Origin of the sequence: Winogradskyella psychrotolerans RS-3, assembly GCF_000427335.1 — a bacterium.
GTDB classification, from domain to species: domain Bacteria; phylum Bacteroidota; class Bacteroidia; order Flavobacteriales; family Flavobacteriaceae; genus Winogradskyella; species Winogradskyella psychrotolerans.
On record NZ_ATMR01000098.1, the window covers coordinates 1 to 57,671 of the forward strand.

The 57,671-nt window shown below is 33.9% G+C and carries 41 protein-coding genes, 1 tRNA gene and 4 pseudogenes (1 of these 46 running past the window's edge); 9 read left to right on the forward strand and 37 right to left on the reverse strand.

Annotation, left to right across the window (positions count from 1 at the left end; genetic code table 11):
- On the reverse strand, nucleotides 1-2,509 hold a 2,509-nt coding region (locus tag ADIWIN_RS09945; RefSeq protein ID WP_040756913.1), incomplete at its 3' end, for an FIDD domain-containing protein.
- Entirely contained in the window at nucleotides 2,500-3,417 is a 918-nt protein-coding gene (locus ADIWIN_RS09950) for a PKD domain-containing protein (RefSeq protein ID WP_040756915.1), read from the reverse strand. The genes ADIWIN_RS09950 and ADIWIN_RS09945, both read right to left, overlap by 10 nt.
- A gap of 181 nt (nucleotides 3,418-3,598) precedes the next feature.
- Here ADIWIN_RS09950 and ADIWIN_RS09955 point away from each other — a divergent pair, with 181 nt between their 5' ends.
- The 5 genes and pseudogenes from ADIWIN_RS09955 to ADIWIN_RS09970 all read left to right on the forward strand — a co-directional run bounded on the left by ADIWIN_RS09955 (nucleotide 3,599) and on the right by ADIWIN_RS09970 (nucleotide 7,717).
- Nucleotides 3,599-4,501, forward strand: coding sequence for a NifU family protein (locus ADIWIN_RS09955; RefSeq protein WP_020894640.1), 903 nt, complete (start codon nucleotides 3,599-3,601; stop codon nucleotides 4,499-4,501).
- An 863-nt stretch (nucleotides 4,502-5,364) separates the two neighbouring features.
- Complete coding sequence (locus tag ADIWIN_RS09960) at nucleotides 5,365-6,066, forward strand: hypothetical protein (RefSeq protein ID WP_040756918.1); 702 nt, start codon at nucleotides 5,365-5,367, stop codon at nucleotides 6,064-6,066.
- Between the two features lie 268 nt (nucleotides 6,067-6,334).
- Nucleotides 6,335-6,541: pseudogene (locus ADIWIN_RS20040) on the forward strand (NifU family protein); the annotation flags it as partial.
- Between the two features lie 73 nt (nucleotides 6,542-6,614).
- On the forward strand, nucleotides 6,615-6,815 hold the full coding sequence (locus ADIWIN_RS09965) for a dodecin family protein (protein WP_020894643.1): 201 nt from the start codon (nucleotides 6,615-6,617) through the stop codon (nucleotides 6,813-6,815).
- Nucleotides 6,816-6,904: 89 nt separating this feature from the next.
- Nucleotides 6,905-7,717, forward strand: coding sequence for a mechanosensitive ion channel family protein (locus tag ADIWIN_RS09970; protein ID WP_020894644.1), 813 nt, complete (start codon nucleotides 6,905-6,907; stop codon nucleotides 7,715-7,717).
- Here the strand turns inward: ADIWIN_RS09970 and tsaB are convergent.
- From tsaB to ADIWIN_RS10065, 19 genes and pseudogenes are all read right to left on the reverse strand, one after another.
- A complete protein-coding gene (gene tsaB / locus ADIWIN_RS09975) occupies nucleotides 7,714-8,385 on the reverse strand; it encodes a tRNA (adenosine(37)-N6)-threonylcarbamoyltransferase complex dimerization subunit type 1 TsaB (RefSeq protein ID WP_020894645.1) in 672 nt (223 codons plus the stop codon). The two genes, ADIWIN_RS09970 and tsaB, sit on opposite strands and share 4 nt — an antisense overlap.
- Nucleotides 8,386-8,431: 46 nt before the next feature.
- Nucleotides 8,432-9,714: pseudogene (locus ADIWIN_RS09980) on the reverse strand (efflux RND transporter periplasmic adaptor subunit).
- Complete coding sequence (locus tag ADIWIN_RS09985; protein ID WP_020894648.1) at nucleotides 9,714-11,156, reverse strand: TolC family protein; 1,443 nt, start codon at nucleotides 11,154-11,156, stop codon at nucleotides 9,714-9,716. The pseudogene ADIWIN_RS09980 and the gene ADIWIN_RS09985 overlap by 1 nt, the downstream one beginning before the upstream one ends.
- A gap of 188 nt (nucleotides 11,157-11,344) precedes the next feature.
- Entirely contained in the window at nucleotides 11,345-11,587 is a 243-nt protein-coding gene (locus ADIWIN_RS09990; protein WP_020894649.1) for a hypothetical protein, read from the reverse strand.
- Nucleotides 11,588-11,589: 2 nt separating this feature from the next.
- Nucleotides 11,590-12,134, reverse strand: a pseudogene (locus tag ADIWIN_RS09995) (DUF420 domain-containing protein).
- A 2-nt stretch (nucleotides 12,135-12,136) separates the two neighbouring features.
- Nucleotides 12,137-12,904 carry an SCO family protein gene (locus ADIWIN_RS10000; RefSeq protein ID WP_020894652.1) on the reverse strand — a complete coding sequence of 256 codons (768 nt, stop codon included), beginning with the start codon at nucleotides 12,902-12,904 and terminating at the stop codon, nucleotides 12,137-12,139.
- Complete coding sequence (locus tag ADIWIN_RS10005; RefSeq protein ID WP_020894653.1) at nucleotides 12,897-13,616, reverse strand: hypothetical protein; 720 nt, start codon at nucleotides 13,614-13,616, stop codon at nucleotides 12,897-12,899. Before ADIWIN_RS10005 ends, ADIWIN_RS10000 begins: the two co-directional genes overlap by 8 nt.
- Before the next feature lie 156 nt (nucleotides 13,617-13,772).
- The gene (locus ADIWIN_RS10010; protein ID WP_020894654.1) at nucleotides 13,773-14,219 is read right to left on the reverse strand and encodes a cytochrome C oxidase subunit IV family protein; all 447 of its coding nucleotides are present in this window, start codon (nucleotides 14,217-14,219) and stop codon (nucleotides 13,773-13,775) included.
- 107 nt (nucleotides 14,220-14,326) lie between these two features.
- Complete coding sequence (locus ADIWIN_RS10015; protein WP_020894655.1) at nucleotides 14,327-15,328, reverse strand: cytochrome c oxidase subunit 3; 1,002 nt, start codon at nucleotides 15,326-15,328, stop codon at nucleotides 14,327-14,329.
- A 37-nt stretch (nucleotides 15,329-15,365) separates the two neighbouring features.
- Nucleotides 15,366-15,965 carry a cytochrome c oxidase subunit 3 gene (locus tag ADIWIN_RS10020; protein ID WP_020894656.1) on the reverse strand — a complete coding sequence of 200 codons (600 nt, stop codon included), beginning with the start codon at nucleotides 15,963-15,965 and terminating at the stop codon, nucleotides 15,366-15,368.
- Nucleotides 15,966-16,859: a heme o synthase gene (gene cyoE, locus ADIWIN_RS10025; RefSeq protein ID WP_040756921.1), complete on the reverse strand. Its 894-nt coding sequence runs from the start codon at nucleotides 16,857-16,859 to the stop codon at nucleotides 15,966-15,968. It lies immediately after the preceding gene.
- A 185-nt stretch (nucleotides 16,860-17,044) separates the two neighbouring features.
- A complete protein-coding gene (locus ADIWIN_RS10030; RefSeq protein ID WP_020894658.1) occupies nucleotides 17,045-19,153 on the reverse strand; it encodes a gliding motility outer membrane protein RemB in 2,109 nt (702 codons plus the stop codon).
- A gap of 121 nt (nucleotides 19,154-19,274) precedes the next feature.
- Entirely contained in the window at nucleotides 19,275-20,075 is an 801-nt protein-coding gene (locus ADIWIN_RS10035; protein WP_020894659.1) for an energy transducer TonB, read from the reverse strand.
- A 119-nt stretch (nucleotides 20,076-20,194) separates the two neighbouring features.
- Entirely contained in the window at nucleotides 20,195-20,923 is a 729-nt protein-coding gene (locus ADIWIN_RS10040; protein WP_040756967.1) for an energy transducer TonB, read from the reverse strand.
- A 67-nt stretch (nucleotides 20,924-20,990) separates the two neighbouring features.
- Nucleotides 20,991-21,341 carry a VanZ family protein gene (locus tag ADIWIN_RS10045; RefSeq protein ID WP_152487246.1) on the reverse strand — a complete coding sequence of 117 codons (351 nt, stop codon included), beginning with the start codon at nucleotides 21,339-21,341 and terminating at the stop codon, nucleotides 20,991-20,993.
- 4 nt (nucleotides 21,342-21,345) lie between these two features.
- Nucleotides 21,346-21,726, reverse strand: coding sequence for a glycine cleavage system protein GcvH (gene gcvH / locus ADIWIN_RS10050; RefSeq protein WP_020894662.1), 381 nt, complete (start codon nucleotides 21,724-21,726; stop codon nucleotides 21,346-21,348).
- Nucleotides 21,727-21,786: 60 nt separating this feature from the next.
- Entirely contained in the window at nucleotides 21,787-29,148 is a 7,362-nt protein-coding gene (sov, locus tag ADIWIN_RS10055) for a T9SS outer membrane translocon Sov/SprA (protein WP_040756925.1), read from the reverse strand.
- Nucleotides 29,148-29,729: a Holliday junction branch migration protein RuvA gene (ruvA, locus tag ADIWIN_RS10060; protein WP_020894664.1), complete on the reverse strand. Its 582-nt coding sequence runs from the start codon at nucleotides 29,727-29,729 to the stop codon at nucleotides 29,148-29,150. Before ruvA ends, sov begins: the two co-directional genes overlap by 1 nt.
- Before the next feature lie 139 nt (nucleotides 29,730-29,868).
- Nucleotides 29,869-32,160: an NADP-dependent malic enzyme gene (locus ADIWIN_RS10065; RefSeq protein WP_020894665.1), complete on the reverse strand. Its 2,292-nt coding sequence runs from the start codon at nucleotides 32,158-32,160 to the stop codon at nucleotides 29,869-29,871.
- A gap of 160 nt (nucleotides 32,161-32,320) precedes the next feature.
- On the opposite strand from ADIWIN_RS10065, the gene ADIWIN_RS10070 reads away from it, so the two are divergent.
- Complete coding sequence (locus ADIWIN_RS10070) at nucleotides 32,321-34,684, forward strand: DUF5686 family protein (RefSeq protein WP_020894666.1); 2,364 nt, start codon at nucleotides 32,321-32,323, stop codon at nucleotides 34,682-34,684.
- A gap of 387 nt (nucleotides 34,685-35,071) precedes the next feature.
- On the opposite strand, the gene ADIWIN_RS10075 is transcribed toward ADIWIN_RS10070, so the two are convergent.
- The 12 genes from ADIWIN_RS10075 to ADIWIN_RS10130 all read right to left on the reverse strand — a co-directional run bounded on the left by ADIWIN_RS10075 (nucleotide 35,072) and on the right by ADIWIN_RS10130 (nucleotide 50,739).
- The gene (locus tag ADIWIN_RS10075) at nucleotides 35,072-35,311 is read right to left on the reverse strand and encodes a hypothetical protein (protein WP_020894667.1); all 240 of its coding nucleotides are present in this window, start codon (nucleotides 35,309-35,311) and stop codon (nucleotides 35,072-35,074) included.
- A gap of 58 nt (nucleotides 35,312-35,369) precedes the next feature.
- Complete coding sequence (queG, locus tag ADIWIN_RS10080; RefSeq protein ID WP_020894668.1) at nucleotides 35,370-36,296, reverse strand: tRNA epoxyqueuosine(34) reductase QueG; 927 nt, start codon at nucleotides 36,294-36,296, stop codon at nucleotides 35,370-35,372.
- Nucleotides 36,297-36,298: 2 nt separating this feature from the next.
- Entirely contained in the window at nucleotides 36,299-37,630 is a 1,332-nt protein-coding gene (locus ADIWIN_RS10085) for a cytochrome P450 (protein WP_020894669.1), read from the reverse strand.
- A gap of 62 nt (nucleotides 37,631-37,692) precedes the next feature.
- A complete protein-coding gene (ruvB, locus tag ADIWIN_RS10090) occupies nucleotides 37,693-38,715 on the reverse strand; it encodes a Holliday junction branch migration DNA helicase RuvB (RefSeq protein WP_020894670.1) in 1,023 nt (340 codons plus the stop codon).
- 178 nt (nucleotides 38,716-38,893) lie between these two features.
- Entirely contained in the window at nucleotides 38,894-40,687 is a 1,794-nt protein-coding gene (locus tag ADIWIN_RS10095; RefSeq protein ID WP_020894671.1) for a cytochrome c oxidase subunit I, read from the reverse strand.
- Between the two features lie 30 nt (nucleotides 40,688-40,717).
- A complete protein-coding gene (locus ADIWIN_RS10100; RefSeq protein WP_020894672.1) occupies nucleotides 40,718-41,776 on the reverse strand; it encodes a cytochrome c oxidase subunit II in 1,059 nt (352 codons plus the stop codon).
- A 24-nt stretch (nucleotides 41,777-41,800) separates the two neighbouring features.
- The gene (locus ADIWIN_RS10105) at nucleotides 41,801-43,168 is read right to left on the reverse strand and encodes a hypothetical protein (protein ID WP_020894673.1); all 1,368 of its coding nucleotides are present in this window, start codon (nucleotides 43,166-43,168) and stop codon (nucleotides 41,801-41,803) included.
- Nucleotides 43,169-43,190: 22 nt separating this feature from the next.
- Nucleotides 43,191-43,751: a c-type cytochrome gene (locus tag ADIWIN_RS10110; RefSeq protein ID WP_020894674.1), complete on the reverse strand. Its 561-nt coding sequence runs from the start codon at nucleotides 43,749-43,751 to the stop codon at nucleotides 43,191-43,193.
- A gap of 1 nt (nucleotide 43,752) precedes the next feature.
- Entirely contained in the window at nucleotides 43,753-44,292 is a 540-nt protein-coding gene (locus ADIWIN_RS10115; protein WP_020894675.1) for a DUF3341 domain-containing protein, read from the reverse strand.
- An 8-nt stretch (nucleotides 44,293-44,300) separates the two neighbouring features.
- Nucleotides 44,301-46,034, reverse strand: a complete 1,734-nt coding sequence (locus ADIWIN_RS10120) for a helix-hairpin-helix domain-containing protein (protein WP_020894676.1) — start codon at nucleotides 46,032-46,034, stop codon at nucleotides 44,301-44,303.
- A 27-nt stretch (nucleotides 46,035-46,061) separates the two neighbouring features.
- A complete protein-coding gene (locus ADIWIN_RS10125) occupies nucleotides 46,062-49,298 on the reverse strand; it encodes a TAT-variant-translocated molybdopterin oxidoreductase (protein WP_020894677.1) in 3,237 nt (1,078 codons plus the stop codon).
- Between the two features lie 151 nt (nucleotides 49,299-49,449).
- Nucleotides 49,450-50,739 carry a c-type cytochrome gene (locus ADIWIN_RS10130; protein WP_040756971.1) on the reverse strand — a complete coding sequence of 430 codons (1,290 nt, stop codon included), beginning with the start codon at nucleotides 50,737-50,739 and terminating at the stop codon, nucleotides 49,450-49,452.
- A gap of 298 nt (nucleotides 50,740-51,037) precedes the next feature.
- On the opposite strand from ADIWIN_RS10130, the gene ADIWIN_RS10135 reads away from it, so the two are divergent.
- Complete coding sequence (locus ADIWIN_RS10135; RefSeq protein WP_020894679.1) at nucleotides 51,038-51,382, forward strand: hypothetical protein; 345 nt, start codon at nucleotides 51,038-51,040, stop codon at nucleotides 51,380-51,382.
- A 107-nt stretch (nucleotides 51,383-51,489) separates the two neighbouring features.
- On the opposite strand, the gene infB is transcribed toward ADIWIN_RS10135, so the two are convergent.
- The 3 genes from infB to rimP form a co-directional block, all read right to left on the reverse strand.
- Nucleotides 51,490-54,303 (reverse strand): translation initiation factor IF-2, encoded by a 2,814-nt coding sequence (gene infB / locus ADIWIN_RS10140; RefSeq protein WP_020894680.1) that lies wholly within the window; start codon nucleotides 54,301-54,303, stop codon nucleotides 51,490-51,492.
- 85 nt (nucleotides 54,304-54,388) lie between these two features.
- Nucleotides 54,389-55,621 carry a transcription termination factor NusA gene (nusA, locus tag ADIWIN_RS10145; protein WP_020894681.1) on the reverse strand — a complete coding sequence of 411 codons (1,233 nt, stop codon included), beginning with the start codon at nucleotides 55,619-55,621 and terminating at the stop codon, nucleotides 54,389-54,391.
- A 13-nt stretch (nucleotides 55,622-55,634) separates the two neighbouring features.
- The gene (gene rimP / locus ADIWIN_RS10150; protein WP_020894682.1) at nucleotides 55,635-56,099 is read right to left on the reverse strand and encodes a ribosome assembly cofactor RimP; all 465 of its coding nucleotides are present in this window, start codon (nucleotides 56,097-56,099) and stop codon (nucleotides 55,635-55,637) included.
- A 154-nt stretch (nucleotides 56,100-56,253) separates the two neighbouring features.
- Here rimP and ADIWIN_RS10155 point away from each other — a divergent pair, with 154 nt between their 5' ends.
- Nucleotides 56,254-57,078, forward strand: a complete 825-nt coding sequence (locus tag ADIWIN_RS10155; RefSeq protein WP_020894683.1) for a universal stress protein — start codon at nucleotides 56,254-56,256, stop codon at nucleotides 57,076-57,078.
- 225 nt (nucleotides 57,079-57,303) lie between these two features.
- Here ADIWIN_RS10155 and ADIWIN_RS10160 read toward each other — a convergent pair.
- A tRNA-Gln gene (locus ADIWIN_RS10160) sits at nucleotides 57,304-57,380 on the reverse strand.
- 150 nt (nucleotides 57,381-57,530) lie between these two features.
- On the opposite strand from ADIWIN_RS10160, the pseudogene ADIWIN_RS10165 reads away from it, so the two are divergent.
- Nucleotides 57,531-57,671: pseudogene (locus ADIWIN_RS10165) on the forward strand (glycosyltransferase family 117 protein) (it continues 3,257 nt past the right edge of the window).

The following is a 57,671-nucleotide window of genomic DNA, read 5'->3' on the forward strand; positions in this document are numbered from 1 at the left end:
ATAAATTGAAAGTTACTTCTGAAGTACAACCTGTTAATGTATTAGTCAGTACTGCTATTATAGGTTGTGGACTGCTTGTATTTGTATATCCCCCTAAAATTGGGTTGGTTTCTGTACTCGCATTTGCCGCATTCGCATAATAACTCACTGCTACATTCACCTGACCATTTAAAATCTCTGTAGTCTTTGTAGCTAAATCAAAGACTTCTTCGTCATCGCCTGTCGCATTATCATCACACAACTCATAGTTTGTTACTGCTATGACTGTTGGTTTTGGATTTACAATCAATTGAAGTGGTGTGGTATCATAACAACCCGTTGCACTATTTTCAATACGTGCTATAATTTCTTGTGATCCGGCTTGGGTATTGGTGTAATTAGTTGGTAATGCACTACCTCCTACTTCTGCATCAGCTTGATTAGCATAATAGCGAACCGTCATACCAGATTGTGAGCCAGTAACTTCTGCGTCTTTAGTACTAAGATCAAACACCGCAAAACCATCTGTGTCATCATCACAAACTTCTAATGCTGTTGTGACATTAGCTATCGGGTTTTCTAAAACCTCTAACGCTAAGCTGTTGACGCTATAACAGTTCGTTGTGGTATTCTCTAGACGTACAAATATGGTTTGATTACCCATTGCGGTATTCACATAACCATCAAATATTTCGGCGTTATCGTTTTGTGCTCCCGCTAAGTTTTCATGAAAAGAAACAACCACTCCAGATTGTCCGTTTAAAAACTCTGATTCTTTTGTGTTTAATGGAAATCCTACAAACCCATCCTCATCATCATCACACACTTGTAATGCAGACACCGCAACGACTTCTGGCAACGCATTTACGATAAGATCAAAACTCGTCGTACTATAACAAGTAGGGTGTAAAGGATCTTCTACTCTAACATATATAGTCTCTAAATTTGCTGTGTTATTGGTATAACTCGTTGGTAAAGCTCCTGTGTTATTGTTAGCATTATCCTGACTCGTATGAAATGAAACATTGTAAACCGTTGGGTCTTGTCCGTCTAAAATAACACCTTCTTGACTGCTTAAATCGAAAGTGCCAAAGCCATCATTACTAACGTCATCACAAACTTCCATGGCATCAGGTGTTGTAGCTAAAGCTCTAGCATTAACTACTAAATTAAATAACGCTGTTGCCGAGGCATTGTAACAAGAAGAATCTCCTGCGCTCGATACTCTAACAAAAATAGGTTCTCCATTAACAATATTAGTGTAATCTGATGGTAAAGCATTATCCCCTAAGTCGGCATCGGCAAAACTTAAATGATACGTTACCCTGAAATCTGTTGGTGATTGTGACCCTAATATACCTAATGTTTGGTCGCTTAAATCAAAGCTCCCCAAACCGTCATTAGCGACATCATCACATATTTCTAAATCTGCAACGGGATTGATGGCTGGTTTTAACGCTGCAGTTAGTGAGAATGACGTTATAGAAAAGCAAGTTTGTGAAACATCTGCTAAACGTGCCCAAATAGCTTGAGGACTGGTTACATTAGTATAAAGATTTGGTAATGCACCTAAATTATCTATAGCGTCTTGTTCTGTTAGGTGATAACTTATAGGGAAACTTGTTGGATCTTGACTTCCTAATATGTTAGTATCATTTACTGCTAGATTAAATTCTTCTATTCCAGAAGCGCTACACTCAACTAAATCAATGGCAGTATTGGCGATTGGACTATCTCTAAACTCTACTGTTATTGAATTCGCAGAACCCGAACAAATACTCTCTAATTCAAAATCAGCATAATAAATTCCAGGCTCAGTTACACTAATAGTCGATGATGTTTCACCTGGTATAACGATACCATCTTTATACCAAACATGCGTTGCATTATCAAGTCTTGTATCTAAAACAACCTCTGTACCATCACATGGAGCATTCCCACGTTCAATAGTCATGTCATCACCTAAACTTCCCCCTAAATTAAAACTACCTGCTTTAATAAAAACACCCGAATCATAGGCGTTATCCCTATCATCGGCAATAACCAATTTTATTGTATAAGTTTCTCCAGAAACAACTGCAGACCTCGCCGTAAAAACACGTGTTCTGCCATCAAATGCTATTGGGGGCTGACCATTAGGAGTATAACCACCAAAATACCGTTCATTGATACCCCCACACGGTGCACCATTATCAGGATGTATATTCGTTACTAAAATAGGTTCATTAGAATTTGGTAAAACTGCTAAATTAGAAACATTACCAGAGGAATCCGTTAGTAGAAAAGCAAAAGCATCGGAATAATCACATTCAAAACTCCCCATATTATACTCCTCAGAAGCCATTAAAAAGTCAAAACTAATACTATCCGCTAAAGGAATAAAATCGAATTGAATAGAGCTAGCATTATGAGAATCAACACCAAGTGCTAAGTCTAAACTATCATCACCAGGCCAAGCACCTGTTCCTTCGCTTAAGGTTGTATCATTAGGCCCACCTGCATCACTAGCTTCACCACTGGTTAGTAACAAGCCATCTTCAAAAGGAAAATCAGTTCCATTACTAAAAAATAACCGATTCCATTTGGCTCATCAGTACTATGAGAAATTCCTGTTGAGGCAATAATATTAGATACTGATGCACATGGACTATTTACTAAAACATCTTCAATTAATTGCTCTGGAGTAAACAAATCTTGATCTACCACAACATTCGATCCCAAAACAAAAACGGTGATTATATCTGTATCTGAACATTCTTGTGGGTTAGCATCCGTAACTGTTAAAGTAACTGTATACGTACCCGGATTATCAAAAGTATTCGTAACATTAGGCCCTGAAGCTTCATTTCCTTCTCCGAAATCCCAATCATAAGTAGCTCCCGTATCATCTAAGGAAAAAGTTGCACTTCCAGAAAAATCAATAGATTCTCCGGGTAGAACACCTACAACTCCAGCATTATTAATTGCAGGAGTCGTATTGTCGATAGAGGCTATAACATCCTGACAAGCCGTAGCACATAGAATATCGGCTTCCCAACCTGGACTAGTTCCATTAGCGTTGGATATAAACTCAATGGTTAAGCAACCAGAAGTGTTAGTCTCAGAAGCTCTAACATTGAAAGCGCCAACGGGCCCAACATAAGTTCCTATTAATGGTGCCGAAGTATTATTATCACCATCATAAATTCTCATCACATCTTGGTCATCCCCGGTTTGCGTGAAAAAAGATTGAAAATCAAGAATGGTAAACTCACCCGCGTTTTCCGGACATATAGTAGTTACTAGGTTTTCATCAGTATCATAATTACCAAACCCTCCTCCAGAATCAAAAAACTTATCTGGTGCACAACGTGTAAACGTTCCGTTTTGCATTGATATATCTTGAGCAAAACTAATTATAGAGATGATTAAGGCAAGAAAACATAAGGTTTTTTTCATAATTCAATACTTCAATTCAATTACGCTTATACTTATGAGTTAAAACAAAAAATGACGCGTAAATTTGGTTGATCACGAAATTTAGTCAAATTATATTAATTGACTTAATTTATAGTTATAAAACATCATCTAAAGGTTGAACTTTTAAGCTTGATATTTCATACTTTTGCAAATAAAAAAGATGTCACAAACTAAGATTTCCATAGTCTCTACTTCTAACGACGCCATTAAGAAATTTGAGGCTGATCGATTTTTAACCAATCATAACAGTTTTGAATTCAATAATATAGACGACGCCAAACATTCTCCTTTGGCTCAGCAATTATTTTATCTTCCATTTGTTAAAAAAGTATATATCGCTTCAAATTTTATAGCCATAGAACGTTACAATATCGTTGAATGGAAAGATGTAGAAAATGAAGTTGCGCAACAAATTGAAGATTATTTATCTAAAAATGATATTGTAGTAAGTGAAGATGCTATAAAACCTAAGGCTGCGGTAACTGTATATGCAGAAAGCACACCTAATCCTGGTGTATTAAAATTTGTATGTAATAAAGTGTTAGTGCCAAATTTATATGAGTTTACCTCAATTGAAGACGCTAAGCCATCGCCTTTAGCGACAGCTTTATTCCAATTTCCATTTGTGAAGAATATTTACATGGAAAAGAATTTCATTTCTATTACTAAGTTTGATATTATAGAATGGGAAGAGATCACACTTCAATTGCGAGAGTTTTTAAAATCTTATGTTGAAGATGGCAAAATTATTTTAAATGATGATGCTCCAAAGCAGTTGAAAAAAACAGAAGAAGCTATTGAGCAAAAATTTGAAGCTTTAGATGATATTTCAAAAAATATTATAAATATTCTTGAAGAGTACATTAAGCCAGCTGTTGAAAGCGATGGAGGGAATATTGAATTTATATCTTACGATGAAGCTACCAAAAAAGTTGAAGTATTATTACAAGGAGCTTGCAGTGGATGTCCATCATCAACTTTCACTCTTAAAAATGGTATTGAGACTATGCTAAAAGATATGCTGAATGACAATTCGATTAGTGTAAATGCTATAAATGGTTAAAATTCATTAACGTTAAACGAAGACTATTCTCAAATTAGATATTATAAATGACTCAATTTGCAAATCAGAGCTAGAGCATTAAATTATAACATGCATTAACTAAACGTAATTGTCTTCTACTACAGTTTATATCGCAGTGGTATAGCTTTTTACTAAACCGCGGCCTATGCTTAACAAAAGCATAATTCACTATAAAATTGAAGTAAAACCACTTTAACAGAAGTCACCCCTTACATTACAGACACGTTTCTATCTTTAAAATCAGAAAATTCTAAGGATAGAATATTCAGTAATGGATATATTGCTGATGGCAATATTAAAGGCAATAAATGTATACAGATGCTCACTGAGATGTTTGTTTGTTCTAAAAAAGTATTCGAGTTTTGCTCTATAAATAAAAGAACAATTTCTAAATTCCTTTCCAAAGAACGAGATAAAGCTAAAGTCATACATTAAAATCCAAGACTTAAAAAATGAAAATAGTCTCTTAATTATCTTCTATTTCTAAATAATAAAGGTTTTTTATAAAGTAATGTTTCATTAGACAAATTGAAATTAAGGTAAAAAATTTTAAGCCCGTTTGCGACAGTAAATATTGCTAATGTTAAATCTAACCTTGAAATTTTATAACTGATGAAAATTTATTAGTTTCGCTAACTTGATATTAAAAAAACTAGATTTTCATTATCTATAAAGTCAATGACATTTTTCTAAACTCATAAAAGTTAGGGAACATTGCAATAAAGCATTTCATAAAGCGATAATAATATTTGACGGGTTTATGTTTTAAAAAACATTATAACCTTGAATAGGAATATTATTTAATTTAACATTAATTAAAAAATTAAACCTTTAAATAAATTATGACACGTATTAAACTTCTCATTCCTATAATTTTATTAAGCTTATGTGCTACAGAAATAAGCTACGCACAGAATACAAGCGCTAGTGAGAGCATGCGCGCCCGCGATTTAGACCGTATGCAATCTGCTGGACAACTTAATAATAACAAATTATCTAATGCTGTAGGTTCTCCTTTTATAAAAGAATCATTTGAACTAGTAAAACTCGATAAATTTGGGGACCGCCTTTATCAAGCAAGATATAATGCAAATTTAGGTGAAATGCAGATTAAACGCGAAAACGACACCATTGCATTGAATAATTCTGAAGACATGACAATAACATTTACTTCAGATAGCAAAACTTATAAAACCTATAATTACATAAATAAAGAAGGCATATCAAAACAAGGTTTTCTTGTTGTATTAAAAGAGAGTGAATCTTTAACTCTTTTACAAGAAGAAATCGTAAAATTCTACGAAAAAAAGCCAGCAGTTAGTAGCTATGCTAAAGACAAACCTGCGGAATATAAAAGAGCGAATGATGTTTATTATTATAAACAAGATGATAAAGTATCCTTATTACCTCAAAAACGTAAAGATTTTTTAAAATCATTTCCTGCACATTCAGATAAGCTCAAAACTTATATAAAGAAAAACAAAATTAGTCTTAAAGATCATGAAGATTTAATTACTTTATTTGAGTACATGAATACATTATAATCTCTATAGCTAAAAGCTGAATTAAGTTTATTCTGTACCATCTTAGATATAATAACCTGCATACACGTCAAACAAATGTGTTTTGCAGGTTATTTCAGAATAATGATATCCCATTTGATTGTATACTCTTATTTAAAACAACAAATCCAATACACAACATTACCGGTAGATCCCTTTCATTAACAGATAATTTGCAGATATTTTTAAAAGATTTTAATCTTTAATTTTTGAATCTCCCCTTATTGTACGTTTTATAAATATTCTTTGAGAATACATTAAGTCAGCTGTTGAAAGCGATGGAGGAAATATTGAATTTATATCTTACGATGAAGCCACCAAAAAAGTTGAAGTGTTATTACAAGGAGCTTGCAGCGGTTGTCCGTCATCAACTTTCACCCTTAAAAATGGTATTGAGACTATGCTAAAAGATATGCTGAATGACAATTCTATTAGCGTAAACGCTATCAATGGTTAAAATTTTGTACCTTAAGAGTGACCTTATTGAGATTTTAGTGTCTCATTAGTATAACCCTTAAAACAAAAATATTATGGCAGTATTAAAAGTTATTGAAGTCTTATCTAATTCGGATAAAAGCTGGGAAGACGCAACAAAAAAAGCAGTAAAAGAAGCTTCTAAAACTGTAAAAAACATAAAATCTGTTTATGTAAATGAACAGAGCGCTATAGTTAATGGTGACGATGTCACTGAATTTAGAGTGAATTTAAAATTGACTTTTGAAGTTAAATAGAGCATTCTATTTTCTAAGTACTAACACCTAACTCGATCTAAAAATTAGTCGAGTTTTTTTATTTAAAATTTAAAATTATAAAAATCAACATGGATACACAAAAATGGATTGACTCAGGTTACAATTTTATTATTGAGTTTGGCCCAAAAGTTATTGGAGCTATACTTATATGGATTATTGGTAGCTGGGTAATTAAAATGCTCTTAAAAGGCACTTCTAAAGCAATGAATAAGGGCGATTATGACGAAAGTTTAAAAAAATTCTTATTAAATCTTATTAATTGGATTTTAAAAATTCTTCTCATTATTGTTGTATTAGGCACTGTAGGTGTTGAAACAACCTCATTTGCTGCTATTATTGCTGCTGCTGGTTTAGCCATTGGTTTAGCTTTACAAGGGTCGTTAGCTAACTTTGCTGGTGGAGTTTTAATTATGATTTTTAAGCCCATTAAAATTGGAGATTTAATAGAAGCTCAAGGAGAAATTGGAGTGGTTAAAGAAATTGAAATCTTCACGACTAAATTAATTGGTCTTTCTAACAAGGAAATCATTATTCCTAATGGGTCGCTTTCTAACGGAAACATAGTAAATTATACGACTCAAGGCACAAGAAGAGTTGATTTTGTATTTGGTGTAAGTTATGATGCAGATATCAAAACAACAAAAGAAGTTTTCAGTAAAGTCTTAGCTGCGCATCCTTTAATTTTAAAAGATCCCGCACCAACAATTGCTTTATCTGAATTAGCAGATAGCTCAATTAACTTTGTTGTAAGACCTTGGTGTAAAACAGCGGATTACTGGACTGTTTACTTTGAGGTTACCGAAAGTGTAAAAGAAGCATTAGATGCGGCTGGTATTGAAATACCTTATCCACATCAAGTAGAAATACACAGAGAAGGTTAAGCTTTCTTTTTTAAAGCTACAAAATCCTTTAAATAATAAGGTTCAAAATAAGCGACATCTTCGGTGTCGCTTTTTTTGTGATTATTTTCTGCTAAAAATCCCATCTCATTTGCAGAAGGTAATTTCCCGTCTATAAATACAGCATTAGGATGCTGAATTAGGCTTTTAGTCTTTTCCACACCGTTTCCTACAAAATAAACTTTATGATCCTTAAGAAGTGTGCTAAAACTCTCTTCCGTGAGGATTTCTGCTTTTATTTCTCTATGTAATTCTAAATTCGCATTATAGATTGCCGAATACACCTCCATTCGTCTGGCATCTAACATCGGGACAATGAATCCATCTTCAATGGTCACTTGATGCGCTAAACTTTCTAAGGTTGAAATCGCAATTAATGGTTTATTCAACGCGAAACATAACCCTTTTGCAGAAGACACACCAATACGTAAGCCTGTGTATGAGCCAGGACCTTTACTCACTGCTACAGCATCTATTTCAGAAGGTTTTATTTTTGAAATCTTAAAAATTTCATCAATAAAAATATGCAATGTTTCGGCATGCGAAAATCCTAAACTATTATCTTCTTTTAAAACTAAAGTCTCTCCATCCTTAGATAGAGAGACTGAACAATTTGTAGTTGCTGTTTCTATATTTAGCACTAATGCCATTGGCTAATTGGTGTTTTTTATTCCTCGCTTTTAGCGTTAGAAGCGTCTAAGGAACTTTTATTTTTACTTGAATTAAATCTCCTGGACTAAGATTTTTAGAAACCATAATATATGGTCCTGTAATGATTTCATCATCCTTGGTTAACCCTGAAACTATTTCAATGTTTGTATCATCTTGAATACCTGTCTTAACCACTCTCAATTTGGCTTTACCATTCTCGTTTACAAACACACATTCAAACTTTTGCTCTTCCGCATCATAATCTCCGGTGTCTATCGTTGTTGTTTTTTCATATGTTTTTTTAGTTGAACTTGTATCTGTTCTAATCACAATAGCACTAATAGGTACCGAAATGGCATCTTTTCTAGTTTTAGTAATGATATCTACAGTAGCAGTCATTCCGGGTCTAAAAGGTGAATACGTTTCAGGCTTTCCTTCTGTTAAATCTTTATAAGACTCTTCTATTATTCTAACTTTAACTTTAAAATTAGTCACCTGATCTGCAGCTAAAGTACCAGCAGCAGAATTAGCAATAGCTGTAACAACCCCTTTAAACTTTTCTTTAAGTAAGCATCAACTTCAACAATTGTAGAATCTCCAATGCTCACTTTTACAATATCATTTTCATTGACATCCACTTCAACTTCCATGTTTTTTAGGTTAGCTACACTCAAAATTGGAGTACCTGCCATTTGTTGCGTACCAACCACACGCTCACCTAGCTCAACGCTTAAAAGTGAAATTGTCCCTGTCATTGGAGAATAAATCGTTGTTCTACTTAAATTGTCCTTAGCTTCATTTACTGTTGCCGCAGCACTCTGCACACTGTAATATGCAGAACTTTTACCTGCCACTGCAGTTTCGTAAGCCGCAATAGAACGATCCCATTCTGATTTAGAAATAACACCTTTATTAAAAAGGGTTTGGTTTCTCTCATAATCGGCTTTAGCTTGTTTTAAATTGGCTTCTGCTTGTTCTAAACCAGCTCTTACGTTTTGATAAGATGCCTGAGTTCTACTTACCGCAGACTGAATTAAATCTGGATTTACACGAACTAACAAATCACCTTTTTTAACTTCTTGACCTTCTTTAAATGGTAACTCTAAAATTTCACCAGATACTTCTGAAGATATTTTCACTTCTACTTCTGGCTGAATTTTTCCTGTGGCAGATACGGTTTCAACAATATCTCTTAAAGTTACCTCTTTAATAGTGACTTCTTTAAAATCACCTTTTTCACCAAACCATCCCATTTTAGATCCTGCAACTACGATTAGTAGTCCTAAAATGAAAAGTCCGATGATAATTTTTACTGTTTTGCTCATAATTAAAACTTTAGTTCAGTTGCTGGAATCCCGAAGTACAATTCGAGAACCTTTAACTTAAATATGTAATCGTATTTAGCACGATTTAACTCGATATTAGCATTGTCAAATCTAAGCTTAGATTGGCTAAAATCGAAAGCATTAGTTAAACCAACATCATAACGTTCTTTAGCATAATCGTAAGCTAATTCTTGAGACTCTACAGCTAATTTTGCTGCTTCATAAGATTTTAAAGCCCCTTTAGCATCTACATAAGCTTGGTATACTGTAGACTCTAAATCTAATTCCGCTTGCTCTAATTGAAACTTAGAGCGCTTTAAGTTAATTTTACTTCTTTGAATATTTCCTTTAGTTGTAAATCCATTTAAAATAGGAATATTTAATTGCAAGCCATAAGAAATACCATCATTTTGATACAATTGATCTACAAAAGGATCCGCACCAAGCACTACTGTATTTGTATTAGGAACCTGACCAACGACAGCTTGACCTGTACCTTCAACCGTACCAATTTGTTGTGTAATTATTGGATTATCACTATCTAATTGTTGAATAAATGACGTCGCATCTGTATATCTTGTATCATAACCAAAGAAAGCCGATAGCGTTGGGTAATTAGCACTTTTAGAAATCTGTAAATCTTTTTTAGCTAATTCTACATTTTGCTCTGCAATTTTAATTTCAGATCGTGTTTCTTTAGCTTCTGATACTATTTCTGATACATTTTTTCCCGAAATACCATCGTCTACTATATCGTAGCCTTCATCTTCAATATCAAAATTTTCGTAATCCTTGATTAACAATAATTGTGCTAGACTGATTAATGAAATCTGAATACTATTTTCTGCATTTATAATAGATTGTTGCTCACTAGCATCTGTTGCTTTAATCTCTAAAAGGTCGCCTCTTGGTAAAGATCCGGCGTCAACTAATTCTTGAGTTCTTTGAATCTGTGCTTTGGTTACTTCATTCTGAGACCTAAAAACCTCGAGATTAGCCTTATTTAATATCACTTGTAAATAGTTATTAGCTACAAAAAGTGAAATATCGTCTTTCATTTTATCCAAACGATATTGACTTGCTATTTTAGATATATCTGCGCGCTGTAATTGTCTAAAATTTCTAAGTCCATCAAATAATGTATAACCTACATTAATTCTACCCGTAGCAGATAAAAAGGTGGTGGTTTGTGCATTATTTGTTACAGGGTTAAAACTTAAACCTGTGTTTTCTGAGACTCCACTACTAGCACTTAGCGATGGTAAAAAATTGCCCTTAGCGGTAAGTTTATCAACATCTGCGAGCTCTAAATCTAACTCACTTTGTTTAACAGAAATATTGTTTTCTAAGGCATATTCTAAACACTCTTTTAGCGTCCATTTTTTATTTTGCCCTTGTACTAAAACCCCAAAAAGAAGCAATACTATTATGATTGGTTTTTTCATGATGCTTATTGGTCTATGTAATACATGAAGTGTTACACTAAATTTAAAAAAAATTTTGATTAGCATATATGAATATGCTTATTATTTGATTTTTGGCCTTGTTTAATAGTTTGGTGAAACCCCTAAATCCAATCGATTAATTGACTTTACCGTTACTATATTCATAAGACTACAAATTGAAAGAAATGTTACAAATTTTGATTTGTACTTTCTGTTTTATCTGGTTTACTGAATTTTCTGTAAATAATAAAACCAATAGCACCAACCAAAATATAAGGTACAGCCATTAAGAAAACGATACCATCATTAATACCTTCTGCCATATTTTGATCTTCACCACTTTCTAAAACAGCTCTACACATAGCGCATTGTGCATTTGTTTTTAGAAAGAAAAATAGAGCGATAATAGACAATAAAATCTTACGTACCATAATTAAATATAATAAGGTGAAATCATAAGGTAAACTACAACGCCAGTTACGGCAACGTATAACCACATCGGAAAAGTAATTTTAGCTATTTTTCTATGACGTTCTATATCATTAGTGATTCCTCTTACGTAAGTAATTAATACAAAAGGAATAATAACAATAGATAACACAATGTGCGTAATAAGAATAAAATAATAGATATATTTAATCGCTCCTTCACCTCCAAATTCTGTAGAATCAGAAGTCATATGATAAGCGACATACATCACAAGAAACATAACAGAAGTCCACACAGATGTTGTCATTAGATTTTCATGAAGTACAATGTTTTTTTCTTAATTGCCATAAACGCAAGTACCAAAAGTATAGCGGTAAATCCATTTATTGTAGCATAAATTGGAGGCAAAAAAGTTAAAGGTTGAACATCAAAACCTAAATCTTGTAATTTAACTCGAGATAAAATAGCTACGACAACCGGAATAATTATTGATAAAACAATAATCCATTTATTATACTTCTTAGCTTTTACATGATCGACATTATCCATACCTATTCCCTTAATAATTTAGAAATATCTTCTTTTAAAATCGTTATTTCTTGAGAAATTCCATCTTCATCAACACCTTCAACTTCAGAAATTAATCCATTATAAAAAATCTTAGGGTTTCCAAAATCATCTTTTCTAGATCTTATATAACCTTCTTTATCTATTAAGGCAAAGTTTCCTGAGTGTTCAAAACCACCTTCTACGCTATCGTCTTTAGCTGTATATAAATTAAACCCTTCATTAGCTAATTTATAGATTTCAGTCTCATCACCTGTTAGAAAATTCCAATTAGGGTTCGTTACGTTATACTTTTCTGCATAGGCCTTTAAAACCTCGGGTGTATCTATTTCGGGAGAAATCGTAAATGAAGCGATTCCGAAATTCTCTAATCCATCAAATTGATTTTGAACCCCAACCAAATTCCTATTCATTATTGGGCAAATTGTTGGGCAAGTCGTAAAGAAAAACTCGACAACATAAACCTTGCCGATATAATCTTCATTTGTAATTGTAATACCATCTTGATTTGTGAAACTAAATGCCGGTACTTTTTTAAGTTCTCCATTAATTTCTAAATAGACTAAATCACTTTTATTCTGTTTCGCATCCTTTTCATTAGAATGAGAAGTTGAAACATCTTTACTGCGGCTTTCGTCTCTTATAATATCACCTTCGCTAACACGATCTATGATTTTAGGAATAAATATAATACCAAATACTAGAATTATAAATGCAATTCCAACATACGAATAATTTGATTTTTTACTCATTATCTTGTTTTAATTCTCTGTTTCTTCTTGTGTCAGAATTCTCAAATTTCCCTTCTCTCTTTTGACGGTATTCTGTAAATAGAATACGAACATCATCACTCATCATATTTTTTATTTCTGCTACTTCTATGCTGTTATAAGAATACACACTAAAGACTGGCTTTTTATCTTCTACTTCCTTTTCATCTCGTCCATCCAATCTGCCACGTTGGCTTAAATCTTTATCTATAATAAACACATCACTGACGGATAAATCTTCACCTAAATTGTCTTCAGACTTTAAAGTATTGTAAAGCATTTTTATTTCACCTTCGGTAGCAAAAGCGTAGTGCCAGTATTTTAAATCTTCGTAGGTATTAATCTCTTTTTTTAATGCTTTTATATCCTCTTCTGTACCTTTTGGTACTACAATTACAATTTGAAAGTTCTTGAAGCCTTTAAATTTATCATAAACCAATTCCTTAAGATTAGAGGCCGCAATCATTTTATCTAAAGGTCTTTTCCCTAAAAAACCTAATACTGTAATATGACCTTCTAAGGCAATACTATCGGTTCTATCAGAAGTAAAACCTTCTATATCCGAGACATTATTATTTACAATATTTAAGGGATCGTAATTATGCTTTGCAGGATAAAGCATTAATAAAAATGCAACAGGTAAAAAGAATAATATACCAAGAACTACATAACGTTTTACTTTGTCTGTTTTCATTTTACGAGAACTAAAATCCTTAATTTAATGGGATTAATTACCAACAATTTATCTTAAATTACTGATATACAAAAATAGAAAAGGTGGTTTAGAAAAACCACCTTTTAATTGTATTTAACACTTTGCGTTAACGCCGTGTAAATGTATGTATTTTATTTAAAAATTATGCTTAATTAAGGCGTCTTCTCCATTGTAAACATTAAAGACATAACCACCTTCTTGAAGTAAGATAAACATTAAATAGCATATTAGAAAAACAGCTGTCCAAACGATCATTTTTCTCATACTACCAGTTTCATCTCTTAAGTGCATAAAATCCCATGCGATATAATAAGCTTTGATGATTGTTAATACGATAAAGATTAGGTTTAATGGCTTCATGTAAACAATAGGAGATAAAATAATATTACCTATAGTTGCAAAGAACCCACCCTCTAATGGATCCATCCAAGTATGCATAAAAACATCTGGTTTGTATATCCCTAACACAACCTCTACTACGGTTATAAAAGTTAGAAAAGCTAAAACTCCCCATATCTTTTCTGTGTTAGATTTAAATTTCCAACGTCCTCTAAATATTTCTAATTTATGTTCGTGTGCCATAATTTAATCTTATTTTCATGTGTCTTTTATTACGTAATAAAAGACACATGCTGTTCGCTATTAACTATTTTATTGAGCGATAAAACTTTTTATATGCTCGTTTCTTTTTATACTAAATAGAAGAATGTGAATACAAATACCCATACTAAATCGACAAAGTGCCAATACAGACCTACTTTTTCGACCATTTCATAACTTCCGCGTCGCTCGTAAGTCCCAAGAATTACATTGAAGAATATAATAATATTTATTATTACCCCAGATAATACGTGGAAACCGTGAAAACCTGTAATGAAGAAAAAGAAGTCGGCAAACAATGTAGTACCGTATTCATTAACTTGAAGGTTAGCACCTTTAACTACTAGCTTACCATTTTCTTTTATTTGCTTAAGCGATTCAGCTCTAGATAACACCGTTTTATGACCATTCTCATCTAAAAATTGGTTTCTAACAAGAACATTCTCGTTAGCCTCTAAACCTGCATATATTTCATTAACAGTATAAAGTGGTAAAGTACCTTCGTCAACAAACCATAGTCCATTTTTACGCTCATGATCAACACGATCACTTGCTTGCGCTATTGCTAAATCTTCGATTGAGACACGTTTAAATTTCTCCTCACCATCAACGGTTACATACTCACCAAACTGCAAAATGTTTCCACCTTTAGTTTGAACAGCACCATAATCTCCTTGAATAAATGTTGCCCATTCCCATGCTTGAGAACCTACGAATATAGCTCCACCAATAATGGTTAAGAACATATAAATCGTTACTTTGGCTTTATTCATATGATGACCAGCATCTACTGCTAATACCATAGTTACCGACGACATAATAAGTATAAACGTCATAAATGCCACATATATCATTGGCAATTCTTGACCATGTAAAAACGGTACGTGTGTAAACACTTCATCCGCAATTGGCCATTCGTTTATAAACTTAAATCTCGAAAAACCATAAGCGGCCAAGAAACCTGAAAATGTTAATGCATCAGATACAATGAAAAACCACATCATCATTTTTCCGTAACTTGCTTTGAGCGGCTTATTGCCACCACCCCAAGTTTTTTCTTCTGTACCAGTACTAGCTACTGTAGAATCCATAGAATTTATTTAAATTTTTAAGATTGGACAAAAATAATCAAATTATATATCTAAAAAAATATAAAAACAAAAAGAGCACAAGCCAAAGCATATCTACGAAATGCCAAAAATTGGCAGCTAGTTCAAAACCCAACATATTGTTGGAGTTATACTTTTGTTTAAAATGATTATAAATTACAACAATCAGACATATTAGACCAGCAATGACGTGCGCTATATGCAATATTGCTATTACATAAATGTAAGACATTGTGATATTACTCGTTGGTCCTGTAAAATAGTAACCCGACATTATAATTTCACCAAAACCAGCAAACTGACTGTAAACGAATGCAATACCTAATCCTAGGGTAACAAATAACCAGACCGTTACCATTTGCATTTTATTTTGTTCTAATGCACGCTTCCCTAAAATAAAAGTTAAGCTACTTAATAAAATAAGTACTAAACTCACAAAAAAGGCATTCGGTAATTGAAAATCAATTAACCAATCTTCATTAAGTCGTTGTTTACTACTCACAATAAAAGCACTAATTAAGCCAGCAAATGACATAATTAAAGAACCAATACCAAACCATAGCATCATCTTTTTAGATCGTGCCTTCTTAACCTGCTGTGTGCCTTGTGTTAAATCCATTTATCTTAAAAATTTATCTGCAACATATATAATTTGCAATAACGTAATATAAAACACACTAGATAGCATGAGTTGTTTTGCTGCTTTTATGGAACGTTCTTTAAATAATCTAATCGCATAAACCAACATTACTAAACCAAGTATAAAAACCAGAATAGCCCCTATAATTGATAATTTTAAATCGCCTGTAAATCCTAAAACAGGAATTACAGAGACAATAACCGTCCAAACACTATACATTATAATTTGCACAGCAGTTCCTTTATCTGGGTTTCCGGTTGGTAACATATGGAACCCTCCTTTTTTATAATCTTCGTGTAAAAACCAACCTATAGACCAAAAATGTGGAAATTGCCAAAAAAACTGAATCGCGAATAAAGTTCCAGCTTCAATACCAAAACTATTACGAGCAGCAACCCAACCTAACATAAATGGAATTGCGCCAGGCAAAGCACCCACAAACACAGCCAAAGACGTTTTTGTTTTTAAAGGTGTGTAGACACTAGTATATAAAAAGATGGAAATAGCACCATACATGGCTGTTTTAGGATTAATAATATATAATGTAATTAAGCCTAAAATTGTAAATGTAGTTGCGATAATAAAAGCCGTATTTACCGACATTCTACCTGCAGGAATTGGCCTATTTTTGGTTCTATCCATTAGCGCATCTAAGTCGCGCTCAATGATTTGGTTATATGCATTAGATGCACCAACCATAAAGTAGCCACCAAAAGCCAATAAAGCAATTGTAGTAAAACTTATTGTTTCTGCTCCAAGAAAATAGCCAGCAATAGAGGAAAAAACTACGCTTAGGGACAAACCCATCTTGGTAATTTCCTTGAAATCTGTTATCACAGAAGCTGTTGATATCGAAGATTTTGTATAACTCAAACTATACGATTTTGTTTCTTTTAAAAGCGACAGCAAAGATAGTTTGAAAATTGATTCTGACCAACGTTAAACTTTAGTTTTATTAATATGTAAACTTAGTGTGTATAACGCTTAGCTAAAAGCAGTATTACTAATAGGAAATTAAAACAAGTTATATCATCGTAGAGCTTGTAGAGCATCTATTTTTATATATCATTATACCAGTTAAATAAGTCCGTACGTATCCCAATACTAAACCAAAGTGTATTAGAATCTTTTGTTGATGCTGTTACTGCATCTGGATTAAAATCTCTATAAATAACATTAGTAAATAGTTTTAAGTTGGTCGCAGGATTTAATAAATAGCCCGCTTGTATCTCGGTCATAAAGCTATTGGTTTTATTTCCTTGTCCAATTTTTATTCCGGTATCAGCATTACGATCATTATAATCCCTATAAATATCACCTCCGTAAGAAAAACTATCTTCATCGGTGTTAAAATCAAAACCACGTTGTCCAATTATAAATTTAGCATCACCAAACCAACGCTTATAATTATAACGACCAATTAATACTAATTCTCTAAAATTTGCCCCCCAAAGGTGTGCCATCGGCTGATTAAAATTTGCATAGTTGAGAACTTGAGTGTTATGCGAATACGTATATGGCCGTACACGATTATATTCTGCTTGAAGCAATAAATTATCAACCTTAAAGGCATTAAAATACTTTGCCCCTAACTGAAATCCGAATTTATTTTTCCAACTCTTTTCCCCTCCTTTAACCTCGCTTAATGAAAATTCATCTAAAATAAATTGACCGTAAAGATTCACTTTATTGTTCCATTTATATTTAGAAGACAGACCAAGGATCGCATTTCCGGCTCCTTGACCCGTTTGAAATTCAATAGCCCTAAAGAATATAATTGGATTTAAATAATTAACATCAAAACCTCTTCCGTTAGTATCTGACCAAACTACGGATTCAAACAATCCAATGTTTAAGCGTTTAGAAACATTCCAGCTTAAGTAATGATTTGCCATATATTTAGTCAAAAATGCTTTGTCTACGATAACGTCATCCCTAACATCTTTTAACCACATCCAAGTACTTGTGTATTTTATTTTCCAGAACGTAGCATTCAATTTTAAGAACGGATAAGGACTTGAAACATCACTCTGCAACAAAGAACGATAACCATCTCCTATAAAGTTTTTTCCGTGACCAAATTGAACATTTAAAAAATCGGCGGGAGTATAAGACATATAAGCCTCAGCTACTGGATAATCATAAGAATCCTCTTTAAAACGTTTTCCAATTCCTCTACCTGGAATAATTGCCGGGTCTGGACCAAAAGCTTTTAAGCTTTCTGCATATTGATTAAAATAATCTGCAAAACGACCTTGGCTCTCATACACGGAAGCTGTTAAATTAAAACGCTTTCCTAAACCGGCTTGTATATTAACACCACGTGTATTATTCCAAGTCGAATTAAAATCGGCTTCGGTATCCTTACCTACTTGTAAATCTAAAATAGGATCTATTGTAAACCAATAATTTTCACTTTGTATTTCTACTAAATGCTCATTGAATACTTTTCTACCTATCCATGTATCAGTTTCTTTTGATAAGCTTTCCTTTTCTGCTTTAATATCGTAATATCTTGCTACGTCACTATACACAAAAGGTTTAGCAGCAGTATGACTATTGGTGCCAATAGCATTCATTTCATCATCAAAACGCGCGTAATACGAATGTGTAAAAGGTACATTTAACTCACTACTGTACTCTAATTTTTCGTAATTCGTTATTGCCTTATCAACGTCATCAAATTCATTAGATAAGATAGCATTAAGGCTGTCTTTTTCTGTAAGCTTAATTTTGTCCGTAGGCTTTAAAACTTCCTCTACAGGTTGAGTTAATGGAATGGAAATACTAATGCTATATTGAACAAATGTAGGATTACCATTATAGGTTGCAGGTTGTATTTTTGGAAGTAAATTGAAAACGCGTTTGCTTTCTGTTTTTAATTCTTCATAAATAGCATCTGTATAGATCGCTTTAAACTCTCCTTCTTTATTAACTTCAAACAATATCTTAACGTCACCTACATAAGACTCATCTGATACGATTTGAGGTATTTCAAAATTTTCGTAAATAAAGGTATTTAATGCAAAGTTGAAACACGATTTCAACTGATCTACAGCAACAGAATCACATTGCTGAAAAACAGGAGACTTTTCGTAAGTTAATAAGGTTTGAGTATAACCAAAAGTGGTCGTTAACAGAATAGCAAATAGCACAATGCGCTTCATAAAGGACTTAATTTTAATGTGCGAAAGATACTTAAATTTTTTAGTAACCTATAAACCTATTGTTGTATAAAAAAACCGCTATTCTGAAAATAGCGGTTTGGGATTTTACAAACTTCTTGTTCTAATAGTTTCTAGAATCAAAAATGATAGGCAATGTATAAATTACACCTACAGGAACTTGACGTTGTAAGCCCGGTTCCATTTTAGGAATTTTAGTAAGAACTCTGTTTGCTTCTTTTTCTAAAGCAGGATGTGGCCCTCTAATTTTAATATCAGTAACATTCCCAAATTTATCAATTGTAAATTGCGTCAATATTTTTTGTCTTCCCGAAATACCATATTGCGAACCGACACCAACATCAAATTTATTTCCAATTAATTTGGTAATTTTGTCCGACATGCATTTTTTTCGGTCGTTATTATTAGTGTATTTCTCACAACCAGGATATACAGGCACCTTTTCAATTAAGGTAAATGGCACAAAGATATCGTCATCTTCAGGATCCTCAGTATCTGGAAGACTACTAGGCACAAATGGTTTAGTTTTAGGTTTTATTTTTTCTGGTGTTACAATTTTGCTCTCAGCGACGTCTTTATCATTATCAACCTCTTTATACTCATCAATTAGCTTTGAACTCTTGTCAACTACTGGTTCTGTTTTTTCAGGTTGAATAATCTCAGGCACTACAGAAGGCATAACATCAATAACCGCTAATTCATTGTCTCCTAAAGTGTCAATACTAATTACTTTTTCTTGAAACTGCATTTCAAAAAGCGCATAAGTACCCAATAGGCAAAGAATCAGCCCGATTTGAAAATAAAGGCTTGAGTTTTTTTGTAAATTTGCATCATGCTTTTGTGGCTTCTTTGCTTCAGTGGCGCTCTGACCAGCAACACCGAAGTCTTTTTTAGAATTTTTCATAATATTTGTGATTTAAATGTTAATATTATGTCAAAGTCACAATAAGCGTACCAAAACGAAAATCCCGCTCAATTAAGTTTGAACGGGATTTTTATATAAGAAATAATTCTATTTACGTCTTAGTCTTGTACTTGGAAAACAATAGGAATTGAGAATGGCATTACCACCGCTTTTCCTCTTTGTTTACCTGGTTGCATTTTAGGTAATTGACCTATAACACGTTTTGCTTCTTTCTCTAAACCTGGGTGTGGACCACGAGCAACAATACTCGTAATGTTACCAGATTTATCAACTTTAAACTGAACAAAGATTCTTTTTTTACCAGGAGGCAAACCTAAATCACCAGCTAAATCTGTATTAAACTTTTTACCAATGAATTTATTGACTTTATCGTTCATACAGTCCTTTTTGGCTGCATTTCCTTTTTCCTTTTCACAACCAGGAAAAACAGCAACATTTTCAATAACTGAGAACGGTACTTCTAAATCTTCTTCCACTTCTGCTACTTCAACTTCTTCAACTTCCACAATTTCTGTTTCCATTTCAGTTTCAGTTGACTCTATCACAGTTTCCTCTATCTCTACTTCATCTTCAACAACTTCAATAATTTCTGGAGCTGCAGGTGGTGGTGGTGGTGGTGGTGGTGGAGTTACAATTTGTTCTGTAATTGGCACTTCTTCGTCTAATTCATCATCTAAATTTAACGAGTCAGCAATAACATCAACTTTATCGTAAGTTTTATAATTGATAGCCATGTAAGTTATACCCATCATTAAGGCAAGACCTACAGCAAAAAACAGTGAACTGTTTCTACTTACATCTGATTTGTGATTCTTTTTAGGTTCCATAATATAATTTTTTAAAAACAACATCGCTAATTTAACTAAATAATAGTAAAATAAACAAGGCTTTAGGTTAATTTAATTTATATCTAATCATTTTACTTACAATTAACGTACCAAATATAGCACCAATACTATTTGCTATTAAATCATAAGTATCGTAAGTTCTATTAGGATTCACGAAGTACTGCAACAATTCTAGCATAAAGCCTAGAAAAATAGCAGCGAAACAAACGATATAAAGTAATCGGTTTTTTTTAAAATGTTTAACATAAAGTCCCCATAATAATGTTAAACCTAAGTAAGCAACAATGTGATATATCTTATCATCGAATGAAGAGCCTAAATTTGGCACACCATTCAATGTAATTAAACTCGCAATAACCAATGTCAATGAGTAAGCTATTGACACAAGTAAAAGCATTTTTTTAACCACTGATAAGTGCTTTATAATCTTCTACAGATAACAAATCATCTATTTGAGATGCATCTGAAAATTTTAATTTAATCATCCAACCGTCACCATAAGGATCCGAATTCACTTTTTCAGGCTCATCTTCTAAACCTTCATTAAATTCAATAATCTCTCCTGATAGTGGCAAGAATAAATCTGAAACTGTTTTAACAGCTTCCACGGTACCAAATACCTCTTCAACTTCTAATGTTTCATCTAAAGTATCTACTTCTACATAAACAATATCACCTAATTCGCTTTGAGCGAAATCGGTAATACCAATTGTAGCGATATCTCCTTCAATTTTGATCCATTCGTGGTCTTTAGTGTACTTTAATTCTGATGGTGTATTCATCTTTAATTTGATATATTATTTATAAAGCAAATGTAATTTTTTAATAGCTTCAATTCAAACTTAATTACCAAAATTATAACGTAATGTAATCCCTGATCTTATAGATGTTTGCGGGAATGACGTTGAAATTGCAAATTCCGAGAACGAATAATCAAAGTAGAAAATAGCAGTTAAGTTTTTACTAAACGCATAATCAGCATTGTACTTAAGTCCCCAAATGGTTTGACCCGCCGTAATTTGATTATTTTCTAAATCTAGATATCTAATAATGGTTTTGTTATCTCTTACGGTAACATCTAAACTCATATTTAAATCTGCGACAATAATTTGTTGTGGTCCCGCTAACTGTGATCTAATTCTTAAATCTTTAAAGCGATACCCTAATCCTAGTGTGTATTCTTTACCTTGAATTTCGGTCATTAAATTGTTATCAAAGCTAAGAGACAATGTTCTGTCTGTTTTAACCTCTGCTAAGACCTTAACTGAATTTTTCATTTCAAAATCTAAACGCACTAATGGACTAAACTGTTCTTCTAAGTTAATGTTACTGTATAACGTTTCATTTTTAAAATTCCCTGCTTGGTCTAATGCATCAGCATTTCCAGGTGCTATAAAGCCTAAATCTTTATCGTACTCCACATAATCTAAATTAGTCCTAAACTGATTTATAGTATAGCGTGATCTATAACCATGTTGAACTGAAAAACGCTTAAAGGTTCTTTTAAACCAAGGCAATTTCATTAAACCAGTATATTTTAATGTCCAGTTTGGAATTGGAATATCTCTAAACGCACTGGTACTTACTTTCTCTGGATCAGATCCTTGGTAAGCTGATAAAAATGCTGGTAACAATACGCGTTGGCTATTTTTACCAAACCCTTCTGGATACCCTTCCGCATCCGTTCCAAATGGTGTTGCACCATAAAAATCTCTAGCTAATCGGTTGGCAATAACTAAACGGTTCGCTCTAAAATCATTAAAAGCAGCCGATTCATTTTCATCACTCTTACTAAACGCCGTTTTAATTAATGCGGTAGAAATCATGAAATTCCCAAAGGAGTTAGTAATTAAATCTTGATAGGTATCACTAAAACCATCTAAATCATTATCTATTGTTATAAAGCTTTCTGAAATATTATTAGCATAGGTCCTGTTACCCGTTAAATCTATTTTTAAATCTCGCATTGGTTCTACATTAATAGAGTAATCGAGCGTCTTATTTTCTACCTCCGTATATTGTTCGTTAAAATCCCCAAAAGTAGTTAACCATCCATTTCTTGCTGACAACTCTCTTATGTCTCTCTGACTACCAAAAGTATATCCTAAAGTCGGTTTTAAAGTTCCTATAAAACCTGGCGTTGGCAAATAACCTGGCAAGTACGTACCATTGTTTTCAGAATAGTTAAACTGAATACGTTTAACCATAGTAACGACATCTACAAACGTATTGTATGCTTGTTTCCCTGTACTTAATTTATTAGGATCATCAGCTTTTGCATCTTTATTAGCATCATCTGGTGTTGCAGAACGTCTAGCTGCTGCCGGACTTCTGGTTCTTCCTCTACCTTTTTGATTCCCTGCTTTAACCAACCCTAAAGTTTTATACAAGGTTTCCATATTAAGGCTCGTGTTAATATTATGCGTGTTTGAGTTCTGAATTGAATTCCCTAAATTAACGGTATTGTAAAACCCAGGGTTATCAGGATCTTCAACTTCCAATCCGGTATTTAAATCCGATCCTTTTTGCCATTGAAATGCACCATTATAGGCATATGTTGTTCTTAAGAAACTTAAAACTGGAATTTTGTATAATGGTAATTCATAATTCACTTGAAGTTGTTGTGTCTGATAATTAGGATCTCCAAAATCAAAGAAACCATCCCAAACATCGAGTTCTGGATCTTGCAATCCGTTGATGCGATCATCAATAAAATAATTACGAACAATATTAGTATTGGCTGCCGTAAAGTTTAAACTTAAGGCATCAGTAAGATTATAATTTATGGTGTATTGAAAATCGAAGGTATAATTTCTTCGATACAACTCTTCGATACCAATATTACCTTCTACTAAATCAACCTCTCTAAATTTCTGCCTATTAAACTGTCTGTTAACATCAGTAGCCACGGAGAAACTAGATGGTAATAAGTTAACATTGAAATCCTTTAAGATTTTCCAATTTTTGCCTGTGAATAGAGAATCGTTCTTTTTAAAAGGTTCGTATTTTATAGGCTCGAAAGCAAAATTATAATTAGCACCTGCTCTTACTGTTTGGTCTAAGGCATTTTCGATTTCAAAATCGCGATGCTCTACCTTATTATAAGAATAATTAAGAGTTAGATTTTCTACATCATAAAAACGGTTTTTAGAATCTCCCGTTTTTTGCTTTCTTACTCCAATAAAATTAATACTTTTTCGTTTTGTGTAATCTTCAGATTGCGCTCTAATTATATCTTCTTCTTCACTAGAATTCGCTGCTTCTAATCTTGAATCTAAGGTAAGGTCATTATATAATTGATCGAATTTAGGTGTTACCATCTCCTCACTTTGAGCGTAATTAAATGGCACCTGAACTCCCCATTTTTTTGGTAATAATTGTCCTAACTGTACATTAGTAACCACATCGTATTGTGCAACATCTTCTAAACTTCTCTCGTTTGGACCTTGCTCAACACCACCAAAACCAATAGTACTTCGTCTTCCTGTAGCACTTATACTCGCAAAATCGGCAATTTTAGTATCCATACTTAAAACGGCTGCCCAACCTCCTTCATTTTCCATGTCGGACATACGTAATTCATTAAACCAAAATTCCCCACATGAATTCATGCCTGTTGAACCAGAACTCTTAACACCAACCATTAACACTCTAATATCGCCAAAATTCGGATTTCCTTTAATAGCAATACGTTGTTGTTTTTGTGTGCCAACAATATCATTATACGGAGGGTTTAAAGTTGCCAAAGGTGTTTCATTAAGCACACCATCTACCACATTATAGAATGTAGCATCATCATTACTTAAAGTCCCAGAAGAAATTCCGAGTGCTTTAATTTTTTGTAAAAATTCTAAAGGAATATTTATTTCGTTTTGCTCTGGCCAAATACGTTCTCTAACACTTCCTTCCGCATCTGATGATGGTAATAATGGCACTTCTATTTGATAGTAATTCTGAGTAAAATCATTACCCATTCTTATAAACGCGATCATTTCACCTGCCTCTAGCATAGATCCTTCTTGAGCTTCTGCGTGTGTAAACATTCGTAGTTTCTTATACTGACGCATGTCTACATTAATGTTTTTATACACTCCACGAGAATCAGTAGGTCTTAAATCACAAGCCTGAAGTACTAACGATTGTTCGTTCTGTCTTACAATTGTATTATTATTATTAAGCTCTTCTTGATCAACTCCTGGAGGTCTTTCATAGCCTGCATTATCTTGCACACCAACAACACCAACATTAAATTCTGCGTTAGGACTTTCGTTAGTGTCATCATTATCTAAATCCAAAGTATAACGTCTCCAATCACTACGCACTAAATCTAAAGTTGCAAAACGCAATACTGTATTTTGGGTAAAATCGGATACAAATAAACGTGCAAATCTTATAGAACGAATATCCGAAATTCCACCAACAGCTTCACGAATGTCACTTTCCGCAATAGGAATTCTAAATTGATACCATTTTACATCATTCCTAACGTCACCATTAGGTAAAGTCACCTGAACATTTTCCTTAACATCATTGATATAAGGATTGTCCATATTTAAACTTGAAGGAGTAATATTTACCTCATACTGAAAATAGCTATCAATAGTATTCATGGTATTATCCCTATTGATATCCTCTACATCTGGTTGTGTTGTAGATCCTCTATTGGTATCTGTAAAGGTTTCTGGTGTGTTACCTTCAGTACCGTTATATTTTTTATAACGATTAAAAATATCACCATCTCTATTCAAATAATACTGGTAATTATCATTTGATGGATCCTCTCCAAACTGTGCTCCAAATTCAGATAACTCTTCTGCATCATTAAAGCCATCAAAACCTACATCCTGATTAGTACGTTCTGCACCTGTAGTCCCAAACGTATAAATAAGTGATTGGTTTTGTGGTACAACACCACCAAAATCAGTTCGTGTTAAAGTTGATACATCACCATTTTCTGGTAAGCCGTTTTCAAATTGTTTTTTACCATCCTTCAAAATATCTTCTGAAATGTTACCTAGGTTAACATATAATTTACCTCCTGTATTTGATGGGTTATCTAAAAATGGATCTTGAACCCAAAACTCTATATATTCAACATTGGCTTGTTCAAAATCAGTAGAGGTGATTTGTCTTGTAATACCAGCCCAACTTCTTGTAGGGTCTAATGCATTATCATTAGCCGCAGAGGGATCAAAATTATATGGACCACGCTCTGTAGGATAGTATGCTAGATCTAAAGTGTTTATGACTGACGTTTGTCCTTGAACAATATCTTGATTAAAAATTTCTTCAATAAAAATACGACGTGTGTACAAATCTGAAACGTCATTATCTGTGATTCCATCAGGACGTTGGTTACTATAAAAAATAGGATCGATAGTGTACCAATTTAAAAGTGCTCTACCATAACCATTTTCAATACCGTTGGCATCACTACCAGGAATTGTATTTGGTAAATCTACTGGCCTACTAGATAAAGTCCATGACAACGGACTTAATAAATTAATAGAACCTTGTGTGCCTTCAAAATCATCAATATAAGCTGTCGCTTCACCATTAAAATCAGCACCACTTGAAGCTCCAGGCAATAAGTAAGCAAACTCTCCTCTTACAGAAAGATTTGAAGGTACATCAGTATCAATGTTTGGTAATTTATTAACTAACCTTGTTAAGAATGGCACTTCAGTTGAGTAATTCCCATTAAAACCAAAAATTGTATTATTAATAGGCTCAGAGTTATAGTTGGCCTTTTGCGTAATTGGGCGTTCATTAAGGTTTAATAATGTAGTCCCTAAAACAAAATTATCATTGAATTGATGTTCTACATTAATCCCTGTAAATCGTTTTGTTTGCTGACCGAAAACGGCGTTATTTTCTACAGAAACATTAATTGGAGTATTAGAGGCTTTTAAAGCTTCATCTAAAATTTCTACACGTCCTAACGCATAGTTAACCGTGTAATCTACCCCTTCTACAAGTGTACGCCCACCTGCCGTTACTGTTACGGAACCTCTTGGTACGTTAAAAGCATTTAACGGAATTCCACTATCTCCACCACTACTTTTATAACGTCCTTTTATTTGAAATTTATTCTTCTCCGCCTCATCTAAAGCTGCTGTTTTGGTAGATTTATAAAGAATATCGTAAACGTATTTCTTTTGATTCTCATTATAACCACTTTGGGTATCTGCTATATCTTCATAATCCAAATCGTTATTATTTGGATTACCATCATCATCTAAAACATCGAATAAATAACGACCAAAAGGCTGTGCTTTGGTAAAGATGATTTTACCGTTTTGCGACAATACCGTAACTCCTTCTACATAATCAAAGAAACCATCCCCTTGCTCTTGCGGATCACCATTGTAATTCAATTTATCTAAATGGAAAAGTCGAATTAATGGTGTTTCACTTATTTCAGTATCATCACTGGTATTAACGGTGTTATTATCAAAGGTTGGAAATGGGACCTCCACTCCACCAACTACAACTGGTGTTATATAGTTTAATGCAGAGGACTCTGTATAAAAGATATTTAATGTAAAATCTTCTTGATCTAATTGATAAGAACCCGTATCATAAATATTCTTCATCATTAAATCCCAAATAGGTTGGTCTACTGAAGTGACCGCACTCTTTAACATTTTTAGAACTAAACTTTGATTATTTACAACCTGCGTACCAGAGGTATCATCTACTGTAGTTGCATCGACACCATCATTGGCAAATTCACCTACTTGAAATACTTCACCTCCAATAGTATATTGAAACGCAACAGCTAAAACTTCATCATTTAGTAGACGTTGGTTTAAAGAAATATATCCTAATTTTTCATTTAAAACATATTCCTGTCCTTCAACTAACTTTCGCGCAGATTCTAATTTTCCATAATCGAAACCTTCGTTTGCACTAACAGAAATACCAGCTTCTACATTAGTGATATCTCTTACATTTTGATTCAATATAGATGTCGTTCCAATTGCTGTTGGATCTAAATCATTATTTTTATTGTTTGGAAATGAATTTGCTGGGACGTTAAAAAATGTTGCAGCTGGAAAACCTGGAATTGGGTTGCCCAAGTTATCAAAAGGTAAGCCTGTTTTATCTGGTGAATTGTTTGATTCTCCTAAATCCTGAAACGCCACAATATTTCTTACATTCTCGGTTTGGTTATTTCTATTCGTCACCCAAACCTCTACTCTTGTAATTTGAAGTCCTTGGTTATCTATAAAAGGATATTGCAATAACGATTTATCATATGTTTCACTAAAATGCTGCGCTAAAAAGAAGTGTCTATTTTCATCGTAGTCTTGTGCGAAAAATTCGAATTCTTCAACAGTTCCGCCTCCTTCAGCTACTACTGATTTTGATTGCGACTGCTGCTCTGAAAAGACTGCTGTAACTCTAGTTTTACCAAATTGCAATTCGGTTTTAACACCAAAAAGACTTTGCGCTCCTGTAATTAATGAACTATTGAGAGGCATACTAACGTTACCTACTTCAATTTTACGGATAATATCGTCTTCGGTTGGAGTGTATTCTAGTTTTACAACTTGTTGAAAATCGAAGGTGGCTTCAGTATCATAATTAGCCGTTACTTGAAGGCGCGTTCCTACTTTACCCAATAAACTTAGACTAATTCTCTGATCAAAATCGAAGGTGAAATTTGTTCTGTTTCTTGGGGAAAAGGAAGGATTATCTTGTTTTGAGAATAATATTCCCAAATCGACCTCCACAGAACCTTGTGGTATAACATTTATGGTATTGCCACCAAATATGGTTTCAAATAAACCAGAATTCACATAAAATTCGGGCAATAAATTTTTCTGATCTTCTTCTGAACCTTCTTTTTGTCCAGCTTTAGCATCAGCCATTTTCTTATAATAGTCTTTTAATTTCTCTTCTAATACCAGTTTCTGGAATTCCTCTGGTGTTAGTATTAAAGGATAATTAATATTGAAATTTCCAATTTTTTTAGAATAAACATACCGGTCTAAAATAGGATCATAAGTGTATTTTGAAACAATACTATTTGGATTTGGCATATTTAATTTTCCAAATGCAAACGTCGTCTTTGTAGAGTCTTGTTCTGTTTCTGTTTCTTGAGCTACAAGGGAATTACCAATTAGCATTGTAAAAGCTAATATGCATAAATATCTATAGGAGAAGCGCTGCTTATGTAGAGTTCTATTCAATTGCATTATAAGTTTTTTAGAGCTTCTTTTATAATTTGCTCCACTTGGGCATCTGGTTGGGCTAGTAAAATTTTATCGACAATTTTTTCGGATTGCTTTTTATTAAATCCTAAAACATCTAATGCTGATAACGCTTCATCTTTGTGTGTATTGTTTGGTATCGAAGAAAGTTCGTCTATACCATAGACTTTTAACACTTTATCCTTTAAATCAATAATAACACGTTGTGCTGTTTTTACCCCAATGCCTTTTACGCTCTGAATCAAAGCCACATCCCCACCTGCAATACCTTCTTTTACTTGATCTGGTGACAACGAAGACAACATGGTACGCGCTGTATTGGTACCAATACCACTAACAGAAATTAATAATTTGAAAATTTCGCGTTCAACATTAGACGAAAACCCATATAAACTATGAGAGTCCTCACGAACTTGAAGATACGTGTAAAGTCTTAAATGTTCTTTATCTGGAATTTGAGAATACGTATGTAATGATATATTAATAAAATAGCCGACACCATTGCAATCTATAACAACGTCTGTCGGATTTTTTTCTACAAGTTTACCCTCTATATGTGTAATCATTTATAACGAAATGTTGAAAAACCAAATGTAATAAAATTATTTTCATTAGAACGCTTAGAATCCTAGTATGAAAGTTAGATGCAATTCCATCTTGTTTTCAAGAGTTTAGTCACATTTGAATCTATGTTTTAAAAAAAACTTATGCCAATTTAGGCATCCTCTTTTCTCGCTCTTGTGCATCAATAACTGCAATTGCAGTCATATTTACAATTTCATCTACACTTGCACCTAATTGTAAAATATGAACAGGTTTGCGCATTCCCATCATAATTGGCCCAATAGATTCTGCGTTATTAAGTTCCTTTAATAATTTATAAGTAATATTTGCTGAATCTAAATTTGGAAAAATTAGAGTATTTACTTTTCGACCTGCTAATTTTGAAAACGGAAAAATATCTTGAAGCATTTTCTGATTAAGTGCAAAATCCGTTTGCAATTCACCATCAACTATCATTTCTGGATGCGCTTTATGTAAATAAGCTACGGCTTCTCTTACTTTTTCTGCTCTTGGATTTTCTGAAGACCCAAAGTTAGAATACGAAATCATAGCGGTTACGGGCTCTATTCCAAACATTTTTGAAACTCGAGATGTCATGCGCGCAATTTTAGCTAAGTCTTTAGCTGAAGGATCAATATTTATAGAGGTGTCGCTTAAAAACATTGGACCGCGTTGGGTCATCATTACGTTAGTCGTTGCTACCCTTGTAACTCCGTCTGCCATCCCTATTAACTCTAACATAGGTCTAACAACTGATGGATAATTACGAGAATACCCTGTAATTAATGCATCTGCATCACCAACATTGACCATCATAGCTGCAAAATAATTACGCTCTCGCATAACTTTTTCCGCAGAATAAATTGTAACTCCTTGACGTTTTCGCTTTTCCCAATAGGCTTTTGCATATCGATTTTTACGTTTGGTCTCTTTATCTGATTTTGGATCTATTATGGCAACATCATCAGCAATAAATTCAATCTCTGCCATCAATTCTAAAATGACTTTTTTTCTACCTAAAAGGATTGGATGTGCAATGCCTTCGTCATATGCAATTTGAGCTGCTTTTAAAACATCTAACTGATCTGCTTCTGCAAAAACAACACGTTTTGGGTTCGTTTTTGCTCTACCCATCAACATACGAACTAATTTATTATCTGAACCTAAACGTTCTAATAATGAATTTTTATAACGATCCCAATCTTCAATAGGCTCTTTAGCAACTCCACTTTCCATTGCTGCTTTAGCTACTGCTGGTGGCACTACTGCGATTAATCTTGGATCAAATGGTTTTGGAATGATATAATCTTTACCAAACGTTAATTTAGTTTCTGCATAAGCGATATTCACCTGTTCTGGAACAGATTCTTTTGCCAAATCTGACAACGCTTTAACAGCTGCCATTTTCATAGCTTCGTTAATCTTTGTTGCTCTAACATCTAAAGCGCCTCTAAAAATAAAAGGAAATCCTAAAACATTATTCACTTGGTTAGGATGGTCACTACGACCAGTTGCCATAATAATATCGTCTCTAGTATCTACGGCTAATTGGTACTGTATTTCAGGATTCGGATTTGCCATCGCAAACACAATAGGATTTGCAGCCATTGACAACAACATATTTGGTGTTACAATATCTGGCTGAGACAGACCAACAAACACATCTGCATTTAGCATCGCCTCATCTAAAGTATCTATTTTACGATGGGTTGCAAATTCAGCTTTTTCAGAAGTTAAACTTGTTCTATCATCTCTGATAACGCCTTTACTATCTAACATTACAATGTTTTCACGCTTTGCTCCAAATGCTTGGTATAAACGTGTGCAAGAAATAGCAGCTGCTCCTGCTCCACTAACTACAATTTTAACTTCATCTATTTTCTTTTCAGCAATTTCTAAGGCATTTAATAATGCTGCAGCAGAAATAATAGCTGTACCATGCTGATCATCGTGCATGACAGGTATATCTAGTTCTTCCTTTAAACGGCGTTCAATTTCAAACGCTTCAGGAGCTTTAATATCTTCTAAGTTAATACCTCCAAATGTTGGTGCTATATTTTTTACAGTAGCAATAAAAGCTTCAATATCCTCGGTATCAACCTCGATATCAAACACATCTATATCTGCAAATATTTTAAAAAGCAATCCTTTACCTTCCATTACTGGCTTAGAAGCTTCTGGTCCAATATTTCCCAAACCTAAAACTGCGGTTCCATTAGAAATTACGGCAACTAGATTACCCTTCGCTGTATATTTATAGACATTTTCTACATCTTTAGCAATCTCTAAACAGGGCTCAGCGACACCAGGCGAATAGGCTAACGACAAATCTCGCTGTGTTGCATATTTTTTAGTTGGTACAACTTTAATTTTACCAGGAGTTGGTTTGGCGTGGTACACTAAGGCTTCTAAACGTTTGCTTTGTTTGCTCATAATTTAAATCGATTGCTATTAAAAAATAACGTATTTACTATAAGCTGCAAATATAACAAAATGAATGCTTGTCTTAGATTTCTATATTTTAAAAAATAAAGACTACTGCTTAATAGTTTCGTAGATATTTTATTACATTGTTGAACCTAAATGTTGTAAAATGAAAAAAGCATTAGCATTACTTTTTATTTTTTTAAGCTTTAGTAGCTATAGTCAATCCTTAAAAAAACTCAAACTTATAGATGAATTTAGCAATGAAGTCATTCCATTTGCTAATATTCTATTCAATGATACAGCTTATAAAGGCACTACAACTGATATTGATGGCGTCTTTTTTGTTAACTCTGATATTAAAAAAATTACCATAAGTTATGTTGGCTATGAAACGAAAATCTTAGAGGTCGCCAACATAGACAGTAAAACGATAACACTTAAACAAGTTATAAGTGAATTAGATGAAGTTGTTATTGATAGAGAAAACCCTGCGCATCGCATTATTAGATTAGCTATTACCAATAAAGAACGTAATAATCCTGAAAACCTAAATTCTTTCACCTATAAAACTTATGACAAAGTTTTTGTGGATATTAATGAAGACCAATCCTTAAATGATTCACTTTCTGATGTTAGTTCGATTTTTAAAGATTCTTATTTTTTTATCACGGAAACCATTGCTAAGCATAAATATTTAAAACCAAGATTTACTGAAGATAGTGTTATTGCAACAAGAACATCTGGTTTTAAAAACCCAAATTTTGCCGTCTTAGCTAATAGTTTTCAACCCTTTTCTTTTTACGACGACCACATTTCTCTTTTTGAGACGAACCATCTCAATCCTATTTCTAAAGGTAGTACCAATAAATATAAATTTAGATTGAAGGATGAATATGTAAAAGGGCAAGACACTGTCTTTGTCATTTCTTTTGAACCTAAAGCGAATCGAAATTTTGAAGGTTTGGAAGGTTTAATTTACATCAATTCTAACCAATATGCTGTTGAGAGTGTTGATGCATCAACTTATAATTCTGGAAAAATAGATTTTACCATTCAGCAGAAATATAAATTTATAGACAACGAGCATTGGTTTCCAGAACAGTTAAATTTCGTTATTATTCTAGGTGAAGGCTTTGGCAGTTTTAAGTATGTCGGTAAAAGTTATTTATCTGAAATTAACCTAAAGACTCCACTAAAAAAGAAAGACTTCCCATTAGTTTCGCTCACCTTACCTGATGACGTTGAAGGTAGACATTCTCAATATTGGGATCAGTACAGAAAGGATACTTTAGATGTAAAAGAACTGCGCACTTATGTGTTAATGGATAGTATTGGAGAGGAATTGAAATTAGACACGTTTATAAAGTGGGCTCCTAGTTTGGCTAAATGGAGAATTCCATTAAAATATGTTGATCTAGACCTAAAACATCTAATTCGATACAATAAATACGAAGGCACAAGATTAGGACTTGGATTATATACAAATGATGATATTTTTAAACACGTGTCTATTGGTGGCTATGGTGCCTATGGGTTTAAAGACCATACCTGGAAATATGGAGGAGAGGTTTTAGTCGATGTTCCTGGAGAAAAAGATATTTCAGTAAGCGTAAAATACAAGAATGATTTACGAGAAACAGGAACCTATTCTGGAAATACTACTGATAATCCGTTTGTGCAACGCAACTGGATTGCAAGTCGAATGGATGCTATAGAATCCTTTAGTATTCATACAGAGATGAAACTTTGGAGGAATATGAATTGGAATTTAGGTTTTAACACTGCTGATGTGACTCCGCTTTACGATTATCAATTTATGAATAATGGATTACCAATGACAAATTACACCAATTCTGAAATCAATGTCGGTATTGGCTATCATGTTAATGAACAACTAGTAAGAACCTTCGGAATAACAACAAGACTACCTAGCGATGCACCCGTTTTTAAGCTTATGTATTCGAGAGGATTAAAAGGCCCTTTTGATAGTGATTTCAGTTATAATAAATTACGATTTACATTAGATCATAGCTTTATAACTAAAGGACTTGGAAAAACAACATATCGCTTAGACTTGGGTTATATAGATAGTGCGCTACCTTATGGATTACTATTTACAGGCGAAGGTACTTTAGATAAGAAAATTCCTTTCGTGGTGAAGAATTATTTTCAAACGGTAACACCTTATGAGTTTTTATCTGATCGCTATGCTAATTTGTTCATAACACATAACTTCGGACGGCTATTTAATAACAAAGGCCAATTTCAACCGGATGTTCTGCTCTATAATAATTTCGGAATAGGCAGTTTAGAAAATGCGTCATATCATCAGAATATCGAATTTAAAACCAAAGAGGAGTTATTTTTAGAAACAGGACTAGAACTTCAGAATATTATTAAAATTCCGTATTTAAATATTGGTTACTTGGGTATTGGTATTGGAGCTTTCTATCGTTATGGGTATCACAATCTTGACAAATCGAGTGATAATTTTGCCTTTAAATACTCTATGGGCTTTACGTTTAAGTAATACTATTTAATCTTTTAAAAACTAAGTCCATTTCAAATCTGATTTTTATAATATCTATAATGTAAAATTCAATCTAGTATAGTTATTGCTTCAATAGATCGCTCAGTCGCTCTGGATTCATTTTATTATTAAAAAAAGTAATTAAGTAAATGTTGTTTTTATCTTCCTTGTAAAATAAGGAGACGTTTTTGTGAAGAACAATTTTTCTAATTCCTAATGCTTTATTGACAATAGAGAATACAATTTGCCTTTTTTGAATTTTGAACAAAACATCGTTAGTCAATTCCTTAAAAGCTATTAACTACTTTTTTGTCCATTGTATTTTAAGGTATTCTAAAATCTCTTTATAAGTAACAATTGCAAGTTTGGACCAAATTATTTCCATGATTAAATATCATAAGCAGCCTTAATTTCTTCCATTACTTGGTTATGAGTCTTTGTATTTCCTGTTTCAATATCTTTAAGTCCAGCTTCAATTAGCAGTTTTTCCGTATCTGAAATACCCTCATTCCAATCCGAAGTATTAGATAAATTTGATTTAATCTCTTTTAATTTAGAAATAATGGTTTCGTCATTTAAACCAACCAACCATTCCATTAACTTATATTTTTCTAATTGAATATCCATAGTATATTATGTTCTTATACAAATATAACGAAATTAATGATTTGATATTTTGGGTATATTAATCCTTCAAAAATTTAATATTCCGCTCTAATCCAGAAAACTTAGTCCGTTTTACAGCCGATTTCTGAAACACTTTTTTAAAGGTATCTTCTGTAATTTCTTCCCAATCCTTTTTGGTCATATCCAATAATTCAGGATGTGGATTAAATAAAGGTTCGTTGTGTGGCTTACTAAATTTATTCCAAGGACAAACATCTTGGCAGACATCGCAACCAAACATCCAATCGTCAAATTTGCCTTTAAATTCTGAGGGTAGATTTTCTTTAAGTTCTATGGTGAAGTACGATATACATTTACTGCCATCAACCACATAAGGTTCTGTAATGGCTTCGGTTGGGCAGGCATCTATACAGGCCGTACACGTACCACAATGATCAGTTGTGGCGTGGTCATATTCTAACTCTAAATCAATTATTAATTCAGCAATAAAATAAAACGAGCCTACTTGTTGCGTTAATAAGTTTGAATGTTTCCCAATCCAACCTAATCCTGATTTTGCAGCCCAAGCTTTATCTAAAACGGGTGCCGAATCTACAAAGGCACGTCCACCCACTTCTCCTATTTCATCTTGAATAAAATACAACAGTGATTTTAGCTTGTGCTTTATAACGTGATGATAGTCGTTACCATAGGCGTATTTGGATAGCTTATAAGAATCATCCGTTTGAGTTTCTGAAGGATAATAATTCAACAATAAAGAAATTACACTTTTTGAACCTTCAACAAGCAATGTTGGATCTAAACGCTTATCGAAATGGTTTTCCATATAATGCATTTCACCATTCATGTTCTTCTTTAGCCAAGCTTCAAGTCGAGGAGCTTCGGTTTCTAAGAATTCTGCTTTACTTATACCACAAGACAAAAAACCGAGGCGTTTGGCTTCGGCTTTAATCATCTCACTGTATTTAGCTTTATGGTTTAACACTACTATCGTTTTTCAAACTTTAAAAAAGCATTTTTAGGCTTTAGCGTAATTAATGGTGTGATATCAATAGCGTCAAAATCTGGAGTTATTTTAAAACTAGAAACCAATTCTGAAACGGCAATAATCATTTCAAACATCGCGAAGTTATTTCCGATACATTTTCTCGGACCAGCTCCAAAAGGAAAATAGTGTGATGAAAATTTACGTCCACCTTCATTAAAACGTTCGGGTAAAAACGCATCAGGTTGTTCCCATAATTTAGGATGACGATGCATTTCATAAACCGAAAATAAGAGATTGCATCCAGCTTCTATGTGCAAACCATTAAAGGTATCTGCTTCTTTATTCACGCGATCAATAAAATAAACTGGTGGATATAATCGCATACCTTCTTCTATAACTTGCTGACAAATTTTAGATTGGGTCACCAAACCCATTAAATCATCACTTTCAGCAAGAATTATATTTCGCTCGTTTAAGATTTTTTCTTGCCATTCTGGATGCAACGCTAAAAGTTGTGTTATAAATGTGAGTGCATTAGAAGTCGTTTCATGACCTGCAGTAAACAAAATTAAGATTTCATCAATGAGTTGCTCTTCTTCCATTGGGTTGCCATCATCATATCTGGCATCTAACAACATGTCTAATAAATCATTCTCCGTTACTCCTGATGTTCTCCGTTCGTTGACAATACGTTTTAATATTTGTCTAGCTTCACCTGTTAAATCAACATGCTTTTTAATTTCGCCACTAACATTAAACCACCAGCCCAAATACGGTTGACGTAACTCTTTTACCAACATTTTTTGTGCAGCTTCTGTAATATATTGAAGCCTTTTAATGTCTTCTTGGTTGGCCGCACTACTAAACAAAGATTTTACTACAGCTTGAAAAGCCAAATCATTTAAGATGGGAAATATATCAATCACCTTATTCGGTGTAATTTTGCTATACTCCGAAAGAATGGCATTTTTGATACTGCCTAAAAGGTTTGCTAATTGCTTTTTATGAAAAGCGGGCTGAATGAGTTTGCGTTGTTTTTTCCAGTGGTCTCCTTCTGCGGTTAATAACCCAGTACCAACATATTTTACTAAATCTTCGGTTTGGATTTTAGATTTGGTATAGTTTTTCTGATTCTTTTGAAGTACATATTCTGCAAAGGCAGCATCTCTAACAAAAACCACACTGTTTTTAAATCCGATCTTTAATCTGAAAACATCGCCTTGCGCTTCAAAATTTTGATGATGAAATGGTAGCGGGTTTTTTAAAATCTCTAAAGAATGTTTAAAGAATCGACTTAAAGGAACTGTAGGTATGTTGCTTTCTGATTTCAATATATAACTAATGGTATTTAAATTAAGTTAAAACAGGTAGCACATTCAAAATCTATACGCTTTTAAAATAGACCTCCTTGTGTTGGACCTTTTACCTTGCCCAAATGTTTATAAGCTTGTTCTGTAACTTCACGTCCACGTGGTGTTCGCATTATAAAACCTTGTTGAATTAAAAAAGGTTCATAGACTTCTTCTATGGTTTCGGTACTTTCACTCACAGCTGTAGCTATGGTGCTAATACCAACTGGTCCGCCTTTAAATTTTTCTATGATAGTGGTTAATATCTTATTATCCATTTCATCCAATCCATAGGCATCTACATTTAATGCTTTTAATGCGAATTTGGCAATTGCGATATCGATTTTACCATTCCCTTTTATTTGCGCGAAATCTCTAACACGTCTCAATAAAGCATTGGCAATACGAGGTGTACCTCTACTTCTACCAGCTATTTCAATAGCAGCTTCCATAGAAATTGGCATGTTTAATATTGTAGCACTACGCTGAACAATTGTGGTTAGTAATTCGGTATTATAATATTGTAAACGACTTTGAATTCCGAACCTAGCACGCATAGGTGCTGTAAGTAATCCTGAACGTGTCGTTGCACCGATTAACGTAAATGGATTTAAACTTAATTGAACAGTTCTGGCATTTGGGCCAGACTCAATCATAATATCAATTTTGTAATCTTCCATTGCAGAATATAAATACTCTTCTACAATTGGACTTAATCGATGGATTTCATCAATAAAAAGCACATCGCGTTCATCGAGGTTCGTTAACAAACCTGCTAAGTCACCTGGTTTATCTAAAACAGGACCTGAAGTAACTTTAATACCAACATCTAACTCATTGGCCAAAATGTGAGCTAAGGTTGTTTTTCCAAGACCTGGAGGTCCATGAAACAAGGTGTGATCTAAAGCTTCTTCTCTAAGGTTTGCTGCTTGAACAAAAACTAGTAAATTTTCGAGCACCTGATCCTGACCTGTAAAGTCCTCAAACGTTAAGGGTCTTAATTTCTTTTCGACATCTAGTTCTTCTGGACTGAAATTATCGCTGTTTGGATTTAGGTTTTCGTTCATAGTACTTCCCGTGAAAACGAGAATCTTATTAAGTTACACTGAGCTTAGAAATATAGGTTCTTCGCTTCGCTCTGAATGACAACAAAGTCAAAACAAATATAAAGAAAAAGACCTTTGGATAGCTATCCAAAGGTCTTTTCTAATCTATTATGGGATTCCTGCCTTCGCAGAAATTTGTTTAGTGTTGTAATTCTTCTTCACCTTCCATTAAAGGAACATTCTGAGGCACAAAATCTTCCTCGTGTCCTGGCTTACTATAATCATAAGACCAGCGGTATACGTGTGGTATAGCTCCTGGCCAATTACCGTGTATGTGCTCAACTGGTGTGGTCCACTCTAAAGTTGTAGATCGCCATGGGTTTTGAACCGCTTTCTTACCATAGAACATACTAACAAAGAAGTTATATAAATATATGATTTGTGCTAAACCACCGATGATAGCAAATATAGTAATGATAACATTAGTGTTTGCTAAATCATCAAATAATGGGAAGTTTGAATTTGTATAATAACGTCTTGGTAAACCAGCCATTCCGATAAAGTGCATTGGAAAGAATACACCATAAGCACAAATTGCCGTGATCCAGAAATGTAAATATCCTAAGTTTTTGTTTAGCATACGACCAAACATTTTTGGATACCAATGGTAAATACCTGCAAACATTCCATAAAGAGCAGAAATACCCATTACTAAGTGGAAGTGAGCAATTACGAAATATGTATCGTGAACATTAATATCTAAAGCACTATCACCTAAAATAATTCCTGTTAAACCACCTGTAATAAATGTAGAAACGAAACCAATAGAAAACAGCATCGCCGGATTCATCTGTAGATTCCCCTTCCAGAGTGTTGTTATCCAGTTAAAGGCTTTTACAGCTGAAGGTATCGCAATCAATAATGTTGTAAATGTAAATACAGATCCTAAGAAAGGATTCATACCTGAAATAAACATATGGTGACCCCAAACAATAGTTGATAAGAATGCAATTGCCAAAATTGAAGCAATCATCGCACGGTAACCAAAAATTGGCTTACGCGAACTTGACGCCATAATTTCAGATACTAATCCCATTGCTGGTAAAATAACGATATAAACTTCTGGGTGACCTAAGAACCAAAATAAGTGTTCGAATAATACTGGTGATCCACCTTGATAGTGTAATACTTCACCTTGTATAAATATATCTGATAAGAAGAATGATGTTCCGAAACTTCTATCCATTATTAATAATAATGCAGCAGATAATAATACTGGGAATGAAACCACACCAATAACAGCCGTTACAAAGAATGCCCAAATTGTAAGTGGTAATCTTGTCATAGACATCCCCTTAGTTCTTAAGTTAATTACAGTAACAATGTAATTTAATGAACCTAATAAAGATGAGGCGATAAAGATAGCCATAGATACTAACCATAACGTCATACCTAAACCAGAACCACCTGAAGCCATTGGCAACGCAGATAGTGGTGGATAGATTGTCCAACCTGCAGCAGCAGGACCAGCTTCTACAAATAAAGAACTAATCATTATAACACATGATATGAAGAATAACCAGTAAGATACCATGTTAAGGAATCCCGAGGCCATATCTCGTGCGCCAATTTGCAATGGAATTAAGAGGTTACTAAATGTACCACTCAATCCTGCCGTAAGCACGAAGAATACCATGATAGTACCATGAATGGTTACTAATGCTAAGTAAACATCAGCATCCATAACTCCATCAGGGGCCCATTTACCTAATAACGCTTCAAACAATACATTTGGCTCTTCTGGCCATGCAATTTGCATACGAAACATTATAGACATTAAAACACCAATAACACCCATTAGAGTACCAGTGACTAAGTACTGCTTAGCAATCATTTTATGATCTTGACTAAAGATGTACTTGGTTACAAATGTTTCTTTGTGGTGATGTACGTCGTGATCGTCGTGACCGTGTGTATCTAATATTGCTGACATAATCTGTTTATCTTTTTCTTAAAACCTTAGTTAATTTAACGAATTTGGGAATGTAGTTTGCTCTTTCATCCATGCATCAAATTCTTCTTGAGTTTCTACAATAATCTTCATTTGCATATTGTAGTGCGATGTTCCACAAATTTTATTACATAGTAAAAGGTAATCAAATTCGTATAATAATTCTTGACCAGATTCTTCAATCTCTGCTTTTCTCTCTTGCCTAAGGTCATTGATGTTTTTAACTTTCTTAACAATGTCTGGATTTTGGCGCATATCTTCCGTAGTCACTGTTGGAGTAAAAGCGAATTGCGTTACCATACCAGGAACACAGTTCATTTGCGCTCTAAAATGAGGCATATAAGCTGAGTGTAAAACATCTTGCGAACGCATTTTGAATACCACTGGCTGACCAACTGGTAAATGAAGTTCTGATACAATAACATCATCCTGAGCATTAGGATCCTCTTCATCTACTCCTAAAACGTTAGCACGATCTATATCGATTAATCTTACGTTAGCTTTACCTAAAACATTGTCACCACCACTGTATCTAGCTTTCCAACTAAACTGTTGCGCATACAACTCAATAACCATTGGATCTTCATCTTCATCGACATTCATAATATCGTTCCAAGTGAATAAACCGTAGATAATTAATCCAGCCAATACAATAACAGGAATGATTGTCCATATAAACTCTAATGTATTGTTATCCGCATAGAAAAATGCTTTCTTACCTTTTTCACCTTTATATTTAAAAGCAAAATAGTGTAATAAAAACTGCGTTATGGTTTGTACTACAAAAATAACAACCATAGAGATAATCATAAGATTATCAACTTCAGAACCATGCTCTGATGCCGCATTAGACATTAAAGGTAAATCTCCAATATACCAAAAACAAAGTATAGTAATCACATAGATGAATACTAAAAACCCCATCATTAGGTAACCGTTGATCTTGTTATCTTGATCGTCTGCAACTTGTGTATTTGTTGTACCTACTTGAGCTAGATCAAAAATCTTTACCATTTGCCATATGGCAACCGCTACAAAAATTACAATTATTATCGTTAATAAAGCCGTCATTATCGTTTCTTTTCTTATTTAATATTAATAATGGAAATGTTCACTTTCCTTCATAAAAGGATTCCCTTTTGCTAATAATGGATATTTACCAAGTGATGTAAATACGATAAGCATAAATAACCCACCGAAAAACAATACTGATCCTATCTCTGGAATACCGATAAACCATCTATCTCCAACAGTTGCAGGCATAATCATATTGAAAATATCAAGATAATGTCCAAACAGTATTACAACACCTGTCATCACTACAAACCAAGGAATACGCTTATAATCGCTATTCATTAACAGTAATAATGGGAATAAGAAGTTTAATGCTACCATACCAAAGAACGGTAAATTATAATCCTCAATACGTGTTACAAAATAAGTAACTTCTTCCGGGATATTCGCATACCATATCAACATAAATTGAGAGAACCATAAGTATGTCCAGAAAATACTGATACCAAACATAAATTTAGCTAGGTCATGAATATGACTATCATTCACAAATGGTAGTAATCCTTTAGATTTTAAGAAAATAGTAATTAAAGCAATAACTGTAATACCACTTACAAACATACTTGCAAATACATACCATCCAAACAATGTACTAAACCAGTGTGGATCTACACTCATAATCCAATCCCAAGACATAATTGACTCTGTATAGATATAGAATACTAAGAATGCAGCAGATATTCTGAAGTTCTTTTTAAAGTTGCTATTATCATTAACATCAGCAAGATCTTGTGCTACAGAAAATTTTCTTGAAAAATGACGGTACGCTGACCAACCCCCTAAGAAGATTAATCCTCTAATCATAAACCAAGTTTTATCTAACCAACCTGACTTATTTTGAATTATGGCATCATGTGCTACCACATTTTCATCCATCCAAATAAATATGTGACTATCTGCGAAAAATGCAATTAGTAATACCAATACACCACCAGGTAAAACATAAGATGTAATACCTTCCATGACTCTAAATAGTACTGGTGACCATCCTGCTTGTGCAGCATATTGAATCGCATAAAATGCTAAAACACCTAATGAGATCATAAAGAAAAAGAATGCCGCAACATATAGTGCTGCATAAGGTCTGTTATGTAACTGATGTAAAACATGTTCTTCATGAGTCATTTCATGACCTTCAGCCTCAGCTTCTGCTCCATGTGCATCATCTGCATGACCTTCTTCAGCATGTGCTGCCGATACATTGTGCTCTTCACCATGTGATTCGGTAGCATGTTCATCACCATGATGATCCTCGTTTGCTAGAAATTCAGTTATATTGTCTTCATTAACACTGTACGCATCCATAAAGCCATAACCAACACCTAATACTCCCAAGATCATTAAAATGATTGCTCCTGTTCTTAATCGATTTGAAATTTTATATTCCATTTATATAATCTTTATCTAAATCTTACTTTTCTAAATCTGCCTTAAGCTTCTGAACATAAGCAACAACTTGCCAACGTTCTTCCTCGTTCAATTGGTTAGCATAAGAACCCATTGTATTTTTACCATAATAAAGCGTATGATAAATACTACCCTCAGTAATTGCTCTTCCTATATCTGCATAACTAGGTACACCTAAAATCTTTTCGCGTTGTACCAATTTACCTTTTCCATCACCTTTATTACCGTGGCAAATTCCACAGTAAATACCATATAATGGACCTGCTTTATCATAATCAATTTGAGTAGAATCTAATGGACTAGTTAAGTTTGCTTTTGCAAAAGCATAACCTTCATTTGTGTTTTCAATCTCAAAAGGCATAAAATCTCCTCTTGGAATAGAGCCTTCAGCTGGTAATTGTGCTTCAACTCCATTTGCGAATGCATCAGATTCTTGATAGGCTTCATAACCAATTGACTCGTACATGTTAGGCATATACTGGTAGTTTGGTCTAGAGTTCTCTTGGCAAGACATAAAGCTAACCAACACTGCTAATACAACGATATATTTTGTGGCTTTCTTCATATTAATGTGCATCTTCATCTTTGTTAACAATGTTTATCTCAACTGCACCTGTATCTTTCAACAGATTAGTTAATGATTCTTCGTTATTATGAACTGCTATTTCCATTAAGAAATGGTCATCAGTAGTTCTTGGATCTGGATTTTCAGCTTTCTTAAATGGCCATATTTTACTTCTCATATAAAACGTAATTACCATTAAATGCGCCGAAAAGAACACTGTAAGTTCAAACATAATAGGAACAAATGCTGGCATGTTTTCTAAAAAACTAAAACTTGGTTTACCACCAATATCTTGAGGCCAATCTTGAATCATTATATAGTTCATCATTACCGTGGCAACTGCTAAACCAACAGCACCATATAGAAATGCTGTAATAGCTAAACGCGTTGGTGCTAATCCCATTGCCTTATCTAGTCCATGAACTGGAAAAGGTGTGTATATCTCTTCAATGTGATATCTTTCTGCCTTAACCGTTTTAACGGCTGACATTAAAATATCATCATCGGTATAAATAGCATGAATTACTTTCGAAGCTTCCATAGACTATATTAGTTGTTTATTAAGTTTTTAGCTTGTCCTGACCAATCATCACGTTCTGCTCTTCCTGGGAAAGAACCAGTAATTTCATCTAACAAGTCATATTCTCTTTTTGTCATTTTACTTACTTGCGCATAAGTAAAGATACCAATGTTATTAAGTACATCTTCCATTTTTGGACCAATTCCACTAATAACTTTTAAATCATCAGCCGTTTGTATTGAAGCGTCGAATCTACCAACACCTTCCAATAAATTACCTAATTTCTCAGTATTATCTTGAAGTGGTTTTGAAGCCGTTGTTTCTTCTGGAATCTTAAAATTAGACGTTCTAGAATCAGCACCAGTACCAGAAAGTGTTTCACCACTCTCTCTTATACGCTTATAACGCTCACCTGAAGACTTTAATATTGTTTTAATCTCAGCCTGTGCAATTACAGGGAATGTACGTGCGTATAATAAGAACAGTACAAAGAAGAATCCAATAGTTCCAATGAAAATTCCAATATCTACGAATGTTGGTGAGAACATTGTCCAAGATGATGGTAAGTAATCTCTATGTAATGATGTTACTATAATTACAAAACGTTCAAACCACATACCTATGTTTACGACAATAGAGATAAAGAACGAGAACATAATACTTGTTCTAAGTTTCTTGAACCACATAAATTGTGGTGAGAAAACGTTAAAACTCATCATACACCAGTATGCCCACCAGTAAGGACCAGTTGCTCTGTTTAAGAATGCGAACTGTTCATACTCTACGCCAGAGTACCAAGCAATAAATAATTCTGTAATATATGCCACACCAACAATAGAACCTGTAAGCATAATTACAATGTTCATTAACTCGATGTGTTGTACTGTAATATAATCTTCAAGGTTACACACTTTTCTCATGATAATAAGAAGTGTGTTTACCATTGCGAATCCTGAGAAGATTGCCCCTGCAACGAAGTAAGGAGGGAAAATGGTAGTATGCCATCCTGGAACAATCGATGTGGCGAAATCAAAAGATACAATGGTGTGTACCGAAAGTACTAAAGGTGTTGCTAAACCAGCAAGTACTAAAGATACTTCTTCAAAACGTTGCCAATCTTTTGCGCGACCAGACCAACCGAAACTTACTAAAGAGTAGATTTTCTTTTGGAAAGGGCGAACAGCCCTATCTCTCAACATTGCGAAATCTGGAAGTAAACCTGTCCACCAAAATACTAATGATACCGATAGATAAGTTGAAATAGCAAATACATCCCAAAGTAACGGTGAGTTAAAGTTTACCCATAATGACCCAAATTGGTTTGGAATTGGTAATACCCAATACGCTAACCATGGACGACCCATGTGTATAATTGGAAACAAACCTGCTTGAAAAACCGCGAAGATTGTCATAGCTTCCGCAGAACGGTTAATTGCCATTCTCCATTTTTGACGGAATAGTAATAGTACCGCGGAAATCAATGTTCCTGCGTGACCAATACCAACCCACCAAACGAAGTTAGTAATATCCCAAGCCCAGTTTACTGTCTTGTTAAGACCCCAAACTCCAATACCCGTAGATACTGTATAAATAATACAACCTATTCCCCAAAGGAATGCGACCAAAGCTATACTGAAAACAATCCACCATGCACGGTTGGCTTTGCCTTCAACAGGTCTTGCGACATCAACTGTAACATCGTGATACGATTTTTCTCCAGTTACTAAAGGTCTTCTAATAGGTGCTTCGTAATGAGACGCCATAATTATATACTTGTTTCTTAATTTAATTTACGCTTTTGATGTATTTCTCACCTTTGTCTGATAGATTACGTTAGGTTTTGTCCCCACATACTCTAATAAATGATACATACGATCGTCTTCTTTTAATGCTGTAATTTTACTCTCCTTGTCATTAATATCTCCGAACATCATGGCTCCATTTCCACAGGCTGCTGAACAAGCTGTTTGGAATTCACCATCGTTCACAAGGCGTCCATCACGCTTAGCATCAAGAATAGTTTTCTGTGTTTTTTGAATACACATAGAACATTTCTCCATAACTCCACGAGATCTTACTACGACATCTGGGTTTAATACCATACGACCTAAATCATCGTTCATATAGTAATCAAACTCATCATTCTTGTTGTATAAGAACCAGTTGAAACGACGTACCTTATAAGGACAGTTGTTTGCACAATATCTAGTACCTACACAACGGTTATAAGCCATGTGATTTTGACCCTGACGACCGTGAGCTGTTGCAGCAACAGGACAAACAGTTTCACAAGGTGCATGATTACAATGCTGACACATTACAGGTTGAAATACAACCTGAGGACTATCTGCTGGATTTTCTAATTCACCAAATTCACTTAATGAACTACTTAATCCTGAAATATTATTTTTCTTATCTAAATCGTCTTTGAAAGTATCTTCAGAAGAGTAATAACGGTCAATACGCAACCAGTGCATATCTCTACTACGTCTCATTTCAGATTTACCAACTACTGGTACATTGTTTTCAGCGTGACATGCAATAACACATGATCCACAACCTGTACAAGCATTTAGGTCAATTGATAAATTAAAGTGATGTCCAATAGAACGATCAAATTCATCCCATAAATCAACATCAGGAGATGTTACAGGAGTTTCTATATGATTAAGTGAAACCTGAGGAATAGCATTCCAATGTTTCTTATCTTTTGTATTAAATATCTCTAATGTGGTTTCTTTGATGATATCACCACGCCCCATTAAAGTGTTATGCAACTGTACACAAGCAAATTCGTGCTCACCACCTACTTTACTAATTGTTACTTCTTGAACTGAATTAAAGCCTTGGTATAATGGGTAAGCATTAACACCTGTCTTCATTTCATCTTTAAGTGCTTTAGAAGTTCTTCCAAAACCAAATGCCATACCTACAGATCCTTTAGCTTGACCTGGCTGAATTAATACTGGCACCTTAGGAACAGTAACACCATTTACGGTAACATCTACATAGCTTCCGTTAAGACCACCATTAGCGACATTCTCGTTAATTAAACCATAAGCCTTAGCATCAGCTTGTGATACTGTAATATAATTATCCCAAGACGTTCTTGTGATAGGATCTGGAAATTCTTGTAACCATGGATTGTTAGCTTGCTGACCGTCTCCCATACCTACTTTGGTATAAAGGGATAATTCTAAATTACCGTCCTTAGCAGAATTTGCTAAAGCTCTAGCAGCTGTACCACCTGTTAAAACAGAAGCAGCACCAACATTATTACCATTGTTTGAAGTTGTAGTCGTTTTATATTCATCCTCATCCTCTTCTTTTATCCCAACACCTACTGCAACGTCATGAATAACTCCGCCTAAAAACGTTCTGTCCTTTTCATCTTCTAATTCTGTTGATGTAGTCGTTATTGATCCAGCAGAACCGATACCTGTTGAACCTGAAATAAAAACACCATCTTGAACAGCTTTATTAAATGATGATCCATTTAACACACTCTCTGTCCAAACAGATTTTAAATAATCTCTATAAGACCCAGACGTCTCTGTCCAGCTCATTAATACTTCTTGAAATTGTTTCGTATCAAATAAAGGACGAATTGTTGGCTGCATCATTGAATAATGACCAGATTTAAATTCGAAATCACCCCAAGACTCTAGGTTGTGAGGAGTAGCTGCAATATATTGACAGTTTGTTGATGTTTCGTCTTGTTTCATTGAAAACGCAACCGATAATTCTGTCTTTGCTAATCCTTCAGTAAAATCTGAAGCATTTGGTAATGTATACATTGGATTAACACCATTCATGATGATGGCACCAACTTTACCTGCCTTCATATCAGCTACTAATTGTGTAACTGCTTTATTACTTCCTAATCTTGTTTTAATAGTTGTTTTAGGATCAAAAGCTTTACTTCTTAAATGCTCATTAATTTCTAAAACCGTTGTTTGAGCATTCACATCTTGAATCCCAGAAACAACAACACCATTACTACCAGCTTGACTTAGTTCTTTTGCTGCATCTTTTACCGCTTTATCTAAAACTTCTGGTAAAGATCCTGGCAATGCAACACCAGTTACATAACTATACAATTTAGCAAGTGCTAATTTTTGTTGACTTGGTGTTAATGGTACACGTTTATCTGCATTAGCACCTGATAAAGACATGTTAGATTCAAATTGAATATGTCTAGACATTTTACCATTAGCAGGAATACGCTTTTTAGCATAAGCAGACTCAAAACCACCACCTTGCCAATCTCCTAAGAAATCAGCACCAACAGCAACAATCGTCATAGCTTTTGAGAAATCGTAGTTAGCCATTCCTCTAGAGCCATACTTTGCTTGATATGCATCTAAAGTTGCAGATTCTGAAACCGCATCATAAGCAACGTGATCAACGTTACCATATTTAGTTTTAAAAGCTGCAATTAATTTATTTGTTGATGGACTAGGCATAGATTGTGTTAACAATACTATTTGTTTACCATTAAGTCCTTTTAATTTCGAAGTTGTTTCAGATAAAAAAGTATCCCAAGATATTGCAGACTCACCTTTCATTGGCGACTTCACCCTAAGGTTATCATACAATCCTAAAACTGATGCATTAACTCTAGCATTTGCTATACCGTTAGATGATGCATCCGTATTATTTTCAATCTTAATAGGTCTTCCCTCTCTTGTCTTAACTAAAACACTGGCAAAATCAAAACCATCTGCAATTGTTGTTGCATAATAGTTAGCAACACCAGGAATAATTTCCTTTGGTTGCACTATATAAGGAATTGACTTAATCACTGGTCCTTCACAAGCGGCTAAAGAAGCTGCTGCAGTACTGAAACCAACGTATTTTAAGAAATCACGACGCGATGTTGATGAAGATTCTAACGAATCTTTATCTCCCAAAAATTCATCTGTAGGAATCTCTTCTACAAATTCATTCTGTTGAAGCGCCTCAACAATAGAGCTATTCTCGTTTAGCTCTTCAACACTTTTCCAGTATTTCTTGTTTGATGACATAGTGTTTATTTATAATTTTCGATTTGCGAATTTAAGATTTAAGCTTTTAAAAACTTCAATCAATTCAATCTAAATATTTAACTCTTTTAATTTTATTTTTTTCTCTCCTAATTATGACTTCTAATTTTTCAGAAATCACATAAAACGAGTTTTAGTAATGGCACTTACCACATTCTAAACCACCCATTTGTGCTACAGTTAACTGATCAACACCATATTTTTTAGATAGTTCTTCGTGAATTTTAGTATAATAGTCGTTATCCTTAACTTTTACGTTAGTTTCTCTGTGACAGTTAATACACCATCCCATAGTTAATGGAGCGTGCTGATACATAATTTCCATTTCTTCAACTGGACCATGACATGTCTGACATTCTATACCACCAACTTCTACGTGTTGTGAATGATTAAAATAAGCAAAGTCTGGTAAGTTGTGGATACGTATCCACTTCACTGGTTTAGATTCACCAGTATAACCAGTTCCATCCCATCCAACAGCATCATATAACTTTTGGATTTCACCATTATAATCTACACTATATTCATCCATACCCTCAGCTAACGTTTCTGGCGCTACTTCTGATATTGACTTATGACAATTCATACAAACATTTAATGAAGGAATACCAGAAGTTTTACTCACTCTAGCAGAAGAGTGACAGTACTTACAATCGATACCATTATCTCCAGCGTGAATTCTATGCGAATAATGAATAGGCTGAACAGGCTCGTAACCTTGATCTACACCTACCTGCATAAAGTAACCATACACAAAATAACCACTAGCTAGTAAAAAGACAATAGCAGTAACCAATACTAAAAATTGATTTTGAGCAAAAGCTTTCCATAACGGCGTTCTTTTTTCTTGCTCAGCAACAACTTTAATGTCTTTAGCTTCCGCAAAACGATTTAATGTACGATTTACTAAAACTAAAGCTATTGCTAATAATGCAAATAACAATGCTAACGCCCCAAGAATTAAATCGTTTGACACACCACCCTCTTGCACAGCCCCACCAACAGGCACAGGCGCAACAACAGGCTCTGGCACAGGTGCAGCAGTATAAGCTAACATATCAGAAATATCCTGATCGCTTAACTGAGGAAAAGCAGTCATTGCTGTTTGGTTGTATTCGTTGTAAATCTTTACAGCGTATGCATCACCACTTTTAATTAGTGACGAACTATTTCTAATCCATGCACTAATCCATGCTCTATCTAACCCTTGCTCATCAGCCAATCTAGCTTCAACATTACGTAAAGCCGGACCAGTCATAGGCTTATCTAATTTATGACATGCTGCACAATTAGAATTAAAGAGCGATTTTCCGTTCACCGGATCACCTTCTTGAGCTATAAGGGAGGTTGAAAAAGAAAGCAATAGAACAAGACAAAGACTAAAAATCTTCGAGGTTAAACTACAGTAAATCACCTGTTTCATATTATAAGTTGGATTATCTTCTAAACTTTGGTACGATTTTTTCATTAAAAAAGCGAAAAAAGATGTTTGTAAAAAACTCACGCAAAAGTAACATTTAAAGTCGATTTTGAAAATCTTAGAGAAGTGTTAATAGATAATTTATACTTATTCTAAATAAACTATTTTGAAATTTTATGTGTGATTATTCGTTCCATAAATATCGACAGCTTGAATCGCAATTGATTACAATTAAAATGACAATAAAAAAATTTGCATCGGTTAACTTGAAAATTCTACCTTTGCCTAATAAATTTAACTTATGAAATTAAAAAATAAAACTTTTGCTCTTATAATCTTAGGCTTTAGCCTAACTCTTGCATTGCCTGCACAAGAAGGAGTGGTTAATGTAAGTCAAGATAGTGACATTGATAAACTACTAGAATACAAAAAGGACATTAAAACTTCTAAGGTATTTAGAATTCAGGTATACCAAAATGTAGATATTGATATGGCGCAGCGCGAGAAACAAAATTTCCTAAACTTATTTGATGAATGGCCAGCAGAAATTGTTTGGAACACTCCAAATTATAAAGTTTGGGTAGGTAACTTCGCCAACCGTTTAGAAGCCGATCGTGCTTGGGCAAAAATTAAAAGGAATATATGAATGCTATTATTTTTCAGCCTAAAACTGACTAATAAGATTTCATTTAACTGCATAAAAAAACCGACAATCACTTGTCGGTTTTTTTGTTTCTATAACTTAAGAAGTTATTATTTCAACTTTTTCTTTACTTCTACTTCTTGGAATGCTTCAATAACATCACCTTCTGTGATGTCGTTATAGCCTTTAATTTGCATACCACAGTCATAACCTTTAGATACTTCCCTAACATCATCTTTGAAACGTCTTAGAGCTTCTAATGTACCCGTATGAACAACAACTCCATCTCTAATGATTCTGATTCCAGAATTTCTAAAGATTTTACCATTCATTACCATACAACCGGCAATATTTCCAATTTTAGATACTTTAAATATTTCTCTAATTTCAGCAGTACCTGTAACTTCTTCTTTAACTTCTGGAGATAGCATACCTTCCATAGCATCTTTAAGATCATTAATGGCTGCATAGATAATTGAGTACGTTCTGATATCAATTTCTTCTTTGTCTGCAATCATTCTTGCATTTCCAACAGGACGTACATTAAATCCGACAATAATAGCATCAGACGCTGTTGCTAATAAGACATCACTTTCTGTAATGGCACCAACACCTTTATGTATAATATTGACTTGAATTTCTTCAGTAGATAATTTCTGGAAAGAATCTGTTAATGCTTCAACAGAACCATCCACATCACCTTTAAGGATAATATTTAATTCTTGGAAATCACCAAGAGCAATACGTCTTCCAATTTCATCAAGTGTAATATGACGTTGCGTTCTAACGGATTGTTCACGTTGTAACTGCGCACGTTTCGTTGCAATTTGTTTCGCTTCACGCTCATCAGAGAAGACATTAAATTTGTCACCTGCTTGTGGTGCACCGTCTAAACCTAATATAGATACAGGAGTTGCAGGACCAGCTACTTTAACATCTTGTCCTCGCTCATCTTGCATGGCTTTTACTTTACCACTATTCTTACCAGCTAAAACGTAATCTCCAACTTTTAATGTACCTGCTTGTACTAAAATTGTTGATACATAACCTCTACCTTTATCTAAATAAGCTTCTACTACTGTTCCACTTGCCGCTTTATTAGGGTTCGCTTTTAATTCTAAAAGCTCCGCTTCTAGTAATACTTTTTCTAATAATTCTTTTACACCAGTTCCTACCTTAGCAGAGATATCATGAGATTGAATTTTCCCTCCCCAATCTTCTACTAAAAGATTCATTTGTGCTAAACCTTCTTTTACTTTTTCAGGATTTGCATCTGGTTTATCAATTTTGTTAATCGCAAATACGATTGGAACTCCTGCAGCTTGTGCATGAGAAATCGCTTCTTTTGTTTGAGGCATTATAGCATCATCCGCAGCGACAACAATAATAGCTATATCTGTAACTTGAGCACCACGAGCACGCATCGCTGTAAAGGCTTCGTGACCTGGTGTATCTAAGAATGCTATTTTTTGTCCATTTTCTAATTGTACACCATAAGCACCAATGTGCTGTGTTATACCACCAGATTCACCAGCAATTACATTCTCTTTACGTATATAATCTAATAATGAAGTTTTACCATGATCAACGTGACCCATTACAGTAACGATTGGCGCTCTTTCAACTAAATCTTTTGGATCGTCTTCAACAACTACAATTGATTCTTCAATATCTGCTTTGATAAATTCTACATCAAAACCAAACTCTTCTGCAACAATAGTTAATGTTTCTGCATCTAATCTTTGGTTCATGGTAACCATCATACCTAAAGACATACATGCTGAAATAACCTGTGTTACTCCAACTTCCATCATCGTAGCCATTTCACTTACAGTAACAAACTCAGTAACCTTAATAGTTTTACTTTCTGCTGCTGCAATTTCTTGGTCTATTTCCGATTGTTGACGGTGTTGATCTCTCTTATCTCTACGATATTTAGCTCCTTTACCTTTATTAGACTTTCCTTGAAGCTTTTCTAAAGTTTCACGGATTTGTTTTTGAACATCTTCTTCAGTTGGCTCTTCCTTAACCACTTTTGGTCTTGCAGCATTACCTCCGCGACCTCTTGGTGCACCTCTTTTATTATCAAAGTTTGGTTTACCAGGTGTATCAGTACCCGTTTTGCTAATTCTACGTCTCTTACGTTTGTTAGCATCACCAGGCTTAGCCGTTTCTACTTTTTTCTTCTTTGGCTTATTAAATTGAGATAAATCAATCTTTTTACCTGTAGTAACTGGACCGGTAAGTTTTTTATATTGTGTCTTTAGTGTCTCTTCTACCGGAGCACTTGGAGTCGTTTGAGCTTCCTCCTTTTTAGGATCTACTTTAGGTTTTGGCTTATTAGCTTCAACCTCTTTTTCAATTTTGCTTACCTCCGCTACCTTTTGAACCTTTTCAACTTTCTCCACCTTTTCAACTTTTTCAGTCTCTTTTGGTTTCTCAGCTTCTTTCGGTTTCTCAGCTACTTTTGGTTCTTCCTTAGGTGTTTCAGACTTCACCTCAGGTTTTTCTGCTTTAGGTTCTTCCTTAACTTCTGGAGCTTTAGGTTCTACCTTCTTTTCGGTTTTAGGCTTTTTATCTAAGTCAATTTTACCGACTTGTTTTGGGCCACTTAACTCAGCTTTAGCCTTAACTACAGATTCTCGTTCTGCTTTTTGCTTTTGCTTCTCTTCAATTTCGCGTTCTCTCTGTTCGCGAAGCTCCTCTTTTTCTTTGAGTTTTGCTTCACTTACCTCTTGAGCTTTTTCACGCTTAGATGCATCTGTCTGAAATCCATCTGAAAGCGTTTTGTAAACCTCTGCCGAAATTTTAGTATTAGGGCTTTTCTCAATTTCCACACCTTTGGATTCTAAAAAATCCACAGCACGATCTATTGAAATATTCAATTCCCTTAATACTTTATTTAATCTTGTTGTTTGAGCCATAAATTGCCTGTAAAATACTTAAATATATGTTATACCAATTCAACTTCAAAATGAATTACAAAATTCATTACAAAGTAAATGGATATTATTCTTCAAATTCCTCTCTTAGAATTCTAATGACATCTAAGATTGTTTCTTCTTCTAAATCTGTACGCTTCACTAAATCAACAATATCTTGCTCTAAAATACTTTTTGCAGTATCTAAGCCAGCTTTGCTAAATTCTGAAATTACCCAACCTTCAATTTCGTCAGAGAATTCTTTTAATTCTACATCTTCTTCTGCACCTTCTCTAAATACGTCAATTTCATAACCAGTTAATTGACCTGCCAAACGAATGTTGTGACCACCTCTACCAATTGCTTTTGAAACTTCTTCTGGTTTTAATAAAACCTCAGCTCGCATAGTTTCTTCGTTTAATTTCAACGATGTTACTCTTGCTGGGCTTAATGCTCTTGTTACAAAAAGTTGAATGTTATTAGTGTAGTTAATAACGTCAATATTCTCGTTTCCTAACTCACGTACAATACCGTGAATTCTAGAACCTTTCATACCAACACAAGCACCAACTGGGTCAATTCTATCATCATAAGAATCTACTGCAACTTTCGCTTTTTCACCAGGAATACGTACCACCTTTTTAACTGTAATTAAACCATCAAAAACTTCTGGTATTTCTTGTTCAAATAATTTCTCAAGAAACATTGGAGATGTTCTAGACATTACAATTGCCGGTTTACTTCCCTTTAATTCAACGCTTTCAATAATTCCTCTTACATTTTCTCCTTTTCTAAAGAAATCTGAAGGAATTTGTTTGTCCTTTGGAAGTATAATTTCATTACCATCGTCATCTAACAAGATAATTGCTCTGTGACGAATGTGATGTACCTCTGCTGTGTAAATTTCACCTTCTAGCTCTTTAAAGTGCTTGTAGATGTTTGTATTATCGTGTTCGTGAATCTTAGAAATTAAATTTTGTCTTAAAGCTAAAATCGAACGTCTTCCAAGATCAATTAACTTCACTTCCTCTGCAACATCTTCACCTACTTCGAAATCAGGCTCTATTTTCTGAGCTTCTGATAATTCGATTTCTTGATTTGGTTCTTCTACCTCACCATCTGCAACGACGATACGGTTTCTCCAAATTTCTAAATCACCTTTATCTGGGTTTATAATGATATCAAAGTTATCGTCATCACCATATTTCTTCTTCAATGCATTACGTAATACATCTTCAAGAATTGCCATTAGCGTAACTCTATCTATTAATTTGTCGTCTTTAAATTCTGAAAATGACTCAATTAATGCTATATTTTCCATATATTGATATGAATTAAAATTTTATTTTAACTTTCGCTTCTTTAATATTATCAAAAGCAATAGCTGCTGTTTTAGCGACTGTTACTTTCCCTTTCCCTACTGGCTTAGGCTCTCTCGCTTTCCAGCTTAAAACCACCCCATCTTCGTTCACTTCTGTGAGTTCACCTTCTAAATCTTGATGATCTAAAGTCTTTACTTCTAAATTTCGGCCAATGTGTTTGCTGTACTGTCTTGGCAAAATTAATGGAGTTGCTGCACCAGATGACAAAACTTCTAAAGAAAAATCGTGTTCTTCTCTATCTATGTCGTGTTCAATTGCCCGACTTATAAACATACAGTCTTCTACTAACACTCCATTATCACCATCTATTACGATTTTGACAGCATTATCTCCAGACAAATAAAAATCTATTAAGAACAGATCTTGTCTTTCTTCTAATGCGTTTTGTAATAAGTCTTCTACTATTTTCTTAAACATTTGTTGATATAAAAAGAGAGGACTTTTCGTCCTCTCGCTTATTCATTTTTAGTAAATAACGGTGCAAATATACGCATTTTATATTAAATCACCCAAGCTATGTTATATGGATTTATTTCCTTAAATTTAGAAAGACTAACAGAAACCAATAAATATGAATAGAATACTCGTTCCAACAGATTTCTCTGAGCAAGCAGAAAATGCACTAAAAGTAGCGGCTATGCTTGCTAAAGCTCACAATGCAGAGATCTATTTATTACATATGATGGAGATTCCTATGCAACAAACTGATCCCGGTCATGCTCAAAGTGATATTCCTGAAACTTTATTTTTTATGAAGTTAGCACGAAAAAGATTTGAAAATCTAATGGCACAAGATTATTTAGAAAATATTCCTGTTCACGAAACCGTAAAAGCAGATATCACTTTTAATGAAATTAAAAATTCTTGTAAAGAATATAATATTGATCTAATTGTTATGGGATCTCATGGAGCTACAGGAATGAAAGAAATGTTTGTAGGTTCTAATGCCGAAAAAGTAGTTCGTTCTTCTGATGTACCTGTATTGGTCATAAAAAACGAACACAAAAATTTTAATGTATCTGATTTTGTATTTGCGTCAGATTTTAAAAATGATAATAAAGAAACTTATAAGCAAGCCGTTAAATTTGCGCAAGCTTTCGGATCAAAAATTCATTTATTATTGGTTATTACCTCTAGCAATTTTATGACATCCTATGAAGCAAAATCTAGAATTAATGATTTTATTTCGGGACAAGCATTTGACAATTATACCATTACCATACACAATGATAATACAGTTGAGCAAGGCATCCTAAATGTTTCTAAAGATTTAAATGCAGACCTTATTGGTATTAGCACACATGGCAGACAAGGTATCGCACATTTTTTTAATGGCAGTATTAGTGAAGATTTGGTAAACCATGCAAAGCGACCTGTTATTACTTTTAAGATATAAACAAACGTGGAATGCTACAATCTAACAAACTGAACAAAAAAACACATTTAGCTTCAGTTACTATTCTAAAAACAAAAAAACCTAATCAGTATTGATTAGGTTTTTTTTGTTTTGGTTACTTATTAGGCTTTGCTTAGACTACACTAAACACCTACTTATAAACGTGTTAAATTAGGATTTAAATAAAAAAAATCCTAATTCGAAAACGAATTAGGATTTAAACTTTGGTTGGCCTACTAGGTTTCGAACCTAGACTCTTCTGTACCAAAAACAGATGTGTTAGCCAGTTACACCATAGGCCAATCTCTCATTTTGAGGGTGCAAATTTAATACAAAGTTTTACTTTAGCAAAAAAAACAAGAAAATTTTTAAAAATACTTAACGTTACCTTAAAAATGAGCACGTTTAGGTAATAATTAGTAAATTCGCCAGCATTAATAAGCAAAGATTTCATGAAAGATTTTAACTTTAAAAAGTGGAATAACATCTTAGGATGGTCTGTTTTTACCATAGCAGTTGTAGTTTACGGACTTACTATAGAACCAACCGTTAGTTTTTGGGATGCAGGGGAGTATATTTTAACCTCATCTAAA

Excerpts from the sequence above, each read along its gene's own strand:
- ADIWIN_RS09950 (WP_040756915.1), bottom strand. The coding sequence starts at position 3,417 with ATGAAAAAAACCTTATGTTTTCTTGCCTTAATCATCTCTATAATTAGT.
- ADIWIN_RS09955 (WP_020894640.1), top strand. The coding sequence starts at position 3,599 with ATGTCACAAACTAAGATTTCCATAGTCTCTACTTCTAACGACGCCATT.
- ADIWIN_RS09960 (WP_040756918.1), top strand. The coding sequence starts at position 5,365 with ATGACACGTATTAAACTTCTCATTCCTATAATTTTATTAAGCTTATGT.
- ADIWIN_RS09965 (WP_020894643.1), top strand. The coding sequence starts at position 6,615 with ATGGCAGTATTAAAAGTTATTGAAGTCTTATCTAATTCGGATAAAAGC.
- ADIWIN_RS09970 (WP_020894644.1), top strand. The coding sequence starts at position 6,905 with ATGGATACACAAAAATGGATTGACTCAGGTTACAATTTTATTATTGAG.
- tsaB (WP_020894645.1), bottom strand. The coding sequence starts at position 8,385 with ATGGCATTAGTGCTAAATATAGAAACAGCAACTACAAATTGTTCAGTC.
- ADIWIN_RS09985 (WP_020894648.1), bottom strand. The coding sequence starts at position 11,156 with ATGAAAAAACCAATCATAATAGTATTGCTTCTTTTTGGGGTTTTAGTA.
- ADIWIN_RS09990 (WP_020894649.1), bottom strand. The coding sequence starts at position 11,587 with ATGGTACGTAAGATTTTATTGTCTATTATCGCTCTATTTTTCTTTCTA.
- ADIWIN_RS10000 (WP_020894652.1), bottom strand. The coding sequence starts at position 12,904 with ATGAGTAAAAAATCAAATTATTCGTATGTTGGAATTGCATTTATAATT.
- ADIWIN_RS10005 (WP_020894653.1), bottom strand. The coding sequence starts at position 13,616 with ATGAAAACAGACAAAGTAAAACGTTATGTAGTTCTTGGTATATTATTC.
- ADIWIN_RS10010 (WP_020894654.1), bottom strand. The coding sequence starts at position 14,219 with ATGGCACACGAACATAAATTAGAAATATTTAGAGGACGTTGGAAATTT.
- ADIWIN_RS10015 (WP_020894655.1), bottom strand. The coding sequence starts at position 15,328 with ATGGATTCTACAGTAGCTAGTACTGGTACAGAAGAAAAAACTTGGGGT.
- ADIWIN_RS10020 (WP_020894656.1), bottom strand. The coding sequence starts at position 15,965 with ATGGATTTAACACAAGGCACACAGCAGGTTAAGAAGGCACGATCTAAA.
- ADIWIN_RS10030 (WP_020894658.1), bottom strand. The coding sequence starts at position 19,153 with ATGAAGCGCATTGTGCTATTTGCTATTCTGTTAACGACCACTTTTGGT.
- ADIWIN_RS10035 (WP_020894659.1), bottom strand. The coding sequence starts at position 20,075 with ATGAAAAATTCTAAAAAAGACTTCGGTGTTGCTGGTCAGAGCGCCACT.
- ADIWIN_RS10040 (WP_040756967.1), bottom strand. The coding sequence starts at position 20,923 with ATGGAACCTAAAAAGAATCACAAATCAGATGTAAGTAGAAACAGTTCA.
- ADIWIN_RS10045 (WP_152487246.1), bottom strand. The coding sequence starts at position 21,341 with ATGCTTTTACTTGTGTCAATAGCTTACTCATTGACATTGGTTATTGCG.
- gcvH (WP_020894662.1), bottom strand. The coding sequence starts at position 21,726 with ATGAATACACCATCAGAATTAAAGTACACTAAAGACCACGAATGGATC.
- sov (WP_040756925.1), bottom strand. The coding sequence starts at position 29,148 with ATGCAATTGAATAGAACTCTACATAAGCAGCGCTTCTCCTATAGATAT.
- ruvA (WP_020894664.1), bottom strand. The coding sequence starts at position 29,729 with ATGATTACACATATAGAGGGTAAACTTGTAGAAAAAAATCCGACAGAC.
- ADIWIN_RS10065 (WP_020894665.1), bottom strand. The coding sequence starts at position 32,160 with ATGAGCAAACAAAGCAAACGTTTAGAAGCCTTAGTGTACCACGCCAAA.
- ADIWIN_RS10070 (WP_020894666.1), top strand. The coding sequence starts at position 32,321 with ATGAAAAAAGCATTAGCATTACTTTTTATTTTTTTAAGCTTTAGTAGC.
- ADIWIN_RS10075 (WP_020894667.1), bottom strand. The coding sequence starts at position 35,311 with ATGGATATTCAATTAGAAAAATATAAGTTAATGGAATGGTTGGTTGGT.
- ruvB (WP_020894670.1), bottom strand. The coding sequence starts at position 38,715 with ATGAACGAAAACCTAAATCCAAACAGCGATAATTTCAGTCCAGAAGAA.
- ADIWIN_RS10095 (WP_020894671.1), bottom strand. The coding sequence starts at position 40,687 with ATGTCAGCAATATTAGATACACACGGTCACGACGATCACGACGTACAT.
- ADIWIN_RS10100 (WP_020894672.1), bottom strand. The coding sequence starts at position 41,776 with ATGACGGCTTTATTAACGATAATAATTGTAATTTTTGTAGCGGTTGCC.
- ADIWIN_RS10105 (WP_020894673.1), bottom strand. The coding sequence starts at position 43,168 with ATGGAATATAAAATTTCAAATCGATTAAGAACAGGAGCAATCATTTTA.
- ADIWIN_RS10110 (WP_020894674.1), bottom strand. The coding sequence starts at position 43,751 with ATGAAGAAAGCCACAAAATATATCGTTGTATTAGCAGTGTTGGTTAGC.
- ADIWIN_RS10115 (WP_020894675.1), bottom strand. The coding sequence starts at position 44,292 with ATGGAAGCTTCGAAAGTAATTCATGCTATTTATACCGATGATGATATT.
- ADIWIN_RS10120 (WP_020894676.1), bottom strand. The coding sequence starts at position 46,034 with ATGGCGTCTCATTACGAAGCACCTATTAGAAGACCTTTAGTAACTGGA.
- ADIWIN_RS10125 (WP_020894677.1), bottom strand. The coding sequence starts at position 49,298 with ATGTCATCAAACAAGAAATACTGGAAAAGTGTTGAAGAGCTAAACGAG.
- ADIWIN_RS10130 (WP_040756971.1), bottom strand. The coding sequence starts at position 50,739 with ATGAAACAGGTGATTTACTGTAGTTTAACCTCGAAGATTTTTAGTCTT.
- ADIWIN_RS10135 (WP_020894679.1), top strand. The coding sequence starts at position 51,038 with ATGAAATTAAAAAATAAAACTTTTGCTCTTATAATCTTAGGCTTTAGC.
- infB (WP_020894680.1), bottom strand. The coding sequence starts at position 54,303 with ATGGCTCAAACAACAAGATTAAATAAAGTATTAAGGGAATTGAATATT.
- nusA (WP_020894681.1), bottom strand. The coding sequence starts at position 55,621 with ATGGAAAATATAGCATTAATTGAGTCATTTTCAGAATTTAAAGACGAC.
- rimP (WP_020894682.1), bottom strand. The coding sequence starts at position 56,099 with ATGTTTAAGAAAATAGTAGAAGACTTATTACAAAACGCATTAGAAGAA.
- ADIWIN_RS10155 (WP_020894683.1), top strand. The coding sequence starts at position 56,254 with ATGAATAGAATACTCGTTCCAACAGATTTCTCTGAGCAAGCAGAAAAT.